Raw genomic sequence first — 55,171 nt, 5'->3', positions numbered from 1 at the left:
CGTGGAAACGTCTTCCTGCACTTCCTTCGCCTCGCCGTCTCGCTTGATCCGGACCTCATCGTGATCGAGAACGTCCGGGGGCTGCTCTCGGCTCCGCTAGTCCACCGTCCGCACTCCGAGCGGGGGTTCGGTTTCGCCCCGATGTCTCCGGACGAACTTCCTGGCGGCGCGCTGTCCCAAATCTTGGCGACCCTTCACAGTGCCGGGTTCCAAACGACTTTCGACCTTTATGATACGGCCAACTTCGGAGTCCCTCAACGTCGAGAGCGTCTCGTCCTCGTCGCCTCGCGCTCTGGTCGGGCGCCGTACCTTACACCGACCCACGGCGGTCCGCGGCAGCCCCGTTGGCAGACCTTTGCCGATGCCGTCAACGGACTTCACGGGCATCAAGACCACACTCACCTCAGGGAGAAACAGGCCCGCTTCGTGAAACACCTTGCGCCCGGACAGAACTGGCGGAGCCTTCCGCCCGACATGCAGCGCTTAGCGTTGGGGAACGCGTACGAATGCGGCGGCGGGCGCACCGGCTTCCTACGACGCTTGGCCTGGGACGAACCGGCACCGACGATGGTGACGTCGCCGACCATGCCTGCGACGTTGCTCGCTCATCCCGTCGAACTCCGACCGCTCAGTGTCCAGGAGTACGCCCGGGTCCAGACCTTCCCCGACGAGTGGCGGTTCGAAGGCACGCTCGCCCAGCAGTACCGTCAGATCGGCAACGCCGTGCCCGTCCGCTTCGGATCCGAGATCGGTAGACAGGTCAAGCTGTTCTTGGAGGGAAAGCCGACGACGGCAAACTCTGGCACACGCGCGAACAGCCGGTACCGGGGAACCGCGGACAAGACGTGGCGTACGGACGTTCCCGAAGCCTGAACTTTGCTTACTCCGCGACTTTCAGGACGCTGAGGAACGCTTCCTGCGGGACTTCGATCGAGCCGATGTTCTTCATCCGCTTTTTGCCCGCCTTCTGCTTCTCCAGCAATTTACGCTTGCGGGTGACGTCGCCGCCATAGCATTTCGCAATGACGTTCTTACGGAACGGTTTGATCGAGTCGGCCGCGATGATCTTGGCCCCGATCGCGGCCTGGATCCGGACTTCGTACTGTTGCCTCGGGACGACCTTGCGGAGCTGCTCGACGATGGCACGGGCCCGCGCGTAGGAGAACTGCCGGTTGACGATGAACGAAAGGGCGTCGACCATATCGCCGTTGAGCAAGATGTCGACCTTGACGAGGTCGGATTCCGAGTAGGCCGACAGCTCGTAGTCGAACGAGGCATAACCCTTCGTCTGCGACTTCAGCTTGTCAAAAAAGTCCAGGAGGATCTCGGCCAAGGGCAACGAGTAGTACAGGATCGCCCGGTTGTGCGAGGGGTATTCCGACTTCTTGTACGTGCCGCGACGCTCTTGGCACAAGGTCATGACCGTTCCCACGTACTCGTTGGGCACCATGACCGTGGCGTCGACCATCGGCTCCTCGATGCGCGCGATCTTGGTCGTCTCCGGCATTTCGCTCGGGTTGTTGACGTCGATCGTGTCCCCGTTCGTCAAGTGGACGATGTAGTCGACCGATGGCGCCGTCAGGATCAGATCAAGGTTGAATTCCCGCTCTAGCCTCTCCCGCGCGATGTCCATATGGAGCAAGCCTAAGAAACCGCACCGGAAACCGAACCCGAGCGCGGCCGACGTTTCCGGTTCAAAATCGAGCGAGGCGTCGTTCAATTGGAGCTTTTCGATCGCGTCGCGAAGGTCTTGGTACTGGTCGGCGTCCGTCGGATAAAGGCCGCAGAACACCATCGGCTTGGCCTTCCGGTAACCGGGTAGGGGCTCCACTGCAGAGTGTTCCGCCAACGTGATCGTGTCGCCGACCGAGGCGTCGCCGATGGACTTAATCGCGGCCGTCACGAACCCGACCTCGCCTGCGTTCAGGACTTGGCCGCGCTCGAGGAACGGCCGGAACACGCCGACTTCGTCGACGTCGAAGGTCTTTCCCGTCGACATCATCTTGATCTTGTCGCCGGGTTTGACCGAGCCGTCCACGACCCGGACGTAGGCCACTGCGCCTTGGTAAGAGTCGAAGTGCGAGTCGAAGATCAGGGCCCTGAGTGGCGCATCGGCCTGGCCTTTGGGCGGCGGCACGCGTCGGACGACCGCCTCCAGGATCTCGGGGATGCCAAGCCCGGACTTAGCCGACGCGGGGATCGCGTCCGAGGCGTCGATGACCAATGCGTTCTCGATCTCCTCCTTGGCCATTTCGACGTCGGCGTGGGGGAGGTCGATCTTGTTGATCACGGGGATGATCTCCAAGTTCTGGTTCATCGCCATTGAGGCGTTGGCGATCGTCTGAGCTTCGACGCCCTGGGTCGCGTCGACGAGCAACAACGCTCCTTCACACGCGTAGAGGGCACGGGAGACCTCATAGGTGAAGTCGACGTGGCCGGGAGTGTCGATCAGGTTGAACTCGTACTCGTTGCCGTCGCTGGCCGTGTACGCCAACCGGACGGCGGTCATTTTGATCGTGATGCCCCGCTCGCGCTCGAGGTCCATGGTGTCGAGCATCTGCTCCTGAGCTTCGCCGCGCACCGCCCCCGTACGTTCGAGGATGCGGTCGGCCAGGGTGCTTTTCCCATGGTCGATGTGCGCGATGATGCAAAAGTTACGGATGTGGGACTGGTCCATGGAAGGCGGGCCGGGCGGAGTGTACCGGTGCCACGGGAGGGGGCCCCGGCTCTCGGGACGCGCAGGCTTCACGAGTCATCCGCCGACTCGGGCCGTTTCCCAGCTAAAATAGAAGCGCCATGAACGTGCTTCGATCGATAAGCGCCGGACTGATGCTCGTGACCGCCGTCTGGGCAACGGCAAGTCTTGACCGCCCACGGATCACGTCACCGCGCGACGGCTCGAACGTGCGCGGACCGATCGTCGTGATCACAGGGACATCGGACGAAGAATCCGTCCGCGTGTCCGGGATCAGGGGAACGGAACAGGTGTTCTCCCGACCCGTCCAAGTCCGCGACGGACGTTGGGAAACCTCGGCCCGCCTCGAACTCGGATCGTACGTGATCAAAGTCGAAGACAAGTCCGGGAATTCGTCCATCGACCTCAAAGTCGGCCGCGGCGCACCTGGCGGCGGCGGGACGATCCCCGTTGACCGCCTTCGTCTCGACAGCCCCCGGAACGGCTCGACGCTGGGAGGGCCGAAGGTGACGGTCAGTGGATATGCTGCGAGCGGCCGCGTCGACGTCCAGATCGATCAGGGCAAACGCAGGGTCTACTCGGGCCGACCGACGGTCCGGAACGGACGATGGAGCGTGGACGTCCGTCTGGATCCGGGCAGCTATGTCGCCTCCGCCCAACAAGACGGACGTCGAGAACGGGCCGATTTCAAGGTGCGGGGCGAAACCCAGAAGCCTTTCATCAATGTCCTGACGCCACGGAACGGCGGGATCGTCATCGGTACGACGGTGCGGTTCGACGGGACGTCGAGCACGGACCGCGTGACGGTCTCTGTCTTCTCCGGCAACCGACGGGTCTCTCGTACGACCGTCGACGTCGACCGTGGAAAGTGGTCGTGGTCGGTGCAATTGGATCCCGGCAGCTACCGCGTGTCGGCGGAAGACAGCGGGATGCGGAGTGAACGGACGTTCACCGTCAAAGGTAACAAAAGGTGAATGGAGCGGGCGATGGGAATCGAACCCACGTGGCCAGCTTGGAAGGCTGGAGCTTTACCATTAAGCTACGCCCGCCCGCTTAGGTGAGAGAGTACCAGGTGCCACGTTCCATGTGCCAGGAAAAAGGAGCATGGAACGGGGCGCTTCAGCCCTAGAACCTGACGTTCACCGACCAATAGGCGTACTTGCCGCGGACGAGGCCGACGAACAACGTCGCTCCGAGGTCGGCGCCTTTGCGGGGACTGGCGGCCAACCTCCCGAGATCATAGCCGAGCCCAACGTTCCAATTGAACTTGTCATATTCGACGACGGCCTTGCTCCTGGGCGAGATGTTCATGCTGACGTTTCCGAACGCGCTGTCGAACCGTCCGCTTCCCACGCCGAGCGACGCATGGAGCCCGCGCGGGCCGGCGTAAGTTCCGACCACGAAGTAAGACCTGCTGTTGCCCGGATCCTGGCCGTTGGGGCCTTCACCTTGGGTGCCCCCGTTGCCGCTGACGTCCTGTACGCCGACACCGAACCGGACGGGCCCGGTCTGGCCCGGAGGCGTGTACGTCAGGTTGCCGACGCTGTCGAGGCGGGTGCTCAAGACCATAAGGCTGTACGTGGCCGTCCCGTACTTGCCGAGCGGAAGGCCGACCATGAACTGGCCCGTACCGTTGCCTTTCGACTCGCTGGAACTCGTGTCGAGGAAACGTAACGTGGAGTTCGGGCTCAAGCTGCCTACGCCGAAAACGAACTGCCAAGGCTTCAGCGAATAGGCGATGGGGGTGCTCAGGCTCCAGGCGCCTGTCGGGTCGACCGAACCGTCCGGTGCGACCCCGAAACCGGAGCCGGGAAGTCCGGACGCGGACCGGAACTGCGGATATTGGCCGGCCCCCCCCAACTGGGCTTGCGCGAGGCAAGGAAGGACGAGGAGCAAGGGCCAGATTCGGCGCATGGGCGTCATTATGTCCGTTCGCGAGGGGAACGTCGTCCGTGCCACGGCACGTCGGGGCAGGTACCCTCTCCGACCTGTCATGGCCGTCCTCGAACCCAATCCGACGAACGTCGCGACGCTGAAGTCCAAAATCGCGGACAAGTCCGCCCTCGTGGGCGTCGTCGGTCTCGGATATGTCGGGTTACCGTTCGCGGTCGAAAAGGCGAAGGTCGGTTTCCAGGTCGTCGGGATCGAGCAGAACCCGATGCGGGCCGATAACGTCAACCGCGCCGAGAACTACATCGGCGACGTCCATGACGAGGAACTGAAAGACGTCGTCGGCAAAGGTCTGATCCGTGCCGAGTGCGACTTCGGCCGCATCGCCGAAATGGACGTCGTCGTCGTGTGCGTCCCCACTCCTCTCGACAAGAACCTCGCCCCCGACCTGCAGTACGTCCGCAGCGTCACAGCCGAAATCGCCAAACGGTTGAGACCGGGGCAGCTGGTCTCCCTCGAGTCGACGACGTACCCGGGAACGTGCGAGGAGGTGATGTTGCCCATCCTCGAAGCGGGCGGTCTCAAGGTCGAGCGCGATTTCTTCCTGGCGCACTCGCCGGAGCGGGTCGACCCGGGCAACAAACGCTATTCGACGAAGAACACCCACAAGGTCGTCGGCGGAGTCGGGCCGGGTTCGCTCGAAGTCGCGACCGCGTTCTACGGCATGACCATTCAAAACGTCATTCCGGTCTCCAGCGCGAAGGCCGCCGAGCTGACCAAAGTGTTCGAAAACACGTTCCGGGCCGTCAACATCGCGCTTGTCAACGAGTTAACGCTGCTTTGCGACCGTATGGGACTGAGCGTTTGGGAAGTCCTCGACGCGGCGTTCACCAAGCCCTTTGGGATCATGCCGTTCTATCCCGGCCCCGGCGTCGGCGGACACTGCATCCCCCTCGATCCCCACTATCTCGAATGGAAGGCGCGCGAACTGAACTTCACGACGCGGTTCATCGGGCTCGCCGGCGAGATCAACCGGATGATGCCTGAGTTCACGGTCCGGAAAGCCGCCAGGGTGCTGAACGAAGCGGGCATCGCACTGTCGAAGGCGAAGGTCCTCGTCCTCGGGGCTTCGTACAAGAAGGACATCGACGACTGGCGGGAGTCGCCGTCGATCGAAGTCATGCGGCTCCTCGTCGATGAAGGGGCAAAGGTCAGTTATCACGATCCGTTCGTGCCCTCGTTCTCCGAGCACGGTCTGACCCTCAGTTCGGTGCCGCTCGACCCGGAAACGATGAAGGAGTACGACCTTGTCGTGATCGCGACCGACCACTCGGGAACGGATTACGCTTCGGTCGTGTCTTCGGCACAGAGGATCCTGGACACGCGGAACGCGACGAAGGGACTGGGCGCTTCGAACGTGACGCTGCTCTAAGACCCGTCTTCGACCGTCGGCCACTGGGACGGGTCGCGGTCGAGCATGTCGCCGATCTCGGTGGGGATCGTCACCGCTTTCATCTCCGAACCCACGAACACGTGCCACGAGTATCCCTCGGTGACGCTCTGGCCCGTCGCTTCGTTGACGACCTCGTATTCGAACTTGACCGAAGCCCGCTTCCGCTCGCCCATCCAGACCCGGACCGCGACCCGGTCGTCGTATTTGACCTCCCCCTTATAACGGGCCCAGACCTCGACCACCGGCAGGCGGAAACCTGCGTCCTCGAGTTCTTTGTACGTGAACCCGCGGTCTCGGCACCACGCTCCGCGCGCCTGCTCGAACCAATAGAGGTAGTTCGCGTAATAAGCGTGCCCCATCATGTCGGTCTCGCCGTAGCGGACCCGGATCCGTTCGACCGTATCGGCCATCGGACAGTTATGGCCCGACGGCCGGTGATCGACGGGGCCGTTCGCCCCTTAGCTCTTGCGGCGCGTGATCTCGACGGTTTCGCTCCAGATGACGCCCTGACGGTCGGCTTCGCCTTGGCCCGATTCGGCGACGTCCGTAACCGCGCCGAAGCTGCAATATCCCTTGATCTCGGCCGTCCGCTCCTCGATCACGGTCGTGAACCGGAAGTCGGGAAGGCCCTTGGATCGGTACGTCTCGATGACGGCGACGCAACCCTTGGGCAGGGCGGGCGCACGGAGGAGGGTGTACACAGGCCCCTGGGCGTCTGGTGGAAGGAGGCTGAGGGTCAGCCGCTTCTTACGGAATCCGAACCAGCGGGTGAACTCATGGTCCACGGCCAGAAAGGGGTCGGTCGCGGCTGAATTCCGGCTTCCCGTCCATGTCTTTTGACCCTCGACGGTCACGGAATAGGCGTCTCCCGACCTCTTGACGACGAACGACCTGGAGTCCGTGCTCCCTGGGTTCGGCGACGCGCTCATCCGGGCTTTGTTCAAGTTGTACTTGACTTCGGCTTCGTAATCGGCGCACCGTGCGACCTTGGCGTGGGCGGTCTGGAGCAGGGCTTGGGCCGAAGAGCTTTCCCAACTGAGGACGGCGGCGAACACGGCGACCATGTCCGGCATGACGTGCACCCTGCGTACCGGAAGGCACCGATCCCATCGGATTCCGGCAACCTTGCCTAAGGCCCGACGGGAACCTGGGCAGATTCCAACAGGTACCATGAAGGGAATGCGGCCCGCGATCACCGAGGGCGCGGCCCCTTACGTCGAGTTCAGAGGCGTCGAGGTCGCCTATAACGACCTGGTTTCGGGGCTGAGAGGGGTTTCACTGACCGTCCAAAAGGGCGAGTTCGTGTTCTTGTGCGGCCCGACCGGCTCCGGCAAAAGCACGATGATCAAGTGCCTGACCCGCGAGGTCTGGCACACGAAAGGCACCGTGACCTTGGACGGTCGCGACCTCGGCCGCTTGCCCGTCGCCGAAGTCGCTCACCTTCGCCGGGCGATGGGTATCGTGCCTCAAGACTTCGGACTGCTGCCGAACCGCCGTGTCTGGGAAAACTTGGGATACGCGATGCGGGCGTGCGGCCGGACCCGCCGAGAAGTCCGGACGCTCGTCCCCCGGATCCTCGAGCAAGTGAACATGCTTCAACGGGCCGACGCCTTCCCCCGGGAGCTGAGCGGAGGCGAACAGCAACGTGTCGCCATCGGTCGGGCGTTGATCAACAACCCGCCATTGCTCTTGGCCGACGAACCCACCGGAAACCTCGACCCCGACCACAGCGTGGGGATCATGGAACTCCTTCTGCAACTCAACCTCAGGGGCACCACCGTCATCGTGGCGAGCCACGACATGCCGATCGTGGAGCGGTTCGGACAGCGCGTCGTCCTGCTGGAACACGGCAGGGTCGTCGCGGACAGTTCAGCCTTGGCCCTCGCCCATTCGGTCCACGAAGAGATCGTCCAGTCCTTGTCGTTGGAGCCCGACATGAACGGGAGAGCCACTTTGGACGGTGAGCCGCTGACGTTGGAGGGCGAGAATGCTTGACCGCATCGAGTTCCTGTTCGGAGAGGCGCTGGTTTCGCTCCGGCGCAACACTTGGATGACCTTCGCCGCCGTCACGACGTCGGGAATGGCCCTTTTCCTCTTGGGAGGTCTGGCGTTGGTCACGATCGGGTTCGCGAACTTCGTCACGGGACTCAGCAAGAGGGTCGAGATGCGGGTCTTCCTCAAGGAGAGCGTCACGGAAGCTTCGGCCAAAGGGCTCCAAGACAAGATTTTGAAGATCCCAGGGGTGTCCTCGGTACGCTTCGTCCCGAAAGTCCAAGGACTGCAAGAGTTCCTCAGGCAGAACCCGTCCATCGACATCAAGGGCCTTGAGATCGACAACCCGTTACCCGACGCCTACGAGGTCACCGTCAAGGACATGAAGGTGTTCGAGGACGTGGCGTCCAAAGTCCAGGCTTTGCCGGAAGTCGAGCGGGACGGCGTCAACTATCCGAAAGCCGAGCAAAGCTTCATGGCCGACGCGATGAAGACGTTGCCCTGGCTAGGAGGGATCCTCGGAGCCGCGATGCTCGTGACCAGCGGCATCTTGATCTACAACGCGATCCGCATGACGGTGCTCGCCCGTCGGCGCGAGATCCGGATCATGCAACTCGTCGGGGCCACCCGCTTCACCGTTTGGGCACCGATGCTGATCGAGGGCATGGTCCAAGGGCTCCTGGGCGGAGCGCTCGCCGCCTGTGTGCTTTGGGCCACGTCGACCTTGATCCAATTGACGGTCGTAAGGAACATGGACGCGTTCGGCCGGGTGCAACCCTTCCCGATCCAGCAGACCGTGGTCGTGCTCGGGATCGCGGGAGCCGCCTACGGCCTCGTCTGTTCGATGATCGCCGTCCGTGAGCCGCTCCAGGTCCGGAGGACGTCATGACACGCTTCGCGGCCGTGCTGGCCCTCGCCCTGGTGCCGTGCCTCTTCGCCTCGAACGTCGTCGCTCAGAACAAGACGTCGACGACAAAAGCGAAGACCGGCAAGCTCAAGGAGAAGCTTAAAGGCGTTCAGGCCAAGAAGAAGGCCGTCCGTGCCAAGCTCGTCCAGAAGAAGAAGGAAATCTACGTCACGGTGGCTGAGGTCGAGCAACTGGACTCGAGGATCACGAACGCCGAGACGAAACTGGCCGATACCAAAGAACGCCTCGCAGCTTCGAAAAAGGAGCAGTCCAAGCTGTCCGTGGAGCTGGACAAGACTCAAAAGCGGCTGATCGAAAAGCGGCAACAAGCGGCCCGCCGGATCCGGGGAATGTACACGTCCCGGAACGAGACCGTGCTCTCCGTCTTGATCGGCGCCCGCGACGTCAGCGACTTTGCGGCGCGGAAGTCCATCTTGGAACGTATCGCCCGCCACGACCATGAGGTCTTCGACGAGGTCAAGGTGCTCCGCGACGAAGTCGCGAGGAAGAAAAAGCGCCAGGACGCCGTCGTCAACGAGGTCGCACGGCTGAAAGCCCGGCTTCAGCTCCAGGAGGGCGAACTGAAGTTCGCGATGAACCGCAAACAGGCCGCTCTCGGTCAACTCCGGAACGAGAGGGACGACCTCCAGGAGGAGTTGGCGGCGATGGAGCGGGAGAGCAACAACATCGAGGCCCAGATCCGCGCCTATATGGCCACGAGCGGAGGCAAGGTCACGCCCCACGTCGGCGGATTCATCCTGCCCGTGAACGGGCGCTTTTCGAGCCCGTACGGATACCGCGTCCATCCCATCAGCCACAGCCGCAAGCTGCATACGGGCCAGGACATCGCGGCGCCTTCCGGAACGCCGATCAAGGCCGCCGGCAGCGGAGTCGTGATCTCGGCCGGTTGGCGCAACGGCTACGGGAACACGGTGATCATCGACCACGGAGGTGGCAAGTCCACGCTCTACGGCCACTGTTCCCGCCTGTTCGTCTCGTCAGGGCAAAGGGTCTCCATGGGGCAGCACATCGCCGCCGTCGGCTCGACCGGCTACTCCACAGGGCCCCACCTGCACTTCGAAGTGCGGATCAACGGCTCGCCCGTCAACCCGCGCAAGTACCTTTGAGTCCGGCCCGCCGAGCCCGGTTCAGATAGAATCCAGGCATGGCGACCACGCTTCCGGCGACCGGGATCGGCAAGATCCAGGAGGCCCTCGGTGACGACGCGCTCCTGACCCACCGCTGTTCCACCGTCGACAAGTCCAAGATCCATGTCCCTGGCCCCGACTTCGTGGACCGGGTGTTCGGGCCGAGCGACCGGAACGTCAAGGTCCTTCGCAGCCTGCAGACGATGTTCGATCACGGCCGCCTGGGAGGGACGGGCTATCTCAGCATCCTTCCCGTCGACCAGGGCATCGAGCACAGTGCGGGCGCCAGCTTCGCCAAGAACCCGGAGTATTTCGACCCTGAGAACATCGTGAAGCTCGCCGTCGAAGGAGGGTGTAACGCCGTCGCGTCCACCTTGGGCGTCCTCGGATCGGTCGCACGTAAGTACGCCCATAAGATCCCGTTCATGGTCAAGCTTAACCACAACGAACTCCTGACCTACCCGAACAAAGCCGAGCAGATCCTCTTCGGTCAAGTAGAACAGGCTTGGGAAATGGGAGCGGTCGCGATCGGCGCCACGATCTACTTCGGTAGCGAGGACTCGGGTCGAGAGATCGTCGAAGTCAGCCAGGTGTTCGCCCACGCGCACGAACTCGGTATGGCGACCGTCCTCTGGTGCTATCTCCGGAACAACGCGTTCAAAAAGGACGGCGTGGACTATCACGTCTCGGCCGACCTGACGGGACAGGCCAACCACCTCGGCGTGACCATCGAGGCCGACATCGTCAAACAGAAACTGCCCGAGAACAACGGCGGGTTCAAGGCGCTCAATACGGGCGGGTCCAGCTACGGCAAGCTCGACGAACGGATCTACACGCAGCTCACGAGCGACAATCCGATCGATCTCTGCCGCTATCAAATCGTCAATTCGTACATGGGCCGCGCCGGCCTCATCAATTCCGGCGGCGCGTCCGGTGCGAACGACACGAAGGACGCGGTCACGACCGCCGTCATCAATAAACGCGCGGGCGGTATGGGCCTGATCTCTGGCCGCAAAGCGTTCCAGAAGCCCATGGACGAGGGCGTGTCCCTGCTCAACGCGATCCAGGACGTCTATCTCTGCCCCGACGTCACGGTAGCGTGAACGGAGGCTGAGGACGAAGAAGGGGCAAGGCGGTTCACCGCCTTGCCCCTTTCTTGTTCCGGTCCGACCGCTTACGCTTTGACGCGGGTCAGAGTGGTGACCGAACCGTCCGTGTTCTTCGACGTGACCTTGTCGGGGTTTTCGAACGTCAGGTTCGACTGCTTCTGCTTGTTGAACTCGTCTTTCGCCCGGGTCTCCATCTGGCCGCTCATCGGCTCCATCATCTTCCGGTAGGTTTCGGGCACCGCACTCAGGTCGAACTTGACCGAATCGACCTGGGTCGTCAGGATCTTGCCGTCGTACTTGTACGTTCCGGCTGCGTCGGCCTTGATCTTGACTTTGCCTGCGGGGCCCATGTCCTGGTCCATCTCGATGTGCATCTTCATGCTGTCGGGCTTGGCGAAGGTCATCTTGACCGTCGACCCGGGGGGCATGTTCTTGGCGTCACTGACGAGCCAGCTTCCTTCGAGCGAAGGTGCGGACGCACAGCCTGCACAGACGATCAGGGCGGCGAGGAGCGCTTTCTTACTCACGGCGCGATTATTACGGAATTCTCGTGCCATTCGGCGCAATGGACTCAAAAAGGGAGGGGCCAGGATCGGGACGGCCGACCGGGACCTGCCGGATTCAGTTCTTGGCCCTGCCCGGACGACAACCGACACCCTGACGTATATTTAGCTTAGGGCGAATGGAACTGACCGACCAGAAACTGGAACCTCAAACCGATGACGAACTCCTGGAGCACTACGCCGAGCGCGAGTACCAATGGGGCTTCGTCAGCGACGTCGAGGCCGAGACCCTCCCGCCAGGACTGAGCGAAGACACCGTCCGGTTCATCAGCGCCAAGAAGGGAGAGCCCGAATGGCTTCTCGAATGGAGGCTTAAGGCGTTCCGGCACCTGCAGACCCTTCAAAGGCCGAAGTGGTCCAACGTCCACTTCCAGGAGCCCGATCTCCAAGCGATTTCGTACTATTCGGCCCCTAAGAAGAAGCCGGTCCTCGATTCCCTGGAGGACGCCGATCCTGAGCTTCTGCGGACCTTCGAGAAGCTCGGCATCCCGCTCAAGGAGCAAGAGATCTTGCTGAACGTTCGCGGCGCGGCCGACATTCATGCCGGCAACGCGCCCGCCACCGACGAGGCCGCCTCCCGAGTGGCCGACGCCGTCCCGGTCGGAGTCGCCGTCGACGCGGTCTTCGATTCGGTCTCGGTCGTGACGACCTTCAAGGAGACCCTCAAAAAAGACGGGGTGATCTTCTGCTCGATCAGCGAGGCCGTCCGGGAATACCCCGAACTTGTGCGCGAACATCTCGGCAGCGTCGTCCCCTACAGCGACAATTTCTACGCGACGTTGAACAGCGCCGTCTTCAGCGACGGTTCGTTCGTCTACGTTCCCAAGGGCGTGCGCTGTCCGATGGAGCTCTCCACGTACTTCCGGATCAACGCGGAGAACACGGGCCAATTCGAACGGACTTTGATCGTGGCCGACGAAGGGGCGTACGTCTCTTACCTCGAGGGCTGTACGGCGCCGATGCGGGACGAGAACCAGCTCCACGCCGCGGTCGTCGAACTGATCGCCATGAAGGAAGGCACGATCAAGTACTCGACCGTCCAGAACTGGTATCCTGGTGATCCCAAAACGGGCAAGGGAGGGATCTTCAACTTCGTCACGAAGCGCGGGATCTGCCGCGGTGATAAGGCCAAGATCACTTGGACTCAGGTCGAGACGGGTTCGGCGATCACATGGAAGTACCCCAGCGTGATCCTGCGTGGCGACGACACGGTCGGCGAGTTCTACTCCGTCGCCTTGACGTCCGGCAAGCAGCAGGCCGATACCGGAACGAAGATGATCCACATCGGCAAACGGTCACGGTCGACGATCGTCAGCAAGGGCATTTCCGCGATGAACGGCCAGAACACGTACCGTGGACTGGTCAAGATCAACGCCGGCGCCGACGGAGCGCGGAACTATTCGTGCTGCGACTCGATGCTGATGGGCGACCGTTGCGGCGCCCACACCTTTCCCTATATCGAGGTCAAAAACTCGACCGCGAAGATGGAACACGAGGCCACGACGTCGAAGATCGGCGAAGACCAGCTTTTCTACCTCGCCCAACGCGGGATCCCGGAAGAGGACGCGGTCAACATGATCGTCAGCGGGTTCTGCAAGGACGTGTTCCGCGAACTGCCGATGGAGTTCGCCGTCGAAGCGCAGAAGCTGCTTGCGGTCAGTCTCGAGCATTCTGTGGGTTGATGACCCGTCACGAGCCAGGGGTGACGTTCGAATACTCCCCCGAACGGATCTCGACCTACCTGAGCGTTCTGGTCGGTCAACCTTTGACGGACATGTGGCGACCCTGTTCACAGTGCTTCGAATTCGGGGAGCAACGCCCCTATACGACGCCAAAAGGACATGAGACGACTCGGGCGCAGGTCAGCCTCTTCGTTTATGCCAATTGGCGCATCGCCCAGAACGGTGTCGTCGTGATGGGAAGCGACGATCACCGACCGTCGCGAAGGGGGTCAAAACGGCGGTTTTATGACCGGAAGACGCCGCCGCGAGACCCGGAGAGGAGGAGGGCCTGGACGATCGCCAATGCGTTCCTTTCGAACTTGAAAACGTCCCGTTTTGTCGTCCTCTCGGTTGAAGTCGGCGCAGCGGGCCTCTTGCACCTGACATTGACCAAGGGAGTCACCATCGACGTCGTCCCTTGTGGCATCGATTCGGACGTTTGTTGGTGGTATCTGGCCGACCGCAGTCCGTCAGCCGAATGCTGGGTCGGGCCGGATCTGCGAGTCTACAAAGGTATCTGAAGCCAGATCTTGACTTCCAGAATCGGTAGACGACGAGCGCATTGCGGGCCGTCTCGAGCACTCTGTGGATCGAGTCGGTGGGCACCGTAGCCTTACCGGGTTACGAAGAGGACGGTGTCGCGTGTCAAAGAAGCGAGATCTTCGCGACCGAGCGACCTTGATCGGACCCGCCGGTCGGGTTCGGGTGGCGGTTCCTTAGGGGAGGCGCCGCCCTCAAAATGCAACGACAACCCGATCCAGTCCGTCGCTCCGGAATCGACGGCGCCCTTGAGGACGCCGACCCACTGATCAAGCTCTGCGCCGTCTCTCGCCGACTTCGCGCGACCGACTTCATTCAGATGGGCCGTCTTTTCGTCAAGCCATCGTTGGATCCGGGAATCGCTCCAACCCTTCCTTTTCAGCTTGAGGACCTCTTTGTCGTCTGGCGCGCGAAGGTGGACAGGCTGATCGTAATAGCCGCCGATCGCCGTCCCGCAACTGCAATGACCTGGCGTCGCCAGAATCTGGACCGTGCCGTCCGGAAGTTTCGCGGCGGGTGAGGGGCCGTCAACGGTTTTGAACCCCAGACCCTCTGATTCCAGTAGGTCCTGAATCACGGACAATCCGGACGAGTCGGGAACGAACACGTAGAGGAAGTCGCACACGGGCTGATCGGCCCTCATCCTACCGCCCGGTCCCGTCCGATGGGCCGCAGAGAAAGGTCACAAAGTGATCCGGCGTCCGAGAACACAGAGCGATGCAAAAGATCATCCCGATGCTTTGGTTCGACGGAACGGCGCAAGAAGCCGCCGACTTCTATGTCTCCGTGTTCAAGGACTCGAAGATGAAGCCGGCTTCACGCTACGACAAGGCGTCCGCCGAGGTCGCCGGCAGGAACGCCGGTGAGGTCATGCTTGTGCCGTTTGAACTGGAAGGCCAGGAGTTCTTGGCCCTGAACGGTGGGCCGATGTTCCCGTTCACCGAAGCGGTGTCGTTCGTGATCTACGTCGACGACCAGGAAGAGCTTGACACCTTCTGGAACGCCCTGACCGCCGACGGAGGAGAAGAAAGCATGTGCGGATGGCTGAAAGACAAGTTCGGCGTCTCGTGGCAAGTCACGCCGAGGAACATCGGCGATCTGCTTTCCGATCCGGAACGCGGTGAGAGGGCGACGGCCGCACTCCTTCAGATGCGAAGGATCGACATCGACAAACTGAAGAACGCCTAACGTCCGAGCTTGAATTCAAGATACGGAGTCCGGCGCTCCTTCCCATCCTCGTGACCCAGGAAGAAGCTGACTTTGAGGGTCAGGTCGTCGAGATCATAGACGGAATGCCACAGGGTCGCCGCACCTTGCGCGGACGGGGGGACGGCGACACAAAGGTTCGTCGAGCGCACGGCGTCCGGCGACAGCTTGCCGCCTTGCCTTTGGATTTCGGATTCGAGCTTCCTGTAGCGGTCGAACGAGTTGCCTTGGGGCAAACCCGATGTCCCGAATTTCGATAACCGGTGGTTCGTCACGATCTGGGGCAAGCCCTTGCCGTCGACCACCGTACGTTCTTTGAGGTCGGGCGTCAACTCCCACACGAAGGAGTCTCCGGACTTGTCTCCGACGATGTAGTGACAGGGCGTGAAGGAGTAACGGAACTCGACGTCCTGAAGCATCGCCCTGGCCTCCTTCGCCGAGGCACAGCGATCGAGCAAGAAGCGGGTCAACGTGATCTCGTTCAGGCCGGGCCCCGAAGACGGATGCCGGCTTTCCGCGTTGTCGTCCGCCAGGAGCGCGACGGCCAACCCCTTCTCGTTGATCCCGTCGATGCAACCCCCCAGGAGGTCGTACGACGCGACGTACAGCGACCGATAGCCCTTGTCCGGCACGACTTCGAGCACAAAGGGATCGGCCGTCATCGCCCTCGCGCCAGGCGACGCCGTCCGTCCCGTCAGCTGGGCGTACGTCGCCGTCGGGAAGTCATAGTTCCGGCTCATCATGCTGTGGCCGTTCGAGACCGAGGCGCCTGGGTAGAAGACGGTCGAACAGCCCGGGGCAACGTCCATGTCGTAGGCGAGCACTGTCGGATCCGCGCCCGACTGCTTGAAGACCGACGCCACTCCCTTGACCCTGGCGGCCTGCTCGGGCCAATGGGCGGCGAACCAGGCGGTGTCCCTGTCGATGTCCGGCTGCTTGCGGGTCGCAGGTTGGAACTTAAGGTGCGCGACGGCGGTTTCGGCCAGCCTTCGTCCGATCTGCTCGTTCGTGCCCGAGACCTTCAGATATCGCACCGTCATAAAGTCCGACTTTGAACCTGCGACGATGCGTGGGCCTTCGCAGACGGTGCTTCCAGCCGTCGGGCTGCATCCCGTGAGGCCGAGGACCACGGCCGAAGCACCCAAGAGCGCGGCGTGCATATCCGTCTTACGATGCACAAGGCCCCGATCGTTTCCAATGGCTCAGAAAAAGAAGCGGCCGCCCGAAGGCGGCCTAGAGCAGGAGAGAGACTCGTTTCCGTCCGTTAGGCGGTCATCCGCCTTGGCGCTTGCGACGTGTGGCCCAACCCTTGCGGGCGGCCGCACTTCTGGTTTCAAAACTTTGACTTTGGGCAGCTTTCCGTCCACCCTTCCTCGCCGGTGACGGATCGGTCGCTTTGCCACGCCCGGATCCTCCCGGTTTTTTGCCGCCTCCCGTCATCTTGTTGACGGTCGCCCATGCGCGCCGTTCCGATTCCTCCTTCGAGACGCCGTGGTCTTCATAGCCCTCTTCGATGTGTTCGGCCTGGCGTTTCTGTTTGTCCGTGTACTTGGACTTGTCTCCTTGCGGCATTTCAACGACCTCTGACTAGAGAGGCGGACGCCTGCATCAGAACCGAGAAAGGCGAAGGGTGTTTGCCGTAAGAATCGAATCAGGCCCGGTCCGTTTCAGTCCTTCCAAGGACAAAATGGTCGGTGAGCCACATCAAGACGATTTGGCGGCCCGTAGGACGATCGGAGTTCGATCTGATCGCCGAGTCGGGTTTCAGGCGGTTTCCGCCACGGCTCCCGGAGCAGCCCATTTTCTATCCTGTGCTCGAAAGGGAATATTCGGTCCAGATCGCAAGGGACTGGAACACGCGTGACGCCCGCGGTGGACACGTCGGTTACGTTCTCGAGTTCGATGTCGACGCGACCTACGTGTCCCGTTTTCCGGTGCAGACCGTGGGGGGAAGCATGCACCGAGAACTTTGGATCCCCGCAGAAGAACTCGAGGAGTTCAATGCCAACATCGTTGGGGCGATCCGGGTCGTGGACCGGTTCGAAGCCTTGCCGTGACGGTCAGCGGCCTGCGCCTTTGCCTTTTCCGCCCTTCCGATCGAACCGGGTCCCTCTTCTGGAAAGCTCGATCGTGTTGTCCCTCGGGCGAGTGAGGCTCGAACGGCTCAAATAGTCCTCTCTGTACGTCATCGCCTTGATCGCGAGGTACTCAAGGTCGCGCAATTCGCCTGGAGCGGTGATTCCGTACTGTGTGGCCAGCTTCTCGATCGACTCCTTCAGCCCGGCCAACTTGCCCGTGTTCGTCTTTCGGTCCATCAAGGTCGCAAGACCGGCCTCCGTCCTGAAGACGTCGCCGAGCCGGACGGTGTAGTCGGAACCGCCGAGGCGGACTTGGACGGTCGTGTCCGCAGGATAGAACTGGGCTTTCGCCGACCGGATTTGAGCGACGCGGAACGGCTCGCTCTGAAGTCCGGCGCGCTGGAAGACCGAGACCAGTCGCGGGTCCTTGATGATCTGCCGGGCCGCTTCAGGGCCGGTCCTTTCCTCGCCTGTCTCCAGATCGAGGGCGACGAGGAAGCCGTCGTCGTCGACGTCGATGCCGAACCGCCGGAAGTCGTTGTCGAAGTTCTTCCGGTCCGTTCCCTTGTAGAGGCGCATCATCGAACCGAGCGATCCCGAACCGTCGGCCAGCGTCGCGAACTGGATGAATCCGACGCTGACATAGCCCGTGTCGTACGTGTTGACCGAGTCGAATCCGCCTTCAAGGAGCGAAACGGCCTTCATCACGTTTCTTTCGGTCGGGCCGAAACCAGCCAGCCGGAAGAGTCGGTCAAGGGTTCCCGACGGAAGGGTCTTGACCGATACTCCTTCACTGTTGACCCCTTCTGCGAACCTGTAATAGGCGTATTTCGGTCGGACCTTGACGTGGTCGGTGTAGTTCAGGGCCAGACCGGCCGGATACGTGACCGTGTGCTTCATCGGTCGGACAGGTTCTGAGAACCGAGGCGCCGTCCCTACGGCGGCGACCATGTCCGTGGGGCACGGATCGTCCCCCGGCACCGGTATTGGCGAAGGAAACGTGCCGCCCGTCTTATCGGTTCCGGTCTTCCGGGTGAAACCGCCTGCCGAAGCGGGATCGGACTTCGACTGGGGCGACGTCGGTTTCGGCTTCTCGGGCATCGCCCGGCCGTCCCACGTCTCCGCCCTTTCCTGGTTCAACCGGGCCACGTCCGACTCGGACTGGGCCCAATCCCGGGCGACCTGTCGGTCGATCCAGCCGATCCAGACCCTCTGGCGGGCGTCGGAGCCCTGGGGGTCGAACGTCGGGTTCACCTTCGAAGCCGTGAACCTCCGATAGACCTCCCGGATCCAGGTCGAGCCTTCGGGCGTCGTCCGGACGCACCATTCCGCCCCCGGTTCCCCTGCAGGTCGCGCGGAATATTGCGCTTTGTCCGACCAGAACGACAGCACCGAACGGACTTCGTCCTGAGAAAACGCCGTCGAGGGTCGCAACCGAGCAGGGGTCGCGCCGATCATGGCCGAGGCGACCACGAAAAGTGCTGTCCGTTCCTTCCAGCCCAACGTCCGCATGATATCCGGAATCATCGGTCGCATGTTCCCGGAACTTCAGGTTTTCACGTCGAAAAGCTGAAGTCGTCCGTCAAGTCTTAGCCCGCCTTGACGGCCTTCAGACGGGCCATGGCGCGGTCGAGCTCGTGCTGGGCCTGCTCCTGGAGGACTTCGCTCGGTTCACCGCGCAACGCCTTGCGCGCCTCTTCGAGGTTCTTCTGCTCTTCGGCCAGGTCGATGTCCTTGGCCAGTCTGGCGTCGTCGGCGAGGACGATGGCATGGTTGGCGCTGACTTCCAGGAAGCCGCCCGTGATGGCCACGTGCTCGCGCTGATCGTCCTTGTCGACGAACTCGACGACCCCGCTGCGCAGGGCGATGATCGCAGGCTCGTGCTCGGCCCAGACTCCAAGGTAACCGCTGATGCCGGGAACGATCATCGAGCTCACGTCGTCTTCGAAGACCGTCCGGTCCGGCGCGACGACGCTCAACTTGAACAACTTGGCCATCGGAAGGCGGATTCTACCCGCCGGACCCCGTTCTGCCGGTTCCTTCGAACCTGGGTCTCCGGTAGACGCCGGAGCCAAGATCGAAGGATACTAGGAGAACGATGCCGCACTTCCCGCGCCTGTCGGTCTTCGTCGTCGCCGTCGCCTGCCTTGGTGCCGGCGTCTTGGCGGGCGTTCCGGGCAAGACCACGGTCCAGGCCAAGAAGACGATCGATTTCAACCGCGACGTCAGGCCGATCCTAGCGGACAAGTGCTTCAAGTGCCACGGTAGCGACAAGAACGCCGTTATGGCGGGACTGGCCCTGAACGACCCGAAATCGGCCACGTCGGTCCTGGAGGACGGGAAGCGGGCCATCGTTCCCGGGAAGCCTGACGAGAGCGAACTCGTCAAACGGATCTTGTCGACGGACGAAGCGCTCCACATGCCGCCTGCGTTTTCGAACAAGACACTTGGAGAGGCCGACCGCCAGGTCTTGATCCAATGGATCAAAGAGGGAGCGGAATATAAAGAACACTGGGCGTTCGTCAAGCCTGTGAGGCCCGTGATGCCGCCTGTCAAAGACGAAGCGTGGCCGAGAAACCCGGTCGACCGCTTTATCCTGGCCAAGTTGGAGGAAAAGGGGCTCCGTCCGTCCGTCGAAGCCGACCGGACCACACTGATCCGTCGGGCGACCTTGGACATTACGGGCCTGCCGCCGACCCCGGCCGAAGTCGACGCCTTCTTGAACGACACCTCACCGGACGCCTACGAGCGTCTGGTCGACCGGTTGCTGGCCTCGCCCAGGTACGGAGAGAGGATGGCGATGGACTGGATGGATGCCGCCCGTTATGCCGACAGCAACGGGTACCAGGCCGACTACGAGCGGTTCCAGTGGCGATGGCGCGACTGGGTGATCGACGCTTACAACAAGAACCTGCCTTACGACGAGTTTATCGTCGATCAGTTAGCCGGCGACCTCTTGCCGGATGCGACGCTCGACCAAAAGATCGCGACCGCGTTCAACCGGAACCACCGGATCAACACGGAGGGCGGCGTCATCGCCGAAGAATGGCGGGTCGAGACGGTCATCGACCGGGTCGAAACGACGTCTCAGGCCTTTCTGGCCCTGACGAGCGGGTGCGCCCGCTGCCACGACCACAAGTACGACCCGATCACGCAGAAGGACTTCTATCGGCTCTACGCCTACTTCAACAACGTTCCCGAAAGCGGGACGGGCGAGGAGCGCCCCATCAGCCATCCGCCCACGATCAAGGCGCCGACCCACGAACAAGCGGCCCGGACGGCAGAGATCGGCAGGCGGATCCAAGCCCTCGATGCCGACATCGCAGCCCGGCTCGACGCCAACGTCGCCGCCGCCCAGGACGCAGTGCTGACGGAGAAGGTCCGCCCGGGAAGTTTGGAGTCGGCCTTGCACGCCCGGTACGAACTGAACGGGCGCACTAAGGTCTTCAGCCATACGCCGGACCAGGACCACGCCCTGACCGTCAATGCGCCCAAGCCTGTCGGGAAGCCGACGTACGGCCCGGGCCGGTCGACCGGTGCCGTCCGAACCGGGAAGGACGACTACTTGGACTGCGGCCCAGTCGGCGACTTCGACAGTTCGGACGCCTTTTCATACGGCTGCTGGGCGTACAGCGACGACGGGCGAGGGGCGCCGTTCGCCAAGATGGACACGGCCAACGCCTACCGCGGTTGGGACGCGATGCTCATCAACGGCGTCGTGCTCGTCCACTTGATCAATAAGTTCCCGGACAACACCCTCAAGGCTGTTACGAAAACACCGTTCCCGAACAAAAAGTGGACCCATTTGATGGTCACATACGACGGCACGATGAAGCCGGAAGGGCTCAAGGTCTATATCGACGGTAAGCCGTCCGAACTGACCTTCGAGCTGAACAGCCTGTCCGCGACCATCAAGACCGAGGTCCCGATGACGATCGGCCGCAGGACCGGATCGGAAATCTTCAACGGCGAGGTCGACGACGTCCAGTTGTACGACCGGGCCCTGACGGCCGAAGAGGTCGCGTTCATCGCCGACGTCGATCCGGCCAAACCGTTGCTGGCTGTTCCGGCCTCAAAGAGGACCCCCGGGCAGAAGCGCGACCTCGCCCACTACGTCCTCCTCAAGCGCGACAAGGAGTATGCCGCCCTCGTGAGGCGCCGCGAGTCCGACGTCCGCGAGCGCGACGGGCTTGCCGCCCAGGTGCCCGACCTCATGGTCATGCAAGACATGGCCAAGCCGCGCGACGCCTTCGTCCTGTTGCGGGGGCAATACGACAAACCGGGCGAGAAGGTCGAAGCTGGGGTCCTCACCGGGCTGGCCCCGATGCCGAAGTCGGCCCCGGCGAACCGTCTCGGATTGGCCCGTTGGATCGCCTCTGCCGAGAACCCTTTGACGGCTCGGGTCGCCGTGAACCGCCTTTGGGAGCGGTTGTTCGGAGCGGGGATCGTCGTGACGTCCGAAGACTTCGGTACGAGGGCCGAGTTCCCGACCCACCCCGAACTCTTGGACTGGCTTGCGACGGAATTCGTCCGTGTCGGATGGGACACGAAGGCGATGATGAAGCTGCTCGTGACGTCCGCGACGTACCGCCAGTCGTCGGTGGTGACGAAGGAGTCGCTCGAAGCGGACCCGTTGAACCGATGGCTCGGCCGAGGGCCCCGTTTCCGGATGACGGCCGAGATGATCCGAGACCAGGCGCTCGCGGCTTCTGGCCTGCTCTTCAACAAGGTCGGGGGCCGCTCGGTCCGGCCCTACCAGCCGGACGGGATCTGGGACGAGACCAGCTTCTACGGCAACCTGCACAACTATCGACCGGACATCGGCCCGAACCGGTACCGCCGGTCTCTCTACACGATTTGGAAGCGGACGGCGGCCCCGCCGGACATGACGGTGTTCGACGCACCGTCCCGCGAAACCTGCCGCGTGCGCCGGGCACGGACGAACACGCCGCTCCAGGCGCTCACGTTGCTGAACGACGAAACCTACCTGGTCGCGTCGCTCGCCCTCGCCGGGAAGTCCCTGACGACCGACCCGCGCGATCCGATCGGACGCGCGTTCCGCCTGGTCCTCGGCCGCAAGGCGACCGCGAAGGAGCGGGCCATCTTGGTCCAGGGCTATGAGCGGCGGCTCGCCAAATTCCGGAGCGAGCCGAAGGCCGTCGACGCCCTGTTGGAACAAGGGGACGTCGTCGTGCCGGCCAAGCTCGACCGGGTGCAAGTCGCGGCCATGATGCTGACGTGCAGCGCGATCCTGAACCTGGACGAAGCGGTGACCAAGGAATAGGCCGGCATAATAGCGCGGAGAGGACGACATTGCCCACCCTGTTCACGCGGATCATCAACGGCGAGATTCCGGCCGAGTTCGTCTATCAGGACGAACACGTCGTAGCGTTCAAGGACATCTCCCCGAAGGCGCCCGTCCACGTCTTGATCGTGACTCGCGAGGAGATCCCCGGCCTCGCCGGCTTGCCCGATGATGGCTCGCACACCCGGATCTTGAACGCGGCCAAGTCGATCGCCGCGCAACTCGGACTGACCGGCGGATACCGGCTCGTCATCAACCAAGGAGAGGACGCCGGGCAGACCGTCCCCCATCTCCATGCCCACCTCTTAGGTGGAACCGCCTTGACGAGCGAATTCGCTTAAGCGACGACCGGATTTCAAAAGTATCGGTCATGTTTTTGCATGACGTACACGAATTTGTTCGTCGGCCGCAGGTTCGAAAACCGGGTTTTCCACAGTTCCTCAGCACGGAGTGGCGAAAGCAAGGCCTTTCCCTGTAGAAAGGTCCTAGAAACCTAGGGAATACTCTAGGCCTCTCGGTCTGGGCAATAACGGTGACTTAACCCTCGTTTTGCCAGACTAGGAGTGACCTGGACGCGCAGAGGACACCCGATTAAGGGCGCGTCGAGGACATGTCTCGAGGAGCCATCCTACATGCGACGAGCCTTTACCCTCATCGAACTCCTGGTCGTCATCGCGATCATCGCGATCCTGGCCGCCATTTTGTTCCCGGTCTTCGCGCAAGCCAAATCGGCGGCCAAGAAGACGGCCCTTCTGTCGAACACGAAGCAGATCGGAACGGCCATGTCGATCTACATGACCGACTCTGACGACGTCTATCCCCGGAACGACGACTGTTACGACAAGTCGGCGCTCAACCCGGCCCTCAACACCAAGCCGTTCAACCCGAACGGCGTCGGATGCACCAGTTCACCGTTCTACTACCGCATGAACCACTACTCTTGGCAGAAGTGGGTGATGCCGTACGCGAAGAACCTGGACATCTTCAAGCACACGGGCCGTGAACTGTACGACGGGGCGAGCACGAGCTGCACCAACGTCTGGTCGGGATGCGGGCAGATGGCCGGGACCATGGCCCTCAACCTCGCTCTGACGGGCGCCTTGAACTCCTACGGTCGGAGCGAGACGCAGAACGGCTATTGGCGCAACAGCTTCCTGGGCGGCACCCAAGGCGCCATCCCGGACGTCGCCCAAGCCGCGCTCCTCATCGAGCTTTACAACCCGAACGTGACGTTCGCACCCGTCTTCGTGACGCCCAACGCTCCGACTCAGACCGCGTATCCCGTCGCGATCCGAGAGCTTTGGATCCCGAACTTCATGCAGGGTAACAGTTCGAACTGCACGTACTCGAGCGAGATCGACAAGTCGAAGTACCCGTTCAGCGACACGATCATCATCGGTCGCGCCGACGGTAGCGCGAAGTCGATGGCGATCAAGCAGTTCTTGGCCAACACACCGCCCGCGTCCGAGTACGCGGTCAGCTCCAAATGGTCGTGCACGTTCGACGGCGGAGCCTGGACGATCACGGCGAAACCGACCTGGTCCAAGTCTTGGCCGATGTGGGCCCTTCAGTAATGAGGAAGCTCGTCTTGGCCCTGGCCGTCGGCGTCGCGACCCTTTCCTTGGCCGGTTGCGGCAAGGACAACATGGGTCAATCGGACACCGACATCGCCAAGCAGACCGAGAACTGGAAGAACTACAACGAACAGAAGGCCAAAGAAACGCCTTTACCGCCCGGAGACGGTCCGAGCAACTGACTCGTGGAGCGGGGCGGCGCCAATACGGCGCCGCCCCGCTTTCGTTTTAAGGGTCAGTCGCCGTTTCCCGAGGGTCAGTGGACGTGGTTCGCCGCGATCCGGTGCGACTCCTTCTCGAACAGGTCGCCCATCAGCCGGATGAGAGACGTATGCACGAAGACCAGCTCCAGGGCCGGGGTCAACACGCCGATCGGGACGGCCTTTGCGACCGAAGGCAAAAAGCGGTCGACCAAGGACAGCGCCAGTGCACTGAGCGGCATCAGGATGACGTTGGCCCCTAGCCACCGCTGTAACCCCGTCCACTGCAACGGCAGAATGTCCTTCCAGAAGAGGATCCAGTTGTAAAACGCCGGCGGTCTCATCCGGTACAGCGTCGCCGAGGAGAAAGCCCAGATCACCTGGAAACCGATGATGCTGAAAATGTTCCCGATGATGATCGTGATGAAGAACGAACACAGCGAGACGAAGTGCGACAAGAACGGCACGTTCTGAGCGATCCAGTACTGGAAGTACGTCCCGCTCAAGGGCCCGAGGATGCCGAACGGGCCGACGAGGAAATAGGTGGCGAGAAGGCGGCCCCGAAGGGCGCGGGCCAAGCTGTCCTTATCGGACTTTAAGACCTCGAGGTCGCGGTTCCTGAGGGCGTGCACGGACGCCTTGAAGTCCTCCTGGATCTTGTGCAGGTGGTACCGCGGCCGACAGAATTCCCGAAGATAACCGCGCAGCGTGTGACCTTCTGGGGTACGGACCTGCCGTTCAGGCGTCTCAGAGCCCTGGACCCCGCCTTCCGGTCGAAGGTGAGAGGAAAGGGTGTCGTCGGGCGGTTTCATGTCGAAACGTGGGGCCTCGAACGGGCAGAAGTCAAGGATACTACGCCCGCCAAGGCCGAATCGCTTCACGTGCGGCCAAACGGCCCTTGTCCCGCACCCTGACATGGGCCAACATCGTTCATTCGGTCATGGAGGAGAAGGGTTTGATGACCCGGGCAGAGAAGCTCGCGTTCCTTGTCCTGCCGGGATTGGCGCTACTGGCCCATCTCCTCTGTATTCAGAACTACGGATATTTCCGCGACGAACTCTACTATCTGGCCTGTGCGAAACGGCTCGACTGGGGTTACGTCGACCACCCTCCACTCAGCGTCTTCCTGCTGAAGGCAACGGTCTCCCTTCTGGGTGACAGCCTCGCCGCCATCCGTCTGCCCGTCGCGCTGGCCTCTGGAGCCACGGTCGCACTCGTCATGGAGTCGGCCCGGCGTCTCGGTGCTCAAGGTTGGGGAATCTGGCTCGCCGGGGTCTGCCCGTTACTGTCGGGCATGTACCTGGTGATCTTCTCCATGTACACGATGAACGCCTTCGACATCATGATCTGGGCGGGGATCGTCGTGATCGTCATCGGGATCTGCCAGGAAGCGTCGACCCTTGACGGCCGTGGCGTCCCGCACCTGACGCGCTGGATCGCCCTGGGCGCGATGATGGGCGTCGGGTTCCTGAACAAGGCGAGCATCCTCTGGCTCTTCGCCGGCCTCGGCGTGGCCCTTCTCGTCACCCCGTACCGCCGACTTCTCGCAAGGCCGGGGCCGTGGGTGGCCGTCGCCGTCCTGCTCCTCTTGGCTGCGCCGCACCTGGCCTGGCAAGCCCAGCACGGTTGGCCGACCCTGGAATTCGTCCGTAACGCACAGGAACACAAGTTGGTGCCGATCCCGATCTGGGCGTTCTTCGCGCAGCAGGCCGTCGTCATGAACGTCCTGGCCTTGCCTGTCATCGTCCTTGGAGTCGCGTTCGGGTTCAAAGACAGGAGATGGGCGCCATTGTCCCTCTGTTTCCTGACGGTCCTTGTGATCCTTCTCGTCAACGGAAAGTCCCGGGTCAATTATCTGGCACCGGCCTATCCCTTCGTCCTGGCACCTGGAGCGGTCGCTTTTCAGCGCTGGATCGAAAAGCTCCAGAGGGACCGGTCGTCGTTAAAGCGCCCCGCGAAGGGCCGACTGTCGAGCCTATGGACGACGATGGAGGCCCGCTATGGCGGGGTTCCAGGGCTCGTCTTCGGAGCCTATGCCATGACGACCGCGTTCTATGTGCCGCTCGGCTTGCCCTGGCTCCCGCCTCCCGCGATGGTGTCGCTGATCGAGTCGATGCCCGTCCAGCCTCCGGTCGAAGAAAAGGGTCCTAAGAGCCCGATGCAGGGCTGGGCGGACATGTTCGGTTGGCAGGAGCTCGCGGACACGGTGAAAGCCGTCCAGTCGCATTTGCCGCCGGGCACCCCAGCGGTCGCTTACAACTATGGCGAAGCGGCGGCGCTGGAACACTACGGGGTCGGGCCCGTCATGTGCGGCCACAACGCCTACTGGATGTGGGGGCACGGGAGTTGGGACGGGAAGACGGCCGTGTTCGTCAACCGATGGCCGGAAGACGTCAAACAGATGTTCGAGGTCTTTGAACCGGTCGCCAAAGTCCACGCTCCTTATGCGGTGCCGGAACAGAACGAATCGCCCGTCTGGGTCGCGCGCGGGCTCAAGGTGCCCGTCAGCGTGTTCTGGCAACGGATCAGGAAGTACCTTTAAGCGATGTCCTTGCGAGTCATCGACTCCCACACCGGAGGCGAACCGACCCGCCTCGTCGTCAGCGGCCTTCCTGAAATCTCAGGTTCCGTGCACGACAGGTTGGCGGGACTGAGGGAGTCGTACGATTGGATCCGGACGTCGGTTTGCCTCGAACCGCGGGGCTCGGAAGTGGCGGTCGGTGCCGCCTTGTTCCCGCCGAGTTCCGAGGGTTGCTTGGCCGACGTCGTGTTTTTCAACAATACGTCCTATCTGGGGATGTGCGGCCACGGGACGATCGGCGTGTTGGTGTCGCTCGTGTACGCGGGTCGGATCGGACCGGGCCGGTATTCCTTGAACACCGTCGCTGGACCCGTCACTGCCGAGGTCAAAGACGCGTCGACGGTCGCCTTCCGGAACGTTCCTGCCTACCGCATGACCAAAGGCGCCACCGTGGTCGTCGGAGGCCGGACTTACACGGGTGACGTCGCTTACGGCGGCAACTGGTTCTTCCTGTGTGACGATCACGGCCTCGAGATTACGGTCGCACGGATACCGGAGGCGACCGCACTGACCTCGGCCCTGATGTCCGAGTTGGCCAGACAGGGCGTGACGGGACGAGACGGTGCGAAGATCGACCATATCGAGCTCTTCGGGCCACCGACACCAGGACGGGCCGATTCAAAGAGCTTTGTCCTATGCCCCGGCGGGCAGTTCGACCGGTCGCCGTGCGGGACCGGTACGAGCGCCAAACTGGCTTGCCTTTTCGAGGACGGCAAATTGGCCGAGTCCCAAGTTTGGCGGCAAGAGAGCGTGATTGGCAGCGTTTTTGCAGGCTGGGTCGACGTGGTCGAAGGCCGGATCGTCCCGTCGATCGAGGGACAGGCTTTCGTCATGGCGGAAACGACGGTCGTCGAGTGTCCCGACGACCCCTACCGCCACGGAATCGTTCCATGACCTTCACCCCCGACGTCCTCGTCCTCGGATCCGGCCTTACGGCCGTGGTCTGCGCGTTCGAGTTCGCACGTCGGGGACACAGCGTCGAGCTGTACGGCGAGGACCTGTTCGGACCTGGGCCGCTCTTGCGTTGGGCTACGGTCACGGATCGGAACGAGGACTTGCTCGCACTATCCGGCTTTGGCTTGGCCGGGCTCCACGATGTGCGGAAGTCGGTCGGTTCTCGGTTCCTATGGGCGACAGGGGCCCTGTGGGTCGCCGTGGACTCGTTGGAGTGGGCAAAGCTCCAGTTACGCGCCGAGAGGCTCCGGGACGCGGGAACGGCGTGTGAAGTCGTGGGAGGAGGCGTCCTTCCTGCGATCGAGCCGTCCCTTTCAAACTCCCTGCCGGGCGGGCTCTACCTTCCTGACGGCCTCACTTTCGAACCGTCCGCACTTGCGGCACGGCTCTTGGGCGAGGTCGAAAAGGCGACGTTCGGCCCTCGGCACAAAGTCAAGGGTATCGACGGGACAAGGGTGACGTTCGTGTCCGGCGAAACGGTCGAAGGCGGCGTGGTGGTCTGCGCTGGTCGTCAGAGTCAGGGATGCGGGACCATGCGGGAGGTTACAGGGACGGTGTTCGAAGGGACCGACAAGTTGTTCCTACCCGTTTCGACGGGTTCATCGACGTTCGGGCCGACAGCTTCGGGATGGGAAGGGGTTTCCGAAAGGCCCGTTCAGGCGTACCAAGAGATCCGGAGGGCGTTTCCGGCGTTCGAGCGGGACGATACGGCCCAAGTGCGGTGGTGCACCTCGTCGGACGGGGCCCCGATGATCGGCCGGCTCGGGGAGAGCGACTCCACGTTGATCGCCGCAGGACTGGAGGGAGCCGACCTTTCGATCGTGATGGGTGCGGCCATGGCCTTGTCGGCGATGGTCGAGTCACGGACGGTTCCGTTCTCGATGGACGCGTTCAGTCCCGCAAGGCCGACGCAGCCGCACGGTGCCGCCGGGTAGAACACGCGCCGGATGGACATGGTTTGGAAGGGCGTGATGCCCGCGGTCACGACGCCGTTCGACGACGGCCTGCAGGTCGACCACGCGTTCTTGGCCCGGCACGTCTCGTGGCTCGCCGATCACGGCTGTAAAGGCATCGTCGCCTTGGGCTCGCTCGGCGAGGCGGCCACGCTCGCCGACGATGAGAAAAGGGCCGTTTTGAAGACCTGCATCGAGGCCGTAGGAGGCAGGATTCCGGTCGTTGCCGGCGTCTCCTCGCTCAGTACGTCGGAAGCGGTGGCCCTGGCGCAAGACGCCGAGTCCCTCGGTTGTTCCGGGCTCATGGTGCTCCCGCCGTACGTCTACCGGGGTACTTGGGACGAAACCCGACACCACTTCTCTTCGGTCATCGCGGCGACGTCCTTGTCCTGCATGCTGTACAACAACCCGGTCGCCTACGGGACGGACGTGACCGCAGTTCAGACCAAGGAGCTTGCCGACCGGCACGTCAACCTTCACGCCGTCAAGGAGTCCAGTACGGACGTCCGCCGGATCACCGGGCTCCGCGAAGTCCTCGGGGACAAGTTGGCGTTGTTCGTCGGCGTAGACGATGCGATCGTCGAAGGCATGGCCGTCGGGGCCGTCGGATGGATCGCGGGCTTGGTCAACGCGATGCCACGGGAATCCGTCGAGTTGTTCGAACTGTGCCGGCGAAAGGAGCACGGCCTCGCGTTCGACCTCTACAAGTGGTTCTTGCCCCTGCTCCGACTCGACACCGTGCCGAAGTTCGTGCAGCTCATCAAGCTCGTCCAGCAAGAGGTCGGAATGGGCTCTGAGCGGGTGCGACCGCCACGGTTGCCTCTGAGCGGCACCGAACGGGACGAAGCCCTGGCGGTCATCCACGCTTCGCTGAAAGTTCGTCCAGGGACGTAAGCGGTCACGGATTGATCTGAACGGTCTTCCACTCGGTGTAGAAGTCCTTCGCGACCGTTCCCTGCTCGCGCGTCCCCGTGCTGGACGCTTTCGTCCCGCCGAAAGGCGCGTGCGGATCGACCCCTGTCGTATCCCCGTTGACCCTGACGAGACCCGCTTCGACCTTGTCGATATAGGCCACCGCACCCGCAACACTGTCCGTGTAGACGGCGGTCGATAGCCCGAACCGGGTCGCGTTCGCGATCTCGACGGCGTGGTCCGCGTCGCGGGCCGACAAGAGTGTCAATACGGGCCCGAAGAGTTCGTCCTGCGCCAGGGACGAACCGCTCTCGACCGGTCCGATAATGGTGGGAGGGACGTAGAAGCCGTCCCCAGACTGCTTCGACCGGTAGACGACGTCGCCCTGAGGATCGCGAAGGACGGCGGCCAATCGGTCGCGGGCCGCCTCATCGATCACCGGGCCTAGAGCAGTGGTGGCTTCGGAGACAGGGCCGACCTGAAGGGCATCGACCTGTTGGACGAGCTTCTCGAGGAACGCGCTGAACACCTGCTCGACCACGATGACGCGGCTCGTCGCCGTACACTTTTGTCCGGCGTACCGCATCGCGCCGGCAGCCACGAGGCCCGCGGCGCGGTCGAGGTCGGCGTCGGCGAGGACCACGGCCGCGTTCTTCCCGCCCATCTCCGCTTGACACTTCGCGTTCCTGACCGCACACGCGGTCTGGACGGCCATGCCCGTGGCGACCGAACCCGTGAAGCTGACGGCCCGGACGTCCGCGTGCCCGACGAGGGCTTTTCCCGCAGCGGCCCCCGTTCCATGGACGACGTTGAAGACCCCGGCCAGGAGGCCCGCCGACGTCTCTGCCAATAGGGACGCACAGAATCCCGACATTTCGGACGGCTTGAGGACGACCGTGTTCCCCATGGACAACGCCGGTGCGGCTTTCCAGAGCGGGATCGCCAAGGGAAAGTTCCACGGAGTGATCAACCCGACGACTCCCATGGGGATCCTGAGCGAGTACTGCAGGGGTCCGGCCGTTTGCGCAGGGACGACTTCGCCCATCGGTCGGACGGCTTCACCAGCGTAGTACCGCAGGATCGCGACACACCTGCCGACTTCGCCTCGAGCCTCGCCGATCGGCTTTCCGACTTCTCGGGCGATGGCCAGCGCCAGTTCGTCCTGCCGAGCTTTGATCCGGTCGGCCCAAGCGAAGAGCGCTTCGGACCGGGCCGGGCCCGACAGACCCTTCCAGGACGAAAAGGCATCGGACGCGGCGGCGACGGCCCGGTCGACATCGGCGGGGCCGCCGACCGGGACTTCGGCGACGGTCGTTTCCGGATGTGACGGGTCGATCGAGGGGATCCAGGCGTCGTCGGCCGACCTCACTTGCTCCGAACCGATCCAAGCTGCCAGTCTCATGGCGGCGAGGCTACTCAAGGGCCCGAACCGGTCTGCAGGAGGTCCCGGCTCCAGCCGATAACAACAGCAGGGCTCCGGGGCCCGAGGATTCGCATGGTCCAGTACAAGCGCATCGGCGAGATGCTCCTCGACGCGGGACTGATCACTCCAGATCAGCTCGACGTCGCCATGAAGACGAAAATGGGGTCGACATTGAGGTTCGGAGAGATCCTCACGGCCCTTGGGTTCGTTTCTGAAGAACAGGTCACGCAATGCCTGGCCGACCAATACGGCTACCGTTTGGCCGACCTTACGCACGCTGAACCCGAGAAGGAAGCCTTGGAGCTCGTGCCGAGCATCACCGCCTTGTCCGGGCTGGTCCTGCCCATGAAGGTGACCGACGACCGCTTTTACTGCATCATCGCCGACCCCCTCGACATCCCCATGACCGACTCGCTGTTCCGGATGGCGGGCCGCCCTGTCGAATTCGCCCTTGCTCCGCCGAGCCCGCTGTTCGACGCGATCTCGAACGCTTACGGGCTCAATCCGGCCAAAAGGCGCAAGAGCCTTGCTCCCGATCAGAAACCACGACCGATCGAGAACAAGCGCGTGGGTGTCAAAAGGAAGATGAAGATCGACAAGCAGGAGGACACCTTCGCGCTCCTCGCCGCGCTGGGTTCGATGCAAGGAGCCGGAGCTTAAATCCATGAAGACCATTGCTGTGACCAGTGGAAAGGGCGGCGTGGGCAAGTCCAGCCTCTCTGCCAACGTCGGGGTCGCCCTTGCGAAAATGGGCTACCGCCCTGTCATTTTTGACGCCGACCTTGCGCTGGCGAACCTGGAGGTCGTCCTCGGGACGCGAGCCGAATTCTCGCTCCAGCACGTCGTCGCTGAAGAGAAAGGGTTAAAGGACGTCGTCGCGACGGGCCCAGGCGGCGTCGGATTCGTCGCCGGGGGGTCCGGCGTCCCGACTTTGATGCGGTCCGGCCCAAAGCGGCTGGCGATGTTCTTCGAGCAGGTGGCCGGTCTTTCAGAGGCCCATGACGTCGTCCTCTACGATACGGCGGCGGGTCTGGAAAACCGGGTGCTGGCGTTTCTGAAAGCCGCAGACGAAGTCCTCCTCGTCGTCACTCCCGAACCCACGAGCGTTACGGACGCTTACGCGACGGTCAAGACCTTGTTCCGGCACAAGCCGGACGCTGTCGTGAGGGTCGTCGTCAACATGGCCGCCGATGCCGCTGAAGCGAAGCAGGTCTACGACATCCTGAGTCAGATCACGACGGACTTTTTGAAGAAACCGTTGGCGTTCGCCGGATTCGTCCGAAGGGACGCCGCCGTCTCGGACGCGGCACGTCAGCGACGACCCTACGTGGTTGGAGCACCAAAGTCGGACGCGGCGAAAGACACGGTCAAACTAGCCGCGAGCCTGGTCGAGTCTCTAGAACTGGCCCTGGCTTCCTAAGTTCAACGGTCCGGGAACAATCCGAACTGGATCAGGCCCCGGTGCTTGAAGCTCGTCTGCGGGTCTTGATCCTGATACTCGAGGCTGCCCCATCGTCCGTACTTCGAGTTCGGCGCACAGTCGGTGAAGTGCATGAAGAGCGACCCCCCGGACTTGCGCCATCGCTTAAGGGCCTGCAGGTACGTGGCCTCCATTTTGGGACTCCTGTTGGCGTCGTCGAACAGGGTGTTCAAAGCGGCGTCGTCTTGCGCGGGGCCGAGCCCGGCCAAGTGTTGCCCCCCTTCGTAGGCGAGCAAACGGATCCGGAAGTTCAGCGCCAACTTGGCATATTCGTCGGCGTTGGACGTGTACGGCCCCTCGATTTCAGCCGTCAACCTTTGGAAGAGGCCGTCGAGCCCTTTGGACTTGACGTCGTCCGAGCGTGCCGGGTCGCCCTCCCCGTAACCGAAGTACGCGCCGACGGCGATCGCATCCGCTTTCCGACCCGCATCCTTCCAAGACAGCACTTCGCGTCCTGTCGATGGGACGGCGAACTGGGCGCTCAGGACACGGACGAGCCGTTGCCGCCCGCCGAAGACTTTTTCGAACGCCGCGAAGACCTCGCAACTACGCTGTGAGTAGTAGCGGAGCCCGGCCGTCCGGTCGTCATCGGCCAAAGACGCCTTCTTTCCCTGCTCGACACACCAAAGAGCTTGAGGGAAGATCCCGTTCCAACACTCGTTCGAGTACTCGACGATGATCTTGAGGTCGGGGCGGAGCCTGTCTTTGATCAGCGTCGCCATGCCCTCGACATAGGGGTCGTCGGCTTCGTGCGGCACGCAGAACCACGGGATCGCGGCTTTGGCGTTGGCAAGGTCGATCATCGTCTCGAGCGGGACGCCGCCAGGGCCTGTATAGGTTGCAAGCGACGTTTTCGCGCGGTCGCTCCACGACGTCCTGCCTTTGGCGTCGTTCGTCGCTTGCCAGTCCATGAAACGGAGCGACCGGTAAGGGGACATCCGCTGAAGGAACACGGGGTGGAAGGGAGACTCTTCGATCCAGTCTTCGTACCCCGGCATCATCAGGCGCACGTTGCGCGGCGGGTCGTCCTCGTCGACCTTCTTCAGCATGAGGAACAACGCTTTGTCGCCGGGGTTTTCGATCGTCGCCCGGCCCGCTGAATCAAGCTTGTACGTGCTTCCGAGGTGGGTGTCGAACTCGCCCTTTCCGTCCCAAAGGAGCGTGTACGTCCCTTTCGGGTTCTTACCGTTCGAGAACAGGACCGTTTCGGCGAACTGACCCGGAGCGAGCCGCTTGACGTTGCCGTCCGGCCCGACTTCGAGAGGGCCGCCCTTCCCCCACTCCGCCCCGTCTTTCTGCGAGATCCAAGCCCTGGCCGTCTTGAAAGCGTCCAGGAACGGCCATTGGGTCGACCAGTCTTGGACCCCGGCGAGGTTCGTCCCCAGCATCGGGAGATCCTCTTGGTTCTGAACGGTCGACAGAAGCAGTGCGGCGAGCATGGGACGAGCGGAATGTTACCGCCCTGGATCAGGCCCGGACGGCTCCCGAGAGACTGCCGAGATACCACTCGTAAGCCCTTCGGATCCCGTCCTCCAGGCTCGTCGAAGCGTCCCATCCCAGCGAACGGGCGAGGCTCACGTCGTTCGTCTTTTCAGGAAACCCGTCCGGTTTCTCCGTGTCCCATCCGATGTCGCCGGAGTGACCGACGACACGCTGGACCGTCTCAGCCAGTTCGCGGATCGTTACGGACTTTCCCGTGCCGATGTTCACCACCGGCGGCACGTCGTCAAGGCCGAGGAAACAGAGGCACGCGTCCGCGGCGTCGTCGGACGTCAAGAACTCCCTGCGAGGGGTACCGGACCCCCAGCAGACGACGGGCTTGTCCGGCAGGGCCTCGTGGAACCGACGGACCATCGCCGCGAGGACGTGGGACGACTCCCTGTCGAAATTGTCGCCGGGGCCGTAGACGTTCGGCGGCATGACCGTGAAGTATTCGCGGCCGTACTGCCGGGCGAGTGATCGGCACAGCGTGATCCCGGCGATCTTGGCGACGGCATAGGGCGCGTTCGTCGGTTCTGGCGGTCCGGTGAGGAGGGCCGATTCAGGGATCGGCTGGGGCGTGTCGCGGGGATAGACGCAGGACGAGCCGAGGAACAGCAACCTGGGCACGCCGGCAAGGTGGGCGCCCCATACGACGTTGTTCTGGATCGCGAGATTGACGCCGATGAACTCCGCCGGCCGCTCGCTGTTCGCCTTGATCCCCCCCACGAGGGCGGCGGCCAAGACGACGATGTCCGGTCGCTCCGATTCGAGAAAGCGGTAGGTCGCGGCCTGGTCCGTCAGGTCGAGCGCGGACCGGTCACGGACGACCACGTCCGCGCGACCGTCTTCAAGCAGCTTGCGAGAGACCGCCGATCCGACGAGGCCCTTGTGTCCGGCCAGGAAGACCTTCGTGCCGTTCCTCAATGCTGGCATGCGTGACAAACCCTTCCTTGCGCGCGAGCGCTTCCCAAGCCGCTTCTTGAACGTCGCTATCGACCATTTCGCCGACAAGCTCTTCGAACGTGGTCTTCGGCGTCCAACCCAACTCCTGGCGCGCTTTCGTCGCGTCGCCTAAGAGGGAGTCGACTTCGGTCGGACGATAGTACTTCGGATCGACTTCGACCAACACTCGGCCGTCCCGGGCGTCGCGGCCTCTCTCGCCCGATCCCGCACCTTCCCAGTCCAGGAAGACGCCGACGCACCGGAACGAGTTTTCGACGAACTCACGGACAGAGTGCTGCCCGCCTGTCGCGACGACGAAATCGTCGGGCTTCTCGTGCTGCAGCATCAGCCACATCGCCTCGACGTAGTCGCGGGCGTGCCCCCAATCGCGCAAAGCGTCGAGGTTCCCAAGGAGAAGCTTGTCTTGTAGTCCCAGAGAGATCCGGGCGACGGCTCTCGTGATCTTGCGGGTCACGAACGTCTCGCCCCGGAGCGGCGACTCGTGGTTGAACAAGATGCCGTTCGAAGCGAAGAGCCCGTAGGCTTCCCGGTAGTTGACCGTCGTCCAATACGCGTAGAGCTTGGCGACGGCATAGGGCGAGCGGGGATAGAACGGCGTGGTCTCCCTTTGTGGGGTCTCACGTACGAGGCCGTACAGTTCGCTGGTCGATGCCTGGTAGAAGCGGACGTGCGGCTCCATGCCCAGGATCCGCACCGCCTCCAGAAGCCTCAGGGTTCCGATCGCATCGGTCTCGGCCGTGTACTCGGGCGAGTCGAAACTCACTTTGACGTGGCTCTGGGCCCCGAGGTTATAGATCTCGTCGGGCTGAGTCTGCTGAATGACGCGGATGAGCGAACTCGAATCGGTGAGGTCGCCGTAATGGAGGACGAAAGGGCGTCCTTCCGCCTGGGCGTCCTCGAACAGATGGTCGATCCGTTGGGTGTTGAACCGGCTCGACCGGCGTTTGATCCCATGGACCTCGTAGCCCTTATCGAGCAGGAACCCGGCGAGGTAGGCCCCGTCCTGGCCTGTGACACCTGTGATCAACGCCCGCTTCATTCGAACCTGGAAAGATTATCGGGCTTTCCTCGGCTTTCCTGAGGGCGGGACGAGAACGGGCGACCCTTCTGGGCCGCCCGATCCCTGTCGCCGTCCTTGAGCCGTCGTTAGCGTTTGCGCCGTCGCAAGAGTGCTCCGACGGCCCCGAGCGACGCCAGCAGGCTGAACGGTTCCGGGACCACCGTGGCCGTGAACCGCACGCTGTCGATTCCGAGGCCGTGGTCGTTGCCCGTGTCGTTGACGTCCGTCCATCGGATCCAAAGGTCGTTGCCGACGAGCCAGTTCGAGGACAGGGTCGTGGCCAAGAGGGCTCCGTTGATACCGACCTTGCCTGCGACGTTCCCGTCGACGGGCGCGGCCGTCGCACCGACCACGGGCGAAGAGAAGTCGAGGGACGAAACCGCCGTCCAGGTCGCGAGGCCGTCGTTGATCGCCGTGGCGTTCAGGCTGTACTCGAAAACGAGCTTCTGGACTGCGGTGTTACCGCCGTTGCGCCATTGCTCGCCGTCGTAGCTGAGCGTAAAGTCCGTGACGGCGCCCGACGCCGCGTTGTTGAACTTGGCGCCGAAGGTGATCGTCTGTGGCGTTCCGGACGAGATCGATCCCAGAGCGCGCTCGCTGCTGTTGGTCGAACCGAACGAATAAAGGGCTCCCGCGTTCCCGCTGCCGTTGTCGGCCCGGTAGGTCGTGAAGTTGCCGGAGACGTTGGTGGCGTACCAGCCGTTCACGGTGGTCCCGTTCGTCCAGGGGTTCGCCGTCCCCGTGTTCGAGAGGGTGTCGAAATTCTCGGAAACCACGGCGCCCGTATAGGTGATGACCTGGGCGTGGGCTCCTGCTCCGATGGCGGCAAAAAGGGCAAAGACAAGCGTGCGTTTCATGATCCTTCCAGAGGGAGCGCCTCGTCGCGTTCCGTACTCCCATTGCCGAATGTCGGGCTCCGTGTGACACGTGCTCGAAAAGTCCTACGCGGAGACGGGCCCCGTTTCGTCAAGCTCTCGAGCGTGGGATGGGACCCAAGGATCCGGATCGTCCGCGGCTCCGTGTTGGAACTCGACGTGGACGCGGTGGTGAACGCTGCGAACACCTCGATGCGGGGCGGAGGCGGGATCGACGGGCAAGTCCACCGACTTGCCGGCCGGGCGATGGTCCAGGAACTGATGCGGGTTGCGCCTCACGGGTGCAAGACCGGACAGGCCGTCCTGACGCCGGGCTTCGGTTTGAGACAGAAGTGGGTCGTCCACACCCCCGGACCGGTCTGGCTCGACGGCGAAAGCGGCGAGGCTGCGCTCCTGGAGTCGTGCTATCGAACGAGTTTCGGCCTTGCCGAACGAGCCGGCGCCCGCAGCATCGGGTTCTGCGGGATCTCGACGGGCATCTACGGATATCCGCTCGAGGAGGCGATCGGAATCGGGATCAGGACGGTGGACCGCTGCCTCGACGGCAGCAAGGTGGAGGCCGCGGTCTTCGCGATGTACCGTGAGGACGAGTTCGAGGCGGCGACGGACGTGTTCCGGCGGGCCTAGAAAGGGGCTCGGTGCGGGTATCATCCGAAGTCCGCGCGCCGCGTCCGGCGCTCGGACAACCTAGCCACGGGGCAGGTGCCAGGGACGCGCCCTTGATCCAGAAGACGCGGCCGTCGGCTGAAAAGTCGCGGCGGAGCAGGCCGGCCGCCTGTGAACCTGAGCAAACCGACCCGGCAACGGTGGAGAAACTATGGCCAAGACATGCCTTATCGTCAAACAGCAACAGAAGCCCAAGTTCAAAGTCCGGGCTTACAACCGATGCAGCCAGTGCGGACGGGACAGCGGTTACATCCGCTATTTCGGGATCTGCCGCGTCTGCTTCCGTGAGATGGCCCACAAGGGCCTCCTTCCGGGCGTCGTCAAGTCGAGTTGGTGAACAGAGATGCATAGCGACCCTATCGCCGACCTGCTCGCACGCATCAAGAACGGCCTCATGGCCAACCTCTTGAGCATCGACTGCCCGGTCAGCAAGATCAAGATCGAAGTCCTGAAGATCCTCCAGGCCGAAGGTTTCATCACCGGCTACGAGGTCATCACCGAGGGCAAGTTCCCGAGCGTCCGCGTCCACTTGCGGTACGACTCGCGGCGCAAGCCCGTGATCCACAACATCCGCCGCGTCAGCAAGCCCGGTCTCCGGGTCTACAAGGGCACGACCGAGCTCCGGCCCGTCCGGAGCGGTCTGACGACGCGGATCATGACGACCAGCCAAGGCGTCATGACCGACCGAGAGGCCCGCCGCAAGCGCATCGGTGGCGAGGTCGTCTGCGAGGTCTGGTAACCATGAGCCGCATTGGACTGAAACCGATCCCCGTCCCCGGCAACGTGACCGTGTCCTCGGAAGCGGGCACCGTCAACGTCAAGGGGCCGAAAGGCGAGCTGACCGCGAAGATCGCGACGTCGCTCAGCCTGAAGCAGGAAGACGGCACGCTCACGATCGAGAGGCCGGACAACGACCGCTTCAACCGCAGTCAGCACGGTCTGGCGCGCACGCTGATCAGCAATATGGTCGAGGGCGTCACGAACGGCCACTCGAAGATGCTGGAGATCCACGGCGTCGGCTACCGCGCACAGCTCGAAGGGAAGACCCTGGTCTTGAGCGTGGGCTATTCGCACCAGATCAAGATCGCTCCGCCCGTCGGCATCGATTTCGAGATCGGCGCCGAAGACAAGAGCCGTATCACGCGCATCACCGTGAGAGGCATCGACAAGGCGTTGGTCGGCCAACTCGCCGCCGACGTCCGCAAGACCCGCAAGCCCGATCCGTACAAGGGCAAGGGCGTCCGCTACGCGGGCGAGGTCGTCAAGCTCCGACCGGGCAAGAGGGCAGGTAAGTAACGATGGCTAAGTCAAGAAGCGAAATGCGGGTCGTCCGTCACGTGCGGATCCGCAAGAAGATCAAAGGAACGTCGGAGCGCCCGCGGCTCGCGGTCTTCCGGAGCAACAAGCACATCTCGGCGCAGATCATCGACGACGTCGAGGGCAAGACCTTGGCCGCGGCGAGCAGCCTCGAGAAGTCGCTGAAAGCTTCGGACAACGCGACCGGCGCCAAGCTCGTCGGTGAAGCCATCGGCAAGCGCGCCAAGGAAGCCGGGATCAAGGCGGTCGTTTTCGACCGAGGCGGGTTCCGGTACACCGGGGCCATCGCCAGCCTGGCCGACGGCGTCCGCGAAGCGGGGGTGGACCTCTAATGGCCCGTGGCCCCAGGCTCGTCGGACGACGCCAGCCGAGCGGTCAAGGCCGCGGCGGGCAGATCCCGGAAGGGCCGCAGCTCGACGTGCGCGTCATCCGCTCGAACAAGGTCTTCAAGACCCACAAAGGCGGCAAGACGGCTTCGTGGTCGATCCTTGTCGTCGTCGGTGACAATAAAGGTTCGGTCGGTGTCGGCCTCGGAAAGGCCCGGGGGATCCCCGACGCCATCAAAAAGGCTGAAGACGCCGCCCGCAAGAACATGTTCCGTGTGGCGATGATCGGCCCGACGATCCCCCACGCGGTGACGGCCCGCTATGGTGCGGCCACGGTCGTCCTGCGGCCGGCTTCGCCGGGTACGGGCGTCAAGGCCGGATCGGCCGTCCGCCAGTGCCTCGAAGCGGCAGGCGTCCACGACGTCCTCGCCAAGTGTCTGGGAAGCCGCAACGGCACCAACGTGGCCTACGCGACGCTGAAAGCGTTCAAGGAGCTCCAGGCTCCCGAAGACATCGCGGGCCGTCGCGGGACGCCCGTGAAGGACCTCGTGCCGTGGCTGTCCAAGGCCCGTAAGGAGGAAGAGTTCCATGCTTAAGATCACGCTCGTGAAGAGCACGATCAGCGAGACGCCGCGCAACCGTGCGACCGTCCACGCCCTCGGGCTCCGCAAGACCAACCGGAGCGTCGTCCAAGAGGACACGCCCGTGATCCGCGGCATGATCCATCATGTGAAGCACCTCCTCAAGGTCGAGGAGGCCGAAGGCGCGACCAAGGTCCGCCGGCGCCAAGGCAAGAAGGCCGCAGGCGCGGCCGCCCCGAAGCCGGCAAAACCGGCCAAGGCCGAGCCCAAGGCGGAAGCCGCCGAACAAGAGACCCAGGCCGAGAAGCCCGCCAAGGCGGCTCCGGCCAAGCCTGCGGCGAAGAAGGCGCCCGCTAAGAAGAAGGAGTCCTGAACATGAACCTGCACGAACTGAGACCGTCCAAAGGCAGCACGAAGCGTAAGCGAAGGGTCGCCCGCGGGATCGGCAGCGGCATGGGCAAGACCGCGACCCGGGGTACGAAGGGCCAGAAAGCCCGACGGCAGATCAGCCCTTGGTTCGAAGGTGGCCAGACGCCCATCCATCGCCGCTTGCCGGTGAAAAAGGGCTTCCGCAACATCAACCACAAGGAATATGCGATCGTCAACGTCGACGCCCTCGACAAGCACTTCGGTGCCGGTGAAGACGTGACCCCCGCCAGCCTGATCGCCAAGGGTCTGATCCACGGCGAAATGGACGGCGTCAAAGTGCTGGGCCACGGCGACCTCACCAAGAAACTCAAAGTGAGCGCGCACAAGTTCAGCAAATCGGCGAGCGACAAGATCTCGAAGGCCGGGGGCGAAGCGATCGCCCTGGAGACCGCCAGGAAGACCTCGCCGCAGAAGAAGGACAAGACCAAGAAGGATAACTGAGAATGGCTGTGACGGCCCTTGGGGGCGGAACTGGAGGCGGCGGAGGCGACAAGGGCCTTCGCATGAGCTTGGCGGACACGTTGCGCCTGGCATGGGCCGACGACGACCTCCAAGCACGCCTCAAGTTCGTCCTCCTCGTGTTCGCGGTGTACGCCCTCGGCGTCCACGTCCCGGTCCCGATCCCCGGTGCCGACCCGAACAAGGTCACCGCCGACCTCGTGAAGATCGACTTCTTCCAAATGTTGAACACGTTCGGGGGAGGCGCGTTCAAGCGCATGTCGATCTTCGCGCTCGGGCTGTCGCCGTACATCACGTCGTCGATCATCCTGCAGATCCTGACCCTCGCTAACCCGGCTTGGAAGCAGGAGCTTCAGGAGGGCGGCGAATACGCCCGGAGGCAGCAGAACAAGCGCACGCGCATCATGACGCTGGCGCTGTGCATCGCCCAAGGTTTTGGCCTCCTGCACATGATGTCGACCAACGTCGTCGAGATCCAGGCGATGTCGGGCTGGCTGAAGGCCTCGATCGTCCTGTTCTGGATGACGGGCTCGATGTTCATGTTGTGGCTCGGCGAACAGATCAGCGAACGGGGCATCGGTAACGGCGTCTCGTTGATGATCTTCGCGGGCATCGTGATCTCCCTTCCGAACATCGGGAGCACGATCGGAACGGCGATCCAGAACGGCTCGATCGGCTGGTGGCAAGGCATCATCGTGATCATCGCCTTCTTGGCGATCACGTGGTTCATCGTGTACTTCACGATCGCCCAACGTCGCATCCCGATCCAGCATATGAGGCGGAACTTTGGGACAAAGTCGATGGGGGGCCAGACGAGCTACCTGCCGATTTCGGTGAACATGGCGGGCGTCATCCCGGTCATCTTCGCGATCGCGCTGGTCTATATGCCGGCCCAGTTCGCCCAGGCCTTCCCGCCGACAAGCCCGATCCACGAGTTCTTGCTCAATGCCGCGAAGTTCTTCTCGCCGGACTTCACCCACTGGTACGGATGGGTGGGGGTCCTTGTCTACACGGCACTGATCTTCGTCTTCACGTACATGTGGAACGCGATGACCTATAACGTCGAGGACATCGCCAACAACCTGAAGCGGCACGGCTCCTACATCCCGGGCATCCGACCGGGCAAGCACACGAAGGACTTCCTCGACGGCGTCATCAGCCGCGTGACGTTCGTCGGCGCGGTCTTCTTGGCCATCACGGCCTTGACCTCGTACCTGTATCCGCTCTTGGCACCCGTCCGGAGCCTTCAACTCATCGGCGGTACGTCGATGCTCATCATGGTCAGCGTCGCCCTTGAGACGATGCGCCAGATCGAGGCGAACCTTCTCACGAAGCGGTACGAAGGCTCCTAAGCGCGCCGCGACTGTCTCCGGGGTCTGTCCAGGCCCCGGAGACCCCTTGCCCCTCTCCTTACGGCCACGGTCTGCCGATAATGTGGAGCAGGATGCGCGTCGACGCCTATAAGGCCGTCCAAGTCATGACCGAAGCCCTTCAAGGGCCGGAGAAGGTCAAGGAGGGCGTCCAATTGGCGACCCTCAAGAACGCGCTCGATTCGGAGAAGGCCGCTGCAGCCGAACTGTTGAAGCAGCTTGAGCCTAAGGGCCGCATCATCGACATCCGAGTCTGAACCCCGGGTATCTTGGCTGTCCGTGGCCGCTAAAGCACCGAAACGCCCGGTCTGGTGGAAGAACACCTTCTTCCTCTTTGCCGCCGCACTCTTCCTTCTGGCCCTTTGGGGGCTCGTTCGAGGCGAGGACGTGATCCGGGATCCGGGACAAGTGAAGGAGAGCGGACTCGTCCTGATCTATCTGGGAGGAGCGGCGATCATGGTCGTCCACGGTTATATCAGCCATCAACAGGCTGTGCAGAGCTTTACGGAGCTCAAAGAGGAAGATTAATGGTCCAGTGCGCTTGCGGCAAAAACCTTGACAAAGTCCCCAACTGGCTCCAATCGGCGTCGGTCTCGTTCGTCTGCAACAACTGTCCGAACCGTACGGTCAAAGCGATCACCCAGGTCACCCTCGAAACGGTCCGAGACCCCGATCAAGAAGCGATCGGCGCGATCGAGTCGGACATCGAAGAAGACGACGATTCGGACGAGTGACCGTTCGGACGTCCCGACCCTGCCAAAAGGTATCCTCCTCTACCGGTGACGACTGAGTCCAACCCTCCCCTCACCAGCCTGGTCGATCGCCTTCTCGAATGCCTCTCCGAGTCTCGGGACGTCTTGATCGGAACTCACCTCAACCCCGACGGCGACGCGATCGGATCGGCTTTGGCCGTCTCGCTGTGGCTCGATAAGAAGGGAATTCCGAACGAGGTCCTGTGCCACAACATGCCTCCGGGCTACCTGCAGTTCCTACCGGGCAGCGGGCGAGTGCGACAAGTCCCTTCGAGGTCGGGCCACGATCTGGGGATCGTCGTCGACCTGGACTCACTGGAACGCCTCGGATCCTGCCGGGCGTCCTTTGAAGCCTTCGAAAGGCTGGTCCTGATCGACCATCATCAGCCTCATGAGAGCCCAGGGACGTTGCGGATCGTCGACCCGAAGGCGCCTGCGACGGCCGCGATCCTGTGCGACCTGTTCGCAGAGGTCGGTCGTAAGACCGCGGCCGACGTCGTCGATGCGGACATGGCCGACTGCCTTCTGACGGGACTCCTGACCGATACAGGCAGTTTCCGTTTTCCCAACGCGACCGCCCACTCGCTCCATCAGGCGGGGTGGCTTCTGGAACACGGCGCCAGTCTGACAAAGGTCGCCGACGAGGTCTATCTGAACCGAGACGAGCCGGCCGTGCGCCTGCTCGGAGAGGCGATCCGGTCCATGCGGATGGACTGCGACGGACGATTGGCCTGGGTGGTTTTGACCCCCGAGACCTTCCAGGCGTTCCATGCCGAAGAGGAACATACCGAAGGCATCGTCAACGAGATCCTGAGCGTACGCTCCGTCCGTGCCGCGTTCGTCCTTAGGGCGGGCAAGTACGGCAAGGTCAAGGGGAGCTTACGGAGCAAGGGAGGGCTCGACGTGGCCAAAGTCGCGCAGCAGATCGGTGGGGGCGGTCACAAGAACGCGGCCGGTGTCACGATCGACGGGACACTGGACGAAGCCGAACGCATCGTCGTCGCCGCCCTGAAGGAGGCCCTCCGGTGCTAGGCGTCCTTCTCGTCGACAAACCCGAGGGCGTCACGTCCCACGACGTCGTCCAGACCGTTAGACGCCGCCTGGGGACGAGGCGGGTCGGACATGCCGGAACTCTTGACCCCATCGCGACGGGACTGCTCGTCCTCGCCGTCGGGCCGGCAACCAGGTTCCTCCAGTACCTGCCTCTTGAACCGAAGGAGTACCACTGCACGTTCGCGTTCGGGCAAGAAACGACGACTTACGACTCCGAAGGGGACGTCACTCAAGAGTGCCCGGTGCCGGATGACTTGCGGACCGTGATCGAGTCCGCCCTGTCAGGTTTTCAAGGGATGATCAGCCAGTTGCCGCCCATGTACAGCGCGGTCAAAAAGGCCGGCAAACCGCTTTACGCCTATGCCAGGAAGGGCGAGGACGTCGAACGCGAGCCCCGGAACGTGTTCATCGAGACGTTCGAGTTACTCGAATGCGACCCTCCACGAGCCGTTTTTCGGGTCGTGTGCTCAGGTGGGACGTACGTCAGGACGCTCGCCCATGACCTCGGTAGGGCCGTCGGTTCCGGGGCCCATGTCGTCGGCCTTCAGCGCACCAGGGTCGGACGGTTCGACATCGACGACTCGATCGACCTTGAGAGCGTCGAGGCCTCCGCACTAATCCCGTTGGCCGAGGCCCTCGAACCTGTGCCGATGGTCCGTATGAACGTCGGACAGCTCGACCGGGTCCGCAACGGCCAATGGGTCAAAGTCGCGGCAGCACCGCCCGTGCCGATCGTCGGCCTGCTGGACGACGAGGGCCGGATCGTGAGCGTGGCCCGGGTCGAAGGCAACGTTCTGCATCCCGAGTGCGTCTTGCCGTTAGAGGTCGCCCATGGTTCTGTTTGATGCCGGCTGGCCCAAGAAGAAGCTTAGCGGCCAAGCCGTCTGGTTCGGTGTCTGGCTGGTCGTCACGCTCGTCGCGGCCCTCCTGCATCCGTCACGGAACCATCACGGCACACACACACAACTGGGGTTGCCGCCTTGCCCGTCCGTGTTCCTGTTCCACAGGCCCTGCCCTGGATGCGGCTTGACGACCAGTTGGACCGCGACCGTCCACGGTGATCTTCCGACGGCTTTTCAGGCCCACCCGCTCGGTCCGGTCCTTTACGGAGTCTTCACCGCGATGGCCTGGCTGTCCTTGATCGGTTACCTCAAGGGGCTGAGGTTGCGGAGCGAAAGCCGGCCGGCAACGGTCCTTCTGACGACGATCTTTTTTGCGGTCCTCGGCTTCGGGGTGTTCCGCTTCGCGACCGTCCGGTATGAAGAGCCCGGAGTGACGGTGTTCGACCTATTCGACAGGCCTGCGGCCGGCCAAGACCGTGGGCAGGCCGCCCGTGTGCCAGAACAGCGTCCGGCCGTGAACGTCGCCCCTGGCGGCTAATCCGAGGAGCCCGGCGAACGCTTTGGCGCTGTAAACCGGGTCGAGGACGATGCCCTCGGAACGTGCCATTTTCAGGAGCGCTGCTTCGCCTTCCGGACTCGGTACGTTGTAGCCCGCTCCCACCCATTCCTTCCGGATGTCGAAGTCGTCCCGTTCCATCGACTTCGGAACCTGGCTCAAACCGTCGATTCCCGTCGCAAGCCGGACGAGGTCGTCCTTCAGGTCGTCTTCCGGATCGCAGGAAATGCCGATGACCTTCGTCCGTGAGCCGTGGAACGCCCATGCGAGTCCTGCATGCGTGCTACCGCTGCTGGTCGGGACGACGACGAAGTCCCAACCCTCCCCGACCTCGACCGCGGCTTGCGCGAACGAATAGGCGCCCAAAGGCGAACTTCCGCCGACCGGGACACGGAACACGGCCTCGCCCTTTGCCTCGTATTCGGCGGCGATCTCCTCGGCAAAGGAGAAGAGGTCGAGCCAGTCTCCGTCCGGGTATTCGCGGAGTTCGACCCCGAACAACTCGTCCAAGACGACGTTCCCGCCCGATTCGGGAATCAAGCCGGTGGGCTTGCCTTCGGCTTGGTCGTAAGGAAGGGTCATCACGGCGGCCGTACATGCGAACCCGTGCACCGCGCAGGCGGCCCCGAGTTGGCGCACGAAGTTGCTCTGTCGGGATCCGCAGGTCACGAGCCGGTCCGCTCCGGCATCGAGCGCGGCGGCGATCAAGTATTCGAGCTTTCGGCCCTTGTTGCCGCCCGCCCCGAAGCCGGTCAGGTCGTCCCGCTTGATCCAGAGGTCCAAACCCAGTTCGGAGCCGAGCCGCTCCAGCTTATGGCAAGGGGTCGGCAGGCAGCACATTCGGATTCGGGGGACCACGCCTGGATTATGGCGGCGGGAGGACGGGGGACTCTCGGCCGTCTCGTCGCCCTCGACCGGCCCGAGCGGTGTAAAGTCACCGATGGACTCCGGTTTCACGATGGCCGTCTGGATGGTCGTAGCGGCCGGGTTCCTGGTCGCCTGCATCGTCGCCAGCAAACTTTCGGCAAAGTCGGGCATCCCAGCCCTCGTGCTTTTCATCGGCATCGGGATGTTGGCCGGAAGCGACGGGCCTGGCGGCCTGGCGTTCGACAATTTCGACACGGCCAAGTCGGTCGGCAATATCGCGCTCGCCTTCATCCTCTTCGCCGGGGGCCTGGAATCGACTTGGGCGTCCGTCCGCCCGGTGCTCTGGCGCGGCCTCTCGCTGTCCACGGTCGGTGTCGCCGTTACGTTCGGTCTTGTCGGCGCCTTTGCCCACTTCGTGCTCGGGCTCCCTTGGACGGTAGGCCTCCTCCTTGGAGCGATCGTCGCTTCGACCGATGCCGCCGCGGTCTTCGGTGTCCTCCGGTCCTCGGGGGCACGTCTGAAGCACCGGGTCAGCCAGCTTCTGGAACTCGAGTCCGGCACCAACGATCCGGTCGCGGCCTTCCTGACGATCGCCATGACGGAAGTCGCGATGCGGCCGGCGACCTCGTTGTGGGAGTTCGTCCCTCGGCTGCTGGTCGAAATGCCGCTCGGCGTCGCCGTCGGTTTGGCGAGCGGTACGGCGGCGGCGACGGTCATGAACCGGATCCGGCTCGAGTACGTCGGCCTCTACAGCGTCATCACGGTCTCGACCGTCCTCTTCGCGTTCGGGGGCTCGACCCTGATCCACGCGAACCCCTATCTCGCCGTGTACGTCGCGGGCCTGACGATGGGGAGTCGAAACTTCCTTCACCGTCAGGCGATCCTCCAGTTCCACGACGCGATCGCATGGATCACTCAGATCGTGATGTTCGTGGTCCTCGGGCTGCTCGTCTACCCGAGTCGGCTGCCCGGGGTCGCCGGGCCTGGCTTGGCCGTCGCCCTCTTCCTGATCTTTGTCGCCCGGCCCGCGGCCGTGTTCGCCTCGCTGGCGTTTACGCGGATGAAAGCCCGCTCCAAGCTGTTCATATCCTTGGCCGGCCTTCGTGGCGCGGTCCCCATCATCTTCGCGACCTTTCCGGCGTTGGCGGGCGTCCCCCAGGCCCAGCTCTTGTTCGACCTCGTCTTTTTCATCGTCATCACGTCAGTGGTCGTACAGGCGACGCTGATGCGACCGATGGCGGTCCGTCTCAAAGTCGCGGCACCGGTCCGACCGCACCTTTCCGACTTGAAACCGGCCGCCCACGACGAGCTTCTTGAGATCGCGATCGCAGAAGGTTCGAGGGTGGTCGGTAAGCAGGTCGTGGACCTTGGCCTGCCCCAAACCGCGCTGATCGTCCTCTTGACCCGGGGCTCAGAATCGTACATCCCGCGCGGTTCGACGGTGTTGGAGCCGGACGACGTTCTCTTGATCGCCACCCGAAAGAAGGACCAGGCAGAACTTCGCAAGCTGATCGAAGAATACGGGCCTCAGCGTCGCTAGCCTCCGTGCCCCCGGTATTGCACGGCTTCGCTCAAGTGGGACTTGAGAACAGGTTCCGAGCCTGCAAGGTCTGCGATCGTCCGGGCGACCTTGAGCAGACGGTCGAAGACTCGGGCCGAAAGGTTCAGCCGCGTTGCCACGAGCTTCATGAACTCTTGGCATTCGGCGTCCATCTCGACCATCGACTGGATCTCCTTCGGCGCCATCTTCGCGTTCACTTTGGCCTTACCGAAGCGCGCCGTCTGGAGGTCGCGGGCCGCGACGACCCTCTCGCGGATCGGCCCCGACGCTTCGCCGCCAGGCTTGCCGACCAGGTCTTCGGGCTTGAGCCTTGGCACCGTTACGTGCAGGTCGATGCGGTCGAGGAGCGGGCCGCTGATCCGTCCTGCGTAGCGGTCGCACAAAGCCGCTCCGACGCACTTAGCCTCTGCATAGCCCTTAAAGCCGCAGGGACACGGGTTCATCGCGCCGATCAGGATGCATTCGGCCGGGAACTCCATCGAAGCTGCGACCCGTGAGACCGTCACGACCCCGTCTTCCAAAGGTTGCCTCAGGGCTTCCAGGACGCCGCGGTCGAATTCCGGCATCTCGTCCATGAACAGCACACCGAGGTGGCCGAGGCTGACTTCGCCCGGTTTCGGGTTCTTGCCCCCGCCGACGACGGCCGCGTACGACGTCGTGTGGTGCGGAGAACGGAACGGCCGTTGCCAGAGGAGGCCTTCACGGCCGTTCTTCTGGCCGCTCGCGCTATAGATGCGCGTCACTTCGATCGCCTCTTCGACCGACAGGGGCGGCAGAATCGTCGGGAGCCTTCGGGCGAGCATCGTCTTGCCCGATCCTGGCGGTCCCGTCATCAAGACGTTATGGCCGCCGGCCGCTGCGATCTCGAGGGCCCGGACGGCGTGCGTCTGTCCCTTGACGTCGGCAAAGTCGACCTCGTACCGGGCCTCTTGGTGGGAAGAATGGTCGTGGCGGTAGGGGGTAAAGGCGAGCGAGCCGTTCAGGAGTTCGACCGCCTCGGTGAGCGACCGGACGCCGTACACCTCAAGACCGGGCGCGACCGAAGCTTCGGCCGCGTTCTCCCTGGGGACGATCATCCGCTCGAAGCCCTTTTGCCGTGCCATCAATGCGACGTTCACGGCCCCGTCGACCGGTCGAAGGTTCCCGTCAAGGCCTAGCTCGCCGATCAGCATCGTGCCGTCGAGCGCCGTAGCGGGAAGTTGGTCGCCTGCGGCCAAGATCGCGACGGCGATCGGCAGGTCGAGCGAAGGCCCTTCCTTCCGCGTGTCTCCGGGCGCGAGGTTGCACACGATCCGCGTGAACGGAAAATTCATCCCGCTGTTGACGATGGCGCTCCGGACACGGTCCTGACTCTCTTGGACCGCTTTGTCCGGGAGTCCGACGAGCACGAACTCCGACTTGCCGCCCTGAAGGTCGACCTCCACCACGACAGGCAGGGCCTCGATCCCCGCCAACGTCGCCGCATGCGATTGAGCGATCGTCGTTTCGATGGCGGAATCCTACCCAACGCGTCTGATCGTGAGACGCTTCCGATCGGTCGGCTTTACGTTGGAAACGGACGACGGGTCAAAGCCGCTTCCACGTGACGGTCAAATCGGCTTTGGAACGCTCTTCGTCGCCGGGGATTTCGGTGTTCCTGACCGTGACGTCCACGGAGACGGGCCAGCCGTCTTTCCGGTCGATCACGATCGTGCCGTCGGCCGTTACCGGCCGCTCGGTCTCCCGTTCGGCGAATTTAAGGACGATCGTCGCCGTAGCGTCGGTCGCGGCCGACAGCGTCCACGTCCATGTCGCCGCCGGGAACCCCGTTTCGGGATCGGCAGGCTTGTCCGCCTCCCATTTCGACCCGATCGGGTGAGGGTCGGTTCCGAACTTGACGTCCAGAACGCGGTTCTGCCGACCCCGAAGGAGGGGAAAATACAGGTCCGGGTCGCGTGCCAGGACCTGACCGTTCGCGACCCGCTCCTCTTCCCACGTCGTCGGCGCCTGCGCGTCGAGCGGAACGGCCGAATCGTCGACTTTGAACCCGCTCAAGCGGCTACTGACCCGGATCTTCCGCTTCGGACCGTCACCTGGTGCGACGGTGAACGACCAGTCTTCCGTGTAGGTCAGCGTCCCTGTCCCCTCGGTCTCGCGGTAGGCACGGACGACCTTGTAGCGGTGGACTTCACCGGGCTTCAGGCTGAGCTGCAACAGGACGTCCGCAACGGCGGCTACGATCATCTCTTCTCATCAAAAGACGTTTCGCCCGGCTTTCGGTAACCGCGCTCCCGGGCCAAAGCCTCGCGTCCGGCCGGGTTCTGCAACCTTGAGAGTCGGCCGACCAGTTCGGCCTTTTCCGCTTGGGCACGGTTCATGTCCTCCACGGCCGTACGGGTCTTGGCGTTCTGGACTCCCAGCTCCTGCCATGGGCGGCGGCTACACATGACGCCTGCGACGACCGCGGCCACCGCGACCGCGACAACGATCCCTGTCCTGTTCATACGTCCTTCCTTGGACGACTCGATTGTACTCGACCGTTGCCAAAGCCATCCCGAGTCTCGGCGGGGACCGGCTTCATAATCTTCCGCATGTCCGCCCCTGCCCTCGAATCCGCCGCCGCCGTCGGAGTCCGTTGGAACTTGGACGCGCTGTTCACGTCGTTGGACGATCCCAAGATCGAGGCGACTTGGGCGGAAGCCCACAGACGGGCCGACGCGTTCGCCGAGACCTACCGGGGCAAAGTCGCGGCCGAAGCACTCGATCCTGCGGCCTTCATCGGCGCGGTGAAAGAGTTCGAATCGCTCCTCAGTGAGTCGAGCAAACCGGTCGTCTACTCGAACCTTATATTTGCTGCCGACACGGGTTCACCGAAGAACGGTGCCTTCCTGCAAGCCCAGTCCGAGAAGATGAGCGAGCTGAAGGTCAAGGTCATGTTCTTCGAGCTCGAGCTCCAGGGTGCCGACGAAGGTTACATCGCGGGCATCCTGGCCGACCCGGTGGCTACCGACTACGTCCACTTCATCAAGACCGCGCGCCTGTACAGCCCCCACATGCTCAGCGAAGCGGAGGAAGTCCTCCTCGAGGAGACCGCCAACGTCGGATGCCGCGCCTGGCAGCGCCTCCATGACGAGCTGACCAGTAACCACGTTTTCAAGTTCCAAGACCCCGAATCGGGCGAGACCGAGGAGATGAGCGAGTCTGAAGTGCTCGACAAGCTCCGTCATCCCGACCGCTCCGTCCGTGCCGCCGCCGGAGACGCTTTGAGCGCAGGTCTCGGCGAGCTGCGCCGCACCCTCGTCTTCCTCTACAACACCCTTCTCGCCGACAAGAAGCTGGAGGACAAGCTCCGCAAGTACGAGCATGCCGAGAGTTCGAGGCACCTCGCCAACGAACTCGATAAGGAGACGGTCGACCTCGTCATGCGCCTCTGCAAGGAAGACGGCCGCACCGTCGCCCGTTATTACAGAGTCAAACGCGAAATCCTCGGTCTGCCCGAGCTGACCCACATCGACCGCTACGCACCGCTATCGGAAACGGTCGAGAAGAAGGGCTGGGACGAGGCCAAAGCCATCGTTTTGGAGTCGTTCGCCAGCTTCTCGCAGGAGATGGCCGATGCCGCCAAGGAGTTCTTCGACAAAGACTGGATCGACGCCGAACCGCGCCAAGGAAAGAGCGGCGGAGCGTTCTGCAGCGGCAACACCCCCGACACCCACCCCGTCCTCTTCCAGTCGTACTTGGGCGACCTCGGCGACGTCATGACCCTCGCCCACGAGATGGGCCATGGCGTCCACGCTTCTCTCAGCCGGGTTCAAACACCGTTCAATTTCCACGGCACCCTTCCGCTTGCCGAACTGGCGTCGATCTTCGGCGAGATGATCACGTTCGAGCGCCTCGTCGCGGAAGCCAGCCCGAAGGACAAGCTCGCCCTCTACGCCGACAAGATCGAAGGCATTTTCGCCAGCGTACACCGCCAGTCCGCCATGTTCCGCTTCGAACAACGGTGCCACCAGAAGCGCCGAGCCGACGGGGAACTGTCGCCCGAGGAATTCGGGGACATCTGGCAGGAAGAGATCCAATCGATGTTCGGCGACGGGCTCAAGCTTGGCGAGCAGCACCGCGACTGGTGGTCGTACGTCGGACACTTCATCTTCGCACCGTTCTACGTGTACGCTTACTCGTTCGGCGAGCTGTTGACGCTCTCGGTCTATGAGATGTCGAAGCGCGAAGGCCCTGGTTTCGCGGACAAGTACGTCCAGGTGCTCAAGCTGGGCGGTTCCAAATCGCCGCACGAACTGATGGAGATCCTCGGCGTCGATCTGCGGTCGGAGGCGTTCTGGAAAGGCGGATTCGCCGCGCTGGATAAGATGGTCACGCGTTTCGAAGAGCTTCACGCCGAAGTCGACTTTTGATCGCAGGTGGGATGGTATCCTGGAAAATCGCGAGTATTGTCTGAAACGACGACTCGGCGATTGGCCGCAAGGCGATTCAATTGGAAGGTAAGCGATTTTATGAAACCACTCAGGGTCGTGGCCCTCGTCTGGAGCGCGTCGATCGCCGCGCACGCCTCCGCAATTCAATATTCGGTCACCCACTTCGACCCTCTTTCGAACGTTCAAGTCCTACCCATATACTTGAGCGAGAACGGCCACTACGCTGTCGGTCAGGCTCGGGAATCGTCCGTCGTTCACGTGGTCCTGTGGCACGACGGAGCTCCGGACTTTGTAGCGTCCAGGTCTGCGGCAGACTCGGCCTCCCTCATCCCTAAGAGCGTGACGGACGACGGCTCGGGCGTATATTCCTTCAGTGCACTGCACTCGTTCCAGATTCTGTCGTTCGGTCCAAGCGGCAAGAACCCGGGCCTTAGCGGCAGGAGCGGTGTGTGCTGCGCGAACGCGAACTTCATGGTCGCGACCCAAGGTCAGTACAGCCCTGGCAACAATTTCAGCTTCTTCTGGGATCCGAACAGCGGACAGCAGGACGCCACATTCCTACCCATTGGCGCTATGAACGACGCGGGAGACATTGCCGGCGGTATCAACGATTGGGCGTACATCCGCTATCGGAACGGCGCGTCTGACGCTATCGGCACGATGGGACCCGGCACGATCGCCTCCGACGTGAACAACAACCGGGTCGTGGTCGGCTATAGCCGGACCCAAGGAGGAGGCCCGCAAAAGTCGTTCGTTTGGAACCTGACGCAGGGCATGAGGGAAGTCCGTTTCGTTGACAACAAGCGTAGGATTTGGCCCGCCCTCCCTGGACTCGGTCTTACGGCCATCAATGATTCCAATGTGGCGGTGGGGAACTACGGCCCGGTAGGGTCCACTGTTCCAGTCATCTGCTTCAATTCGACCAACGCTTTGGATTTGAACCGGTTCCTTGACGCTTCGAGCCAAGGCACGACGGTCAGGGCGGTCGTGGACATCAACAACGCCGGCCAGATCCTTGGATACGACAGCGATGATCAGGTCGTCTTGCTGACCCCGCACGGCTGAACGGTCCTTTCTTAATCCCGCCGTAGCTCGGACAGAAGCGCTCAAGCCTCGTCGATCATCCGCCGTGCTGACTGTTCCGGTTGTCCGGCAGGCACCGCGACAGGGCTGCAGACGACCATCACGTCGTCGGTGGAAGCTGTCGCGGTCAATGCGATGTCCATCTCGAGCGAACGGCCGTCCTTCGTCACGGCCATGACGGGCGGGTGGTAGCCCATTTCCCGCTTGCGCACGCTCCCGAGGAACCCGTTCCTGAGCCCGACGTGCTTCGCCTGCAAGTCTGGCGGCACGAGCATCTCCATCGTGTGATTGAGCAATTCTCGCGGGCTATAGCCGAAGAGGACGACGGCCCGGTTGTTGACCTTCAGGATCCGCCCGCTACGGCCCTCGATCAAGAGAACGGCTTCGGGCGAGATGTCCATCAGTGCCGTCAGGCGCGCCTCGCTCGCCCACAGTTCGGCTTCGAGCCGCTGCCGTTCGACGCGGTCGAACAGCCGCACGGTCTGGAAGTCCTCGACCGTCTGCGGCGCCGACGTCTGCACCCTCTCCGCCACCTCCGCCCAGAGGTCCTTCAGGTCTTCTTCGCTCAGGCGCAAGTAATGGCACGTCTCGTTGACGCTGTAGCCCCCCGCCAGGCTTTCGAGCAGGGCCCTGTGCCGTTTCGACAGCTTGATGGCCATCCTCTCATTCTAAGCGCGAATCGCACTGTTTTGTCAAGATCATTCATATTTCTTTCTTATGGAGAACCATTCGAGAGGAATCGTGGTCAGGATATCGCGGCTAGAGGCCAGACATTAACGTTTGGCTTCGTCTCCAACCAGGTCGTGACCCGGTGCCGTGTCTCGCTTTAGCCTGCGATCATGAGGAGTCTAGGTGCGGTCAAGCGGTCCTGTCCAGTGCCGCGAACAGGCGGTCCCTGGGTTTCCGCCATACTGGGCACCGCATGAAGCGCCGCACGAAGATCGTCGCGACCATGGGCCCGGCCGTGGCGACGCAGGAGTCGATCGCCGCCCTCAAGGACGCGGGCATGAACGTCGCCAGGCTCAACTGTAGCCACGGCGACTGGGAGCAAAAGCGCGACTTCGTCCGCTGGATCCGGGAGCTCCATGACGGCTTTTCCCCCATTGCCGTTCTAGCCGACCTCCAGGGCCCGAAGTTTCGGATCGGCGACGTGGCGGGAGGGGTGCTGAACCTCGTGGCGGGCGCATCGGTCACGATGGGCCACGGCCCCGGCGCGATGCTTCCGATGAAGGACGACGCCATCTTCGCCGCAATGGCCAAGAACGATCGCGTCCTCTTCGGTGACGGCGAGGTGGAGGTCAAGCTCGGGGTCGGCGACAAGGGCGTCTTCGAGGCCAAGGTCGTCACGGGCGGCAAAGTCAAGTCCCGCCAAGGGATCACGCTCGTCGGCAAGTCGTTCGACGTGCCCTGCATGACCGAGAAAGACCTGGAAGACGTGAAAGAGGCGGTCAGGTACGGGGTCGACTTCATCGCACTCAGCTATGTGAAGGACGGAGACGACATGCGCCGCCTGCGCGACGTGGTCTCGAATCTCGACCCCTCGGTCAAGCTGGTCGCAAAGGTCGAGACCAAGGAAGCGCTGCGCGACCTCGACGACGTCATCGACGCCAGCGACTCGGTCATGGTCGCTCGCGGCGACCTCGGTCTCCAGATGGACTTGGAAGACGTGCCCTTGGCCCAGAAGCGGATCATCCGGCGTTCGCACCTTGCAGGCAAGCCGGTCATTACCGCGACCCAGATGTTGGAAAGCATGCTCGTGAACGCCCGTCCCACCCGTGCCGAGGTCTCGGACATCGCGAACTCGATCCTCGACGGCACCGATGCGGTGATGCT

The 55,171-nt window shown here is 63.0% G+C and carries 61 protein-coding genes and 1 tRNA gene (1 of these 62 cut by a window edge); 40 read left to right on the top strand and 22 right to left on the bottom strand.

Annotated elements, in window-relative coordinates:
• Nucleotides 1–873, top strand: partial view of a DNA cytosine methyltransferase gene (locus tag JST30_13840; GenBank protein MBS1715406.1) — the 3' portion only. 240 nt of this gene lie to the left of the window's left edge; 873 of the gene's 1,113 nt are visible here — the last part of the coding sequence; its start codon lies off the left edge, out of view; it ends in the stop codon at nt 871–873.
• Between the two features lie 7 nt (nt 874–880).
• Here the strand turns inward: JST30_13840 and lepA are convergent, their stop codons facing one another.
• Nucleotides 881–2,677 carry an elongation factor 4 gene (lepA, locus tag JST30_13835; protein MBS1715405.1) on the bottom strand — a complete coding sequence of 599 codons (1,797 nt, stop codon included), beginning with the start codon at nt 2,675–2,677 and terminating at the stop codon, nt 881–883.
• Nucleotides 2,678–2,796: 119 nt separating this feature from the next.
• Between lepA and JST30_13830 the strand changes: the two genes are divergently transcribed.
• Nucleotides 2,797–3,669 (top strand): hypothetical protein, encoded by an 873-nt coding sequence (locus JST30_13830; protein ID MBS1715404.1) that lies wholly within the window; start codon nt 2,797–2,799, stop codon nt 3,667–3,669.
• A gap of 1 nt (nt 3,670) precedes the next feature.
• Here JST30_13830 and JST30_13825 read toward each other — a convergent pair.
• Together JST30_13825 and JST30_13820 are read right to left on the bottom strand one after the other, a co-directional pair.
• Nucleotides 3,671–3,744: transfer RNA gene (locus tag JST30_13825), tRNA-Gly, on the bottom strand.
• Nucleotides 3,745–3,820: 76 nt separating this feature from the next.
• Complete coding sequence (locus JST30_13820; protein MBS1715403.1) at nt 3,821–4,609, bottom strand: hypothetical protein; 789 nt, start codon at nt 4,607–4,609, stop codon at nt 3,821–3,823.
• 79 nt (nt 4,610–4,688) lie between these two features.
• Between JST30_13820 and JST30_13815 the strand changes: the two genes are divergently transcribed.
• Complete coding sequence (locus JST30_13815; GenBank protein MBS1715402.1) at nt 4,689–6,017, top strand: nucleotide sugar dehydrogenase; 1,329 nt, start codon at nt 4,689–4,691, stop codon at nt 6,015–6,017.
• Here the strand turns inward: JST30_13815 and JST30_13810 are convergent.
• Nucleotides 6,014–6,448 carry an acyl-CoA thioesterase gene (locus JST30_13810; GenBank protein MBS1715401.1) on the bottom strand — a complete coding sequence of 145 codons (435 nt, stop codon included), beginning with the start codon at nt 6,446–6,448 and terminating at the stop codon, nt 6,014–6,016. The genes JST30_13815 and JST30_13810 overlap by 4 nt on opposite strands.
• Before the next feature lie 48 nt (nt 6,449–6,496).
• Nucleotides 6,497–7,111 carry a hypothetical protein gene (locus JST30_13805; GenBank protein MBS1715400.1) on the bottom strand — a complete coding sequence of 205 codons (615 nt, stop codon included), beginning with the start codon at nt 7,109–7,111 and terminating at the stop codon, nt 6,497–6,499.
• A gap of 106 nt (nt 7,112–7,217) precedes the next feature.
• Between JST30_13805 and JST30_13800 the strand changes: the two genes are divergently transcribed.
• Genes JST30_13800 through JST30_13785 form a run of 4 tightly spaced genes read left to right on the top strand, consistent with a single transcriptional unit; the run spans nt 7,218 to nt 11,188 of the window.
• Nucleotides 7,218–8,033 (top strand): ATP-binding cassette domain-containing protein, encoded by an 816-nt coding sequence (locus JST30_13800; GenBank protein ID MBS1715399.1) that lies wholly within the window; start codon nt 7,218–7,220, stop codon nt 8,031–8,033.
• Complete coding sequence (locus tag JST30_13795; GenBank protein MBS1715398.1) at nt 8,026–8,919, top strand: ABC transporter permease; 894 nt, start codon at nt 8,026–8,028, stop codon at nt 8,917–8,919. Before JST30_13800 ends, JST30_13795 begins: the two co-directional genes overlap by 8 nt.
• Entirely contained in the window at nt 8,916–10,064 is a 1,149-nt protein-coding gene (locus tag JST30_13790) for a peptidoglycan DD-metalloendopeptidase family protein (GenBank protein MBS1715397.1), read from the top strand. Before JST30_13795 ends, JST30_13790 begins: the two co-directional genes overlap by 4 nt.
• A gap of 38 nt (nt 10,065–10,102) precedes the next feature.
• A complete protein-coding gene (locus tag JST30_13785) occupies nt 10,103–11,188 on the top strand; it encodes a class I fructose-bisphosphate aldolase (protein MBS1715396.1) in 1,086 nt (361 codons plus the stop codon).
• Between the two features lie 71 nt (nt 11,189–11,259).
• Here the strand turns inward: JST30_13785 and JST30_13780 are convergent, their stop codons facing one another.
• Complete coding sequence (locus JST30_13780; protein ID MBS1715395.1) at nt 11,260–11,721, bottom strand: hypothetical protein; 462 nt, start codon at nt 11,719–11,721, stop codon at nt 11,260–11,262.
• A gap of 155 nt (nt 11,722–11,876) precedes the next feature.
• Here JST30_13780 and sufB point away from each other — a divergent pair, with 155 nt between their 5' ends.
• Together sufB and JST30_13770 are read left to right on the top strand one after the other, a co-directional pair.
• Nucleotides 11,877–13,439 carry a Fe-S cluster assembly protein SufB gene (gene sufB, locus JST30_13775; protein ID MBS1715394.1) on the top strand — a complete coding sequence of 521 codons (1,563 nt, stop codon included), beginning with the start codon at nt 11,877–11,879 and terminating at the stop codon, nt 13,437–13,439.
• A complete protein-coding gene (locus tag JST30_13770) occupies nt 13,439–13,999 on the top strand; it encodes a hypothetical protein (GenBank protein MBS1715393.1) in 561 nt (186 codons plus the stop codon). The genes sufB and JST30_13770 overlap by 1 nt, the downstream gene beginning before the upstream one ends.
• A gap of 92 nt (nt 14,000–14,091) precedes the next feature.
• Here JST30_13770 and JST30_13765 read toward each other — a convergent pair whose 3' ends face one another.
• Nucleotides 14,092–14,661, bottom strand: a complete 570-nt coding sequence (locus tag JST30_13765) for a hypothetical protein (GenBank protein MBS1715392.1) — start codon at nt 14,659–14,661, stop codon at nt 14,092–14,094.
• A gap of 74 nt (nt 14,662–14,735) precedes the next feature.
• Here JST30_13765 and JST30_13760 point away from each other — a divergent pair, with 74 nt between their 5' ends.
• On the top strand, nt 14,736–15,206 hold the full coding sequence (locus JST30_13760; protein ID MBS1715391.1) for a VOC family protein: 471 nt from the start codon (nt 14,736–14,738) through the stop codon (nt 15,204–15,206).
• Here JST30_13760 and JST30_13755 read toward each other — a convergent pair.
• Together JST30_13755 and JST30_13750 are read right to left on the bottom strand one after the other, a co-directional pair.
• Entirely contained in the window at nt 15,203–16,384 is a 1,182-nt protein-coding gene (locus JST30_13755; GenBank protein ID MBS1715390.1) for a linear amide C-N hydrolase, read from the bottom strand. The two genes, JST30_13760 and JST30_13755, sit on opposite strands and share 4 nt — an antisense overlap.
• Before the next feature lie 112 nt (nt 16,385–16,496).
• Nucleotides 16,497–16,796, bottom strand: a complete 300-nt coding sequence (locus tag JST30_13750; GenBank protein ID MBS1715389.1) for a plasmid stabilization protein — start codon at nt 16,794–16,796, stop codon at nt 16,497–16,499.
• A gap of 122 nt (nt 16,797–16,918) precedes the next feature.
• Between JST30_13750 and JST30_13745 the strand changes: the two genes are divergently transcribed.
• Nucleotides 16,919–17,281, top strand: coding sequence for a hypothetical protein (locus JST30_13745; GenBank protein ID MBS1715388.1), 363 nt, complete (start codon nt 16,919–16,921; stop codon nt 17,279–17,281).
• 3 nt (nt 17,282–17,284) lie between these two features.
• Here the strand turns inward: JST30_13745 and JST30_13740 are convergent, their stop codons facing one another.
• Nucleotides 17,285–18,829 (bottom strand): hypothetical protein, encoded by a 1,545-nt coding sequence (locus JST30_13740; protein ID MBS1715387.1) that lies wholly within the window; start codon nt 18,827–18,829, stop codon nt 17,285–17,287.
• Nucleotides 18,830–18,891: 62 nt separating this feature from the next.
• Entirely contained in the window at nt 18,892–19,299 is a 408-nt protein-coding gene (atpC, locus tag JST30_13735) for an ATP synthase F1 subunit epsilon (GenBank protein MBS1715386.1), read from the bottom strand.
• A 101-nt stretch (nt 19,300–19,400) separates the two neighbouring features.
• Between atpC and JST30_13730 the strand changes: the two genes are divergently transcribed.
• From JST30_13730 to JST30_13715, 4 genes are all read left to right on the top strand, one after another.
• Nucleotides 19,401–22,586, top strand: a complete 3,186-nt coding sequence (locus tag JST30_13730; GenBank protein ID MBS1715385.1) for a DUF1553 domain-containing protein — start codon at nt 19,401–19,403, stop codon at nt 22,584–22,586.
• 29 nt (nt 22,587–22,615) lie between these two features.
• Entirely contained in the window at nt 22,616–22,948 is a 333-nt protein-coding gene (locus tag JST30_13725; GenBank protein MBS1715384.1) for a histidine triad nucleotide-binding protein, read from the top strand.
• Between the two features lie 291 nt (nt 22,949–23,239).
• Complete coding sequence (locus JST30_13720) at nt 23,240–24,181, top strand: prepilin-type N-terminal cleavage/methylation domain-containing protein (protein ID MBS1715383.1); 942 nt, start codon at nt 23,240–23,242, stop codon at nt 24,179–24,181.
• The gene (locus JST30_13715) at nt 24,181–24,363 is read left to right on the top strand and encodes a hypothetical protein (GenBank protein ID MBS1715382.1); all 183 of its coding nucleotides are present in this window, start codon (nt 24,181–24,183) and stop codon (nt 24,361–24,363) included. The genes JST30_13720 and JST30_13715 overlap by 1 nt, the downstream gene beginning before the upstream one ends.
• 74 nt (nt 24,364–24,437) lie before the next feature.
• On the opposite strand, the gene JST30_13710 is transcribed toward JST30_13715, so the two are convergent.
• Nucleotides 24,438–25,193 (bottom strand): hypothetical protein, encoded by a 756-nt coding sequence (locus JST30_13710; protein ID MBS1715381.1) that lies wholly within the window; start codon nt 25,191–25,193, stop codon nt 24,438–24,440.
• Between the two features lie 86 nt (nt 25,194–25,279).
• Between JST30_13710 and JST30_13705 the strand changes: the two genes are divergently transcribed.
• From JST30_13705 to JST30_13690, 4 genes are read left to right on the top strand one after another with little or no spacing between them, the layout of a single operon-like run.
• A complete protein-coding gene (locus tag JST30_13705) occupies nt 25,280–26,923 on the top strand; it encodes a glycosyltransferase family 39 protein (GenBank protein ID MBS1715380.1) in 1,644 nt (547 codons plus the stop codon).
• Nucleotides 26,924–26,926: 3 nt separating this feature from the next.
• The gene (locus JST30_13700; protein MBS1715379.1) at nt 26,927–27,856 is read left to right on the top strand and encodes a proline racemase family protein; all 930 of its coding nucleotides are present in this window, start codon (nt 26,927–26,929) and stop codon (nt 27,854–27,856) included.
• Nucleotides 27,853–28,851, top strand: coding sequence for an FAD-binding oxidoreductase (locus JST30_13695; protein MBS1715378.1), 999 nt, complete (start codon nt 27,853–27,855; stop codon nt 28,849–28,851). Before JST30_13700 ends, JST30_13695 begins: the two co-directional genes overlap by 4 nt.
• A gap of 18 nt (nt 28,852–28,869) precedes the next feature.
• Nucleotides 28,870–29,763 (top strand): dihydrodipicolinate synthase family protein, encoded by an 894-nt coding sequence (locus JST30_13690; GenBank protein ID MBS1715377.1) that lies wholly within the window; start codon nt 28,870–28,872, stop codon nt 29,761–29,763.
• 4 nt (nt 29,764–29,767) lie between these two features.
• Here the strand turns inward: JST30_13690 and JST30_13685 are convergent, their stop codons facing one another.
• Nucleotides 29,768–31,183 (bottom strand): aldehyde dehydrogenase family protein, encoded by a 1,416-nt coding sequence (locus JST30_13685; protein MBS1715376.1) that lies wholly within the window; start codon nt 31,181–31,183, stop codon nt 29,768–29,770.
• A gap of 93 nt (nt 31,184–31,276) precedes the next feature.
• Here JST30_13685 and JST30_13680 point away from each other — a divergent pair, with 93 nt between their 5' ends.
• Together JST30_13680 and JST30_13675 are read left to right on the top strand one after the other, a co-directional pair.
• Nucleotides 31,277–31,864 (top strand): hypothetical protein, encoded by a 588-nt coding sequence (locus JST30_13680; protein ID MBS1715375.1) that lies wholly within the window; start codon nt 31,277–31,279, stop codon nt 31,862–31,864.
• A gap of 4 nt (nt 31,865–31,868) precedes the next feature.
• Nucleotides 31,869–32,624, top strand: coding sequence for a MinD/ParA family protein (locus tag JST30_13675; GenBank protein ID MBS1715374.1), 756 nt, complete (start codon nt 31,869–31,871; stop codon nt 32,622–32,624).
• Between the two features lie 2 nt (nt 32,625–32,626).
• Here the strand turns inward: JST30_13675 and JST30_13670 are convergent, their stop codons facing one another.
• The 4 genes from JST30_13670 to JST30_13655 form a co-directional block, all read right to left on the bottom strand.
• A complete protein-coding gene (locus tag JST30_13670) occupies nt 32,627–34,123 on the bottom strand; it encodes a hypothetical protein (GenBank protein MBS1715373.1) in 1,497 nt (498 codons plus the stop codon).
• A 28-nt stretch (nt 34,124–34,151) separates the two neighbouring features.
• Nucleotides 34,152–35,099, bottom strand: coding sequence for a GDP-L-fucose synthase (locus JST30_13665; protein MBS1715372.1), 948 nt, complete (start codon nt 35,097–35,099; stop codon nt 34,152–34,154).
• Nucleotides 35,014–36,168: a GDP-mannose 4,6-dehydratase gene (gmd, locus tag JST30_13660; GenBank protein ID MBS1715371.1), complete on the bottom strand. Its 1,155-nt coding sequence runs from the start codon at nt 36,166–36,168 to the stop codon at nt 35,014–35,016. The genes JST30_13665 and gmd overlap by 86 nt, the downstream gene beginning before the upstream one ends.
• A gap of 107 nt (nt 36,169–36,275) precedes the next feature.
• The gene (locus JST30_13655; GenBank protein MBS1715370.1) at nt 36,276–37,046 is read right to left on the bottom strand and encodes a hypothetical protein; all 771 of its coding nucleotides are present in this window, start codon (nt 37,044–37,046) and stop codon (nt 36,276–36,278) included.
• A gap of 210 nt (nt 37,047–37,256) precedes the next feature.
• Here JST30_13655 and JST30_13650 point away from each other — a divergent pair, with 210 nt between their 5' ends.
• From JST30_13650 to JST30_13580, 15 genes are all read left to right on the top strand, one after another.
• Nucleotides 37,257–37,691, top strand: a complete 435-nt coding sequence (locus tag JST30_13650) for a macro domain-containing protein (GenBank protein MBS1715369.1) — start codon at nt 37,257–37,259, stop codon at nt 37,689–37,691.
• 190 nt (nt 37,692–37,881) lie between these two features.
• Entirely contained in the window at nt 37,882–38,067 is a 186-nt protein-coding gene (locus tag JST30_13645; protein ID MBS1715368.1) for a type Z 30S ribosomal protein S14, read from the top strand.
• Nucleotides 38,068–38,073: 6 nt separating this feature from the next.
• Nucleotides 38,074–38,469: a 30S ribosomal protein S8 gene (gene rpsH, locus JST30_13640; GenBank protein MBS1715367.1), complete on the top strand. Its 396-nt coding sequence runs from the start codon at nt 38,074–38,076 to the stop codon at nt 38,467–38,469.
• Nucleotides 38,470–38,471: 2 nt separating this feature from the next.
• Nucleotides 38,472–39,026: a 50S ribosomal protein L6 gene (rplF, locus tag JST30_13635; protein MBS1715366.1), complete on the top strand. Its 555-nt coding sequence runs from the start codon at nt 38,472–38,474 to the stop codon at nt 39,024–39,026.
• A gap of 2 nt (nt 39,027–39,028) precedes the next feature.
• On the top strand, nt 39,029–39,379 hold the full coding sequence (rplR, locus tag JST30_13630) for a 50S ribosomal protein L18 (protein MBS1715365.1): 351 nt from the start codon (nt 39,029–39,031) through the stop codon (nt 39,377–39,379).
• Nucleotides 39,379–39,969, top strand: a complete 591-nt coding sequence (rpsE, locus tag JST30_13625; GenBank protein ID MBS1715364.1) for a 30S ribosomal protein S5 — start codon at nt 39,379–39,381, stop codon at nt 39,967–39,969. Before rplR ends, rpsE begins: the two co-directional genes overlap by 1 nt.
• Nucleotides 39,962–40,327 (top strand): 50S ribosomal protein L30, encoded by a 366-nt coding sequence (gene rpmD / locus JST30_13620; GenBank protein MBS1715363.1) that lies wholly within the window; start codon nt 39,962–39,964, stop codon nt 40,325–40,327. Before rpsE ends, rpmD begins: the two co-directional genes overlap by 8 nt.
• Nucleotides 40,328–40,329: 2 nt before the next feature.
• Nucleotides 40,330–40,824 (top strand): 50S ribosomal protein L15, encoded by a 495-nt coding sequence (gene rplO / locus JST30_13615; GenBank protein MBS1715362.1) that lies wholly within the window; start codon nt 40,330–40,332, stop codon nt 40,822–40,824.
• Between the two features lie 2 nt (nt 40,825–40,826).
• Complete coding sequence (gene secY / locus JST30_13610; GenBank protein MBS1715361.1) at nt 40,827–42,194, top strand: preprotein translocase subunit SecY; 1,368 nt, start codon at nt 40,827–40,829, stop codon at nt 42,192–42,194.
• A gap of 92 nt (nt 42,195–42,286) precedes the next feature.
• Nucleotides 42,287–42,469 carry a hypothetical protein gene (locus JST30_13605; protein MBS1715360.1) on the top strand — a complete coding sequence of 61 codons (183 nt, stop codon included), beginning with the start codon at nt 42,287–42,289 and terminating at the stop codon, nt 42,467–42,469.
• Nucleotides 42,470–42,491: 22 nt separating this feature from the next.
• Nucleotides 42,492–42,740: a hypothetical protein gene (locus JST30_13600; protein ID MBS1715359.1), complete on the top strand. Its 249-nt coding sequence runs from the start codon at nt 42,492–42,494 to the stop codon at nt 42,738–42,740.
• Complete coding sequence (locus JST30_13595) at nt 42,740–42,946, top strand: hypothetical protein (protein MBS1715358.1); 207 nt, start codon at nt 42,740–42,742, stop codon at nt 42,944–42,946. The genes JST30_13600 and JST30_13595 overlap by 1 nt, the downstream gene beginning before the upstream one ends.
• 45 nt (nt 42,947–42,991) lie before the next feature.
• Entirely contained in the window at nt 42,992–43,996 is a 1,005-nt protein-coding gene (locus JST30_13590; protein ID MBS1715357.1) for a bifunctional oligoribonuclease/PAP phosphatase NrnA, read from the top strand.
• Nucleotides 43,990–44,862: a tRNA pseudouridine(55) synthase TruB gene (gene truB / locus JST30_13585; GenBank protein ID MBS1715356.1), complete on the top strand. Its 873-nt coding sequence runs from the start codon at nt 43,990–43,992 to the stop codon at nt 44,860–44,862. The genes JST30_13590 and truB overlap by 7 nt, the downstream gene beginning before the upstream one ends.
• The gene (locus tag JST30_13580; GenBank protein MBS1715355.1) at nt 44,849–45,397 is read left to right on the top strand and encodes a DUF2752 domain-containing protein; all 549 of its coding nucleotides are present in this window, start codon (nt 44,849–44,851) and stop codon (nt 45,395–45,397) included. The genes truB and JST30_13580 overlap by 14 nt, the downstream gene beginning before the upstream one ends.
• On the opposite strand, the gene JST30_13575 is transcribed toward JST30_13580, so the two are convergent.
• Nucleotides 45,305–46,273 (bottom strand): pyridoxal-phosphate dependent enzyme, encoded by a 969-nt coding sequence (locus JST30_13575; protein ID MBS1715354.1) that lies wholly within the window; start codon nt 46,271–46,273, stop codon nt 45,305–45,307. The two genes, JST30_13580 and JST30_13575, sit on opposite strands and share 93 nt — an antisense overlap.
• Nucleotides 46,274–46,355: 82 nt before the next feature.
• On the opposite strand from JST30_13575, the gene JST30_13570 reads away from it, so the two are divergent.
• Nucleotides 46,356–47,822, top strand: a complete 1,467-nt coding sequence (locus JST30_13570; protein ID MBS1715353.1) for a potassium/proton antiporter — start codon at nt 46,356–46,358, stop codon at nt 47,820–47,822.
• Here JST30_13570 and JST30_13565 read toward each other — a convergent pair.
• The 3 genes from JST30_13565 to JST30_13555 form a co-directional block, all read right to left on the bottom strand.
• Nucleotides 47,819–49,321, bottom strand: coding sequence for a YifB family Mg chelatase-like AAA ATPase (locus JST30_13565; protein MBS1715352.1), 1,503 nt, complete (start codon nt 49,319–49,321; stop codon nt 47,819–47,821). The two genes, JST30_13570 and JST30_13565, sit on opposite strands and share 4 nt — an antisense overlap.
• Nucleotides 49,322–49,409: 88 nt before the next feature.
• Nucleotides 49,410–50,066, bottom strand: a complete 657-nt coding sequence (locus tag JST30_13560; protein MBS1715351.1) for a hypothetical protein — start codon at nt 50,064–50,066, stop codon at nt 49,410–49,412.
• Complete coding sequence (locus JST30_13555) at nt 50,063–50,326, bottom strand: hypothetical protein (GenBank protein MBS1715350.1); 264 nt, start codon at nt 50,324–50,326, stop codon at nt 50,063–50,065. Before JST30_13555 ends, JST30_13560 begins: the two co-directional genes overlap by 4 nt.
• 87 nt (nt 50,327–50,413) lie before the next feature.
• On the opposite strand from JST30_13555, the gene JST30_13550 reads away from it, so the two are divergent.
• Nucleotides 50,414–52,234, top strand: a complete 1,821-nt coding sequence (locus tag JST30_13550) for a M3 family oligoendopeptidase (protein MBS1715349.1) — start codon at nt 50,414–50,416, stop codon at nt 52,232–52,234.
• Between the two features lie 99 nt (nt 52,235–52,333).
• On the top strand, nt 52,334–53,320 hold the full coding sequence (locus JST30_13545; GenBank protein ID MBS1715348.1) for a hypothetical protein: 987 nt from the start codon (nt 52,334–52,336) through the stop codon (nt 53,318–53,320).
• Nucleotides 53,321–53,361: 41 nt separating this feature from the next.
• On the opposite strand, the gene JST30_13540 is transcribed toward JST30_13545, so the two are convergent.
• Nucleotides 53,362–53,997 (bottom strand): PAS domain S-box protein, encoded by a 636-nt coding sequence (locus JST30_13540; GenBank protein MBS1715347.1) that lies wholly within the window; start codon nt 53,995–53,997, stop codon nt 53,362–53,364.
• Between the two features lie 263 nt (nt 53,998–54,260).
• Here JST30_13540 and pyk point away from each other — a divergent pair.
• Nucleotides 54,261–55,171, top strand: a 911-nt coding sequence (pyk, locus tag JST30_13535; protein MBS1715346.1) for a pyruvate kinase, incomplete at its 3' end; no start/stop codon positions are given.

This window comes from Armatimonadota bacterium, from assembly GCA_018268395.1.
Classification (GTDB): Bacteria; Armatimonadota; Fimbriimonadia; order Fimbriimonadales; family Fimbriimonadaceae; genus JAEURO01.
Note: the sequence above shows the minus strand (reverse complement) of the source record. Positions and strands in the feature narration are given on the sequence as shown.

Excerpts from the sequence above, each read along its gene's own strand:
- lepA (MBS1715405.1), bottom strand. The coding sequence starts at position 2,677 with ATGGACCAGTCCCACATCCGTAACTTTTGCATCATCGCGCACATCGAC.
- JST30_13830 (MBS1715404.1), top strand. The coding sequence starts at position 2,797 with ATGAACGTGCTTCGATCGATAAGCGCCGGACTGATGCTCGTGACCGCC.
- JST30_13820 (MBS1715403.1), bottom strand. The coding sequence starts at position 4,609 with ATGCGCCGAATCTGGCCCTTGCTCCTCGTCCTTCCTTGCCTCGCGCAA.
- JST30_13815 (MBS1715402.1), top strand. The coding sequence starts at position 4,689 with ATGGCCGTCCTCGAACCCAATCCGACGAACGTCGCGACGCTGAAGTCC.
- JST30_13810 (MBS1715401.1), bottom strand. The coding sequence starts at position 6,448 with ATGGCCGATACGGTCGAACGGATCCGGGTCCGCTACGGCGAGACCGAC.
- JST30_13805 (MBS1715400.1), bottom strand. The coding sequence starts at position 7,111 with ATGCCGGACATGGTCGCCGTGTTCGCCGCCGTCCTCAGTTGGGAAAGC.
- JST30_13800 (MBS1715399.1), top strand. The coding sequence starts at position 7,218 with ATGCGGCCCGCGATCACCGAGGGCGCGGCCCCTTACGTCGAGTTCAGA.
- JST30_13795 (MBS1715398.1), top strand. The coding sequence starts at position 8,026 with ATGCTTGACCGCATCGAGTTCCTGTTCGGAGAGGCGCTGGTTTCGCTC.
- JST30_13790 (MBS1715397.1), top strand. The coding sequence starts at position 8,916 with ATGACACGCTTCGCGGCCGTGCTGGCCCTCGCCCTGGTGCCGTGCCTC.
- JST30_13785 (MBS1715396.1), top strand. The coding sequence starts at position 10,103 with ATGGCGACCACGCTTCCGGCGACCGGGATCGGCAAGATCCAGGAGGCC.
- sufB (MBS1715394.1), top strand. The coding sequence starts at position 11,877 with ATGGAACTGACCGACCAGAAACTGGAACCTCAAACCGATGACGAACTC.
- JST30_13770 (MBS1715393.1), top strand. The coding sequence starts at position 13,439 with ATGACCCGTCACGAGCCAGGGGTGACGTTCGAATACTCCCCCGAACGG.
- JST30_13765 (MBS1715392.1), bottom strand. The coding sequence starts at position 14,661 with ATGAGGGCCGATCAGCCCGTGTGCGACTTCCTCTACGTGTTCGTTCCC.
- JST30_13760 (MBS1715391.1), top strand. The coding sequence starts at position 14,736 with ATGCAAAAGATCATCCCGATGCTTTGGTTCGACGGAACGGCGCAAGAA.
- JST30_13755 (MBS1715390.1), bottom strand. The coding sequence starts at position 16,384 with ATGCACGCCGCGCTCTTGGGTGCTTCGGCCGTGGTCCTCGGCCTCACG.
- JST30_13750 (MBS1715389.1), bottom strand. The coding sequence starts at position 16,796 with ATGCCGCAAGGAGACAAGTCCAAGTACACGGACAAACAGAAACGCCAG.
- JST30_13740 (MBS1715387.1), bottom strand. The coding sequence starts at position 18,829 with ATGATTCCGGATATCATGCGGACGTTGGGCTGGAAGGAACGGACAGCA.
- atpC (MBS1715386.1), bottom strand. The coding sequence starts at position 19,299 with ATGGCCAAGTTGTTCAAGTTGAGCGTCGTCGCGCCGGACCGGACGGTC.
- JST30_13730 (MBS1715385.1), top strand. The coding sequence starts at position 19,401 with ATGCCGCACTTCCCGCGCCTGTCGGTCTTCGTCGTCGCCGTCGCCTGC.
- JST30_13720 (MBS1715383.1), top strand. The coding sequence starts at position 23,240 with ATGCGACGAGCCTTTACCCTCATCGAACTCCTGGTCGTCATCGCGATC.
- JST30_13715 (MBS1715382.1), top strand. The coding sequence starts at position 24,181 with ATGAGGAAGCTCGTCTTGGCCCTGGCCGTCGGCGTCGCGACCCTTTCC.
- JST30_13710 (MBS1715381.1), bottom strand. The coding sequence starts at position 25,193 with ATGAAACCGCCCGACGACACCCTTTCCTCTCACCTTCGACCGGAAGGC.
- JST30_13700 (MBS1715379.1), top strand. The coding sequence starts at position 26,927 with ATGTCCTTGCGAGTCATCGACTCCCACACCGGAGGCGAACCGACCCGC.
- JST30_13695 (MBS1715378.1), top strand. The coding sequence starts at position 27,853 with ATGACCTTCACCCCCGACGTCCTCGTCCTCGGATCCGGCCTTACGGCC.
- JST30_13690 (MBS1715377.1), top strand. The coding sequence starts at position 28,870 with ATGGTTTGGAAGGGCGTGATGCCCGCGGTCACGACGCCGTTCGACGAC.
- JST30_13685 (MBS1715376.1), bottom strand. The coding sequence starts at position 31,183 with ATGAGACTGGCAGCTTGGATCGGTTCGGAGCAAGTGAGGTCGGCCGAC.
- JST30_13680 (MBS1715375.1), top strand. The coding sequence starts at position 31,277 with ATGGTCCAGTACAAGCGCATCGGCGAGATGCTCCTCGACGCGGGACTG.
- JST30_13675 (MBS1715374.1), top strand. The coding sequence starts at position 31,869 with ATGAAGACCATTGCTGTGACCAGTGGAAAGGGCGGCGTGGGCAAGTCC.
- JST30_13670 (MBS1715373.1), bottom strand. The coding sequence starts at position 34,123 with ATGCTCGCCGCACTGCTTCTGTCGACCGTTCAGAACCAAGAGGATCTC.
- JST30_13665 (MBS1715372.1), bottom strand. The coding sequence starts at position 35,099 with ATGCCAGCATTGAGGAACGGCACGAAGGTCTTCCTGGCCGGACACAAG.
- gmd (MBS1715371.1), bottom strand. The coding sequence starts at position 36,168 with ATGAAGCGGGCGTTGATCACAGGTGTCACAGGCCAGGACGGGGCCTAC.
- JST30_13655 (MBS1715370.1), bottom strand. The coding sequence starts at position 37,046 with ATGAAACGCACGCTTGTCTTTGCCCTTTTTGCCGCCATCGGAGCAGGA.
- JST30_13650 (MBS1715369.1), top strand. The coding sequence starts at position 37,257 with ATGCGGGGCGGAGGCGGGATCGACGGGCAAGTCCACCGACTTGCCGGC.
- JST30_13645 (MBS1715368.1), top strand. The coding sequence starts at position 37,882 with ATGGCCAAGACATGCCTTATCGTCAAACAGCAACAGAAGCCCAAGTTC.
- rpsH (MBS1715367.1), top strand. The coding sequence starts at position 38,074 with ATGCATAGCGACCCTATCGCCGACCTGCTCGCACGCATCAAGAACGGC.
- rplF (MBS1715366.1), top strand. The coding sequence starts at position 38,472 with ATGAGCCGCATTGGACTGAAACCGATCCCCGTCCCCGGCAACGTGACC.
- rplR (MBS1715365.1), top strand. The coding sequence starts at position 39,029 with ATGGCTAAGTCAAGAAGCGAAATGCGGGTCGTCCGTCACGTGCGGATC.
- rpsE (MBS1715364.1), top strand. The coding sequence starts at position 39,379 with ATGGCCCGTGGCCCCAGGCTCGTCGGACGACGCCAGCCGAGCGGTCAA.
- rpmD (MBS1715363.1), top strand. The coding sequence starts at position 39,962 with ATGCTTAAGATCACGCTCGTGAAGAGCACGATCAGCGAGACGCCGCGC.
- rplO (MBS1715362.1), top strand. The coding sequence starts at position 40,330 with ATGAACCTGCACGAACTGAGACCGTCCAAAGGCAGCACGAAGCGTAAG.
- secY (MBS1715361.1), top strand. The coding sequence starts at position 40,827 with ATGGCTGTGACGGCCCTTGGGGGCGGAACTGGAGGCGGCGGAGGCGAC.
- JST30_13605 (MBS1715360.1), top strand. The coding sequence starts at position 42,287 with ATGCGCGTCGACGCCTATAAGGCCGTCCAAGTCATGACCGAAGCCCTT.
- JST30_13595 (MBS1715358.1), top strand. The coding sequence starts at position 42,740 with ATGGTCCAGTGCGCTTGCGGCAAAAACCTTGACAAAGTCCCCAACTGG.
- JST30_13580 (MBS1715355.1), top strand. The coding sequence starts at position 44,849 with ATGGTTCTGTTTGATGCCGGCTGGCCCAAGAAGAAGCTTAGCGGCCAA.
- JST30_13570 (MBS1715353.1), top strand. The coding sequence starts at position 46,356 with ATGGACTCCGGTTTCACGATGGCCGTCTGGATGGTCGTAGCGGCCGGG.
- JST30_13560 (MBS1715351.1), bottom strand. The coding sequence starts at position 50,066 with ATGATCGTAGCCGCCGTTGCGGACGTCCTGTTGCAGCTCAGCCTGAAG.
- JST30_13555 (MBS1715350.1), bottom strand. The coding sequence starts at position 50,326 with ATGAACAGGACAGGGATCGTTGTCGCGGTCGCGGTGGCCGCGGTCGTC.
- JST30_13550 (MBS1715349.1), top strand. The coding sequence starts at position 50,414 with ATGTCCGCCCCTGCCCTCGAATCCGCCGCCGCCGTCGGAGTCCGTTGG.
- JST30_13545 (MBS1715348.1), top strand. The coding sequence starts at position 52,334 with ATGAAACCACTCAGGGTCGTGGCCCTCGTCTGGAGCGCGTCGATCGCC.
- JST30_13540 (MBS1715347.1), bottom strand. The coding sequence starts at position 53,997 with ATGGCCATCAAGCTGTCGAAACGGCACAGGGCCCTGCTCGAAAGCCTG.